53 protein-coding genes and 1 riboswitch (2 of these 54 cut by a window edge) are annotated in these 57,671 nt (G+C 39.2%); of the genes, 10 read left to right on the top strand and 43 right to left on the bottom strand.

What is annotated here, in order from left to right; genetic code table 11:
• Positions 1–1,190 carry the 5' portion of a GTPase HflX gene (gene hflX, locus BMY66_RS09740; RefSeq protein ID WP_033151687.1) on the bottom strand. Its footprint begins 43 nt before the window's first position, so the window shows 1,190 of its 1,233 coding nt (coding positions 1–1,190); its start codon is at positions 1,188–1,190; the stop codon falls past the left edge of the window.
• A 127-nt stretch (positions 1,191–1,317) separates the two neighbouring features.
• A riboswitch (TPP riboswitch) is annotated at positions 1,318–1,414 on the top strand.
• 32 nt (positions 1,415–1,446) lie between these two features.
• On the opposite strand from hflX, the gene thiT reads away from it, so the two are divergent.
• The gene (thiT, locus tag BMY66_RS09735) at positions 1,447–2,013 is read left to right on the top strand and encodes an energy-coupled thiamine transporter ThiT (RefSeq protein WP_033151688.1); all 567 of its coding nucleotides are present in this window, start codon (positions 1,447–1,449) and stop codon (positions 2,011–2,013) included.
• 42 nt (positions 2,014–2,055) lie between these two features.
• Here thiT and BMY66_RS09730 read toward each other — a convergent pair whose 3' ends face one another.
• Genes BMY66_RS09730 through ispE form a run of 3 tightly spaced genes read right to left on the bottom strand, consistent with a single transcriptional unit; the run spans position 2,056 to position 4,073 of the window.
• Complete coding sequence (locus BMY66_RS09730) at positions 2,056–2,472, bottom strand: YwiB family protein (RefSeq protein ID WP_074789966.1); 417 nt, start codon at positions 2,470–2,472, stop codon at positions 2,056–2,058.
• A gap of 14 nt (positions 2,473–2,486) precedes the next feature.
• Positions 2,487–3,161 carry a GntR family transcriptional regulator gene (locus BMY66_RS09725; RefSeq protein WP_044935728.1) on the bottom strand — a complete coding sequence of 225 codons (675 nt, stop codon included), beginning with the start codon at positions 3,159–3,161 and terminating at the stop codon, positions 2,487–2,489.
• Positions 3,162–3,197: 36 nt separating this feature from the next.
• Positions 3,198–4,073: a 4-(cytidine 5'-diphospho)-2-C-methyl-D-erythritol kinase gene (gene ispE, locus BMY66_RS09720; RefSeq protein ID WP_044935727.1), complete on the bottom strand. Its 876-nt coding sequence runs from the start codon at positions 4,071–4,073 to the stop codon at positions 3,198–3,200.
• A 238-nt stretch (positions 4,074–4,311) separates the two neighbouring features.
• Between ispE and BMY66_RS09715 the strand changes: the two genes are divergently transcribed.
• Positions 4,312–5,046: a hypothetical protein gene (locus tag BMY66_RS09715; protein WP_242942703.1), complete on the top strand. Its 735-nt coding sequence runs from the start codon at positions 4,312–4,314 to the stop codon at positions 5,044–5,046.
• A 79-nt stretch (positions 5,047–5,125) separates the two neighbouring features.
• Here BMY66_RS09715 and BMY66_RS09710 read toward each other — a convergent pair whose 3' ends face one another.
• From BMY66_RS09710 to BMY66_RS09675, 8 genes are all read right to left on the bottom strand, one after another.
• The gene (locus tag BMY66_RS09710) at positions 5,126–6,658 is read right to left on the bottom strand and encodes an alanine/glycine:cation symporter family protein (protein WP_090394998.1); all 1,533 of its coding nucleotides are present in this window, start codon (positions 6,656–6,658) and stop codon (positions 5,126–5,128) included.
• A gap of 157 nt (positions 6,659–6,815) precedes the next feature.
• The gene (locus tag BMY66_RS09705) at positions 6,816–6,995 is read right to left on the bottom strand and encodes a hypothetical protein (protein ID WP_044935721.1); all 180 of its coding nucleotides are present in this window, start codon (positions 6,993–6,995) and stop codon (positions 6,816–6,818) included.
• A gap of 99 nt (positions 6,996–7,094) precedes the next feature.
• Entirely contained in the window at positions 7,095–7,457 is a 363-nt protein-coding gene (locus BMY66_RS09700) for a VOC family protein (protein ID WP_044935718.1), read from the bottom strand.
• 501 nt (positions 7,458–7,958) lie between these two features.
• A complete protein-coding gene (locus BMY66_RS09695) occupies positions 7,959–9,248 on the bottom strand; it encodes a diguanylate cyclase domain-containing protein (RefSeq protein ID WP_090394997.1) in 1,290 nt (429 codons plus the stop codon).
• A 151-nt stretch (positions 9,249–9,399) separates the two neighbouring features.
• Positions 9,400–10,431 (bottom strand): ABC transporter permease subunit, encoded by a 1,032-nt coding sequence (locus BMY66_RS09690; protein ID WP_044935715.1) that lies wholly within the window; start codon positions 10,429–10,431, stop codon positions 9,400–9,402.
• On the bottom strand, positions 10,431–11,477 hold the full coding sequence (locus tag BMY66_RS09685) for an ABC transporter permease (RefSeq protein WP_044935713.1): 1,047 nt from the start codon (positions 11,475–11,477) through the stop codon (positions 10,431–10,433). The genes BMY66_RS09690 and BMY66_RS09685 overlap by 1 nt, the downstream gene beginning before the upstream one ends.
• Complete coding sequence (locus tag BMY66_RS09680; protein ID WP_090394996.1) at positions 11,477–12,991, bottom strand: sugar ABC transporter ATP-binding protein; 1,515 nt, start codon at positions 12,989–12,991, stop codon at positions 11,477–11,479. The genes BMY66_RS09685 and BMY66_RS09680 overlap by 1 nt, the downstream gene beginning before the upstream one ends.
• 76 nt (positions 12,992–13,067) lie before the next feature.
• Complete coding sequence (locus tag BMY66_RS09675; RefSeq protein WP_044935707.1) at positions 13,068–14,177, bottom strand: ABC transporter substrate-binding protein; 1,110 nt, start codon at positions 14,175–14,177, stop codon at positions 13,068–13,070.
• 347 nt (positions 14,178–14,524) lie between these two features.
• On the opposite strand from BMY66_RS09675, the gene BMY66_RS09665 reads away from it, so the two are divergent.
• A complete protein-coding gene (locus tag BMY66_RS09665; RefSeq protein WP_090394994.1) occupies positions 14,525–15,493 on the top strand; it encodes a GntR family transcriptional regulator in 969 nt (322 codons plus the stop codon).
• Here the strand turns inward: BMY66_RS09665 and BMY66_RS09660 are convergent.
• From BMY66_RS09660 to BMY66_RS09635, 6 genes are all read right to left on the bottom strand, one after another.
• The gene (locus tag BMY66_RS09660) at positions 15,490–16,509 is read right to left on the bottom strand and encodes an ABC transporter substrate-binding protein (protein ID WP_090394993.1); all 1,020 of its coding nucleotides are present in this window, start codon (positions 16,507–16,509) and stop codon (positions 15,490–15,492) included. The genes BMY66_RS09665 and BMY66_RS09660 overlap by 4 nt on opposite strands.
• The gene (locus BMY66_RS09655) at positions 16,502–17,950 is read right to left on the bottom strand and encodes a sensor histidine kinase (protein WP_242942702.1); all 1,449 of its coding nucleotides are present in this window, start codon (positions 17,948–17,950) and stop codon (positions 16,502–16,504) included. Before BMY66_RS09655 ends, BMY66_RS09660 begins: the two co-directional genes overlap by 8 nt.
• Positions 17,947–19,551 carry a response regulator transcription factor gene (locus BMY66_RS09650; RefSeq protein ID WP_090394992.1) on the bottom strand — a complete coding sequence of 535 codons (1,605 nt, stop codon included), beginning with the start codon at positions 19,549–19,551 and terminating at the stop codon, positions 17,947–17,949. The genes BMY66_RS09655 and BMY66_RS09650 overlap by 4 nt, the downstream gene beginning before the upstream one ends.
• Before the next feature lie 22 nt (positions 19,552–19,573).
• Positions 19,574–20,176, bottom strand: coding sequence for a cytidylate kinase-like family protein (locus BMY66_RS09645; RefSeq protein WP_090394991.1), 603 nt, complete (start codon positions 20,174–20,176; stop codon positions 19,574–19,576).
• A 73-nt stretch (positions 20,177–20,249) separates the two neighbouring features.
• Entirely contained in the window at positions 20,250–21,599 is a 1,350-nt protein-coding gene (locus tag BMY66_RS09640) for an ArsB/NhaD family transporter (RefSeq protein WP_090394990.1), read from the bottom strand.
• Positions 21,600–21,709: 110 nt separating this feature from the next.
• Entirely contained in the window at positions 21,710–24,406 is a 2,697-nt protein-coding gene (locus BMY66_RS09635) for a glycoside hydrolase family 3 protein (RefSeq protein WP_177175643.1), read from the bottom strand.
• A 186-nt stretch (positions 24,407–24,592) separates the two neighbouring features.
• Here BMY66_RS09635 and BMY66_RS09630 point away from each other — a divergent pair, with 186 nt between their 5' ends.
• A complete protein-coding gene (locus tag BMY66_RS09630) occupies positions 24,593–25,351 on the top strand; it encodes a methylenetetrahydrofolate reductase (RefSeq protein WP_242942701.1) in 759 nt (252 codons plus the stop codon).
• A 158-nt stretch (positions 25,352–25,509) separates the two neighbouring features.
• Complete coding sequence (locus BMY66_RS09625; protein ID WP_044935679.1) at positions 25,510–26,391, top strand: serine O-acetyltransferase; 882 nt, start codon at positions 25,510–25,512, stop codon at positions 26,389–26,391.
• Positions 26,392–26,995: 604 nt separating this feature from the next.
• Here the strand turns inward: BMY66_RS09625 and BMY66_RS09620 are convergent.
• The 14 genes from BMY66_RS09620 to BMY66_RS09555 all read right to left on the bottom strand — a co-directional run bounded on the left by BMY66_RS09620 (position 26,996) and on the right by BMY66_RS09555 (position 39,216).
• Entirely contained in the window at positions 26,996–27,850 is an 855-nt protein-coding gene (locus BMY66_RS09620) for an undecaprenyl-diphosphate phosphatase (protein WP_177175642.1), read from the bottom strand.
• Positions 27,851–27,910: 60 nt separating this feature from the next.
• Positions 27,911–28,591, bottom strand: coding sequence for a GTP pyrophosphokinase (locus BMY66_RS09615; protein ID WP_044936211.1), 681 nt, complete (start codon positions 28,589–28,591; stop codon positions 27,911–27,913).
• Between the two features lie 114 nt (positions 28,592–28,705).
• On the bottom strand, positions 28,706–28,972 hold the full coding sequence (locus BMY66_RS09610; RefSeq protein WP_044935676.1) for a hypothetical protein: 267 nt from the start codon (positions 28,970–28,972) through the stop codon (positions 28,706–28,708).
• Between the two features lie 30 nt (positions 28,973–29,002).
• Positions 29,003–29,503 carry an HAD family hydrolase gene (locus tag BMY66_RS09605; protein WP_242942700.1) on the bottom strand — a complete coding sequence of 167 codons (501 nt, stop codon included), beginning with the start codon at positions 29,501–29,503 and terminating at the stop codon, positions 29,003–29,005.
• A gap of 14 nt (positions 29,504–29,517) precedes the next feature.
• On the bottom strand, positions 29,518–30,399 hold the full coding sequence (locus BMY66_RS09600) for a ParB/RepB/Spo0J family partition protein (RefSeq protein WP_044935674.1): 882 nt from the start codon (positions 30,397–30,399) through the stop codon (positions 29,518–29,520).
• A gap of 133 nt (positions 30,400–30,532) precedes the next feature.
• On the bottom strand, positions 30,533–30,919 hold the full coding sequence (locus BMY66_RS09595) for a holo-ACP synthase (RefSeq protein WP_090394987.1): 387 nt from the start codon (positions 30,917–30,919) through the stop codon (positions 30,533–30,535).
• Between the two features lie 2 nt (positions 30,920–30,921).
• Positions 30,922–31,926, bottom strand: a complete 1,005-nt coding sequence (locus tag BMY66_RS09590) for a phosphate acyltransferase (RefSeq protein WP_090394986.1) — start codon at positions 31,924–31,926, stop codon at positions 30,922–30,924.
• A 1-nt stretch (position 31,927) separates the two neighbouring features.
• Positions 31,928–32,167 (bottom strand): acyl carrier protein, encoded by a 240-nt coding sequence (locus tag BMY66_RS09585; protein WP_044935665.1) that lies wholly within the window; start codon positions 32,165–32,167, stop codon positions 31,928–31,930.
• A gap of 121 nt (positions 32,168–32,288) precedes the next feature.
• Positions 32,289–34,052: a thiolase C-terminal domain-containing protein gene (locus BMY66_RS09580; RefSeq protein WP_330387098.1), complete on the bottom strand. Its 1,764-nt coding sequence runs from the start codon at positions 34,050–34,052 to the stop codon at positions 32,289–32,291.
• Between the two features lie 22 nt (positions 34,053–34,074).
• Positions 34,075–35,172 (bottom strand): butyrate kinase, encoded by a 1,098-nt coding sequence (buk, locus tag BMY66_RS09575; protein WP_090394985.1) that lies wholly within the window; start codon positions 35,170–35,172, stop codon positions 34,075–34,077.
• A gap of 50 nt (positions 35,173–35,222) precedes the next feature.
• Positions 35,223–35,726, bottom strand: coding sequence for a DUF1097 domain-containing protein (locus tag BMY66_RS09570; protein WP_044935661.1), 504 nt, complete (start codon positions 35,724–35,726; stop codon positions 35,223–35,225).
• A gap of 11 nt (positions 35,727–35,737) precedes the next feature.
• Positions 35,738–37,768: an oxidoreductase gene (locus tag BMY66_RS09565; protein ID WP_044935658.1), complete on the bottom strand. Its 2,031-nt coding sequence runs from the start codon at positions 37,766–37,768 to the stop codon at positions 35,738–35,740.
• A 13-nt stretch (positions 37,769–37,781) separates the two neighbouring features.
• Complete coding sequence (locus BMY66_RS09560) at positions 37,782–38,243, bottom strand: hypothetical protein (protein ID WP_044935655.1); 462 nt, start codon at positions 38,241–38,243, stop codon at positions 37,782–37,784.
• A 28-nt stretch (positions 38,244–38,271) separates the two neighbouring features.
• A complete protein-coding gene (locus tag BMY66_RS09555) occupies positions 38,272–39,216 on the bottom strand; it encodes a flavodoxin family protein (protein ID WP_044935651.1) in 945 nt (314 codons plus the stop codon).
• A 149-nt stretch (positions 39,217–39,365) separates the two neighbouring features.
• Here BMY66_RS09555 and BMY66_RS09550 point away from each other — a divergent pair, with 149 nt between their 5' ends.
• Complete coding sequence (locus tag BMY66_RS09550) at positions 39,366–40,643, top strand: PucR family transcriptional regulator (RefSeq protein WP_090394984.1); 1,278 nt, start codon at positions 39,366–39,368, stop codon at positions 40,641–40,643.
• A gap of 1 nt (position 40,644) precedes the next feature.
• Here BMY66_RS09550 and BMY66_RS09545 read toward each other — a convergent pair whose 3' ends face one another.
• From BMY66_RS09545 to pepF, 5 genes are all read right to left on the bottom strand, one after another.
• The gene (locus BMY66_RS09545; protein ID WP_090394983.1) at positions 40,645–41,874 is read right to left on the bottom strand and encodes an L-lactate MFS transporter; all 1,230 of its coding nucleotides are present in this window, start codon (positions 41,872–41,874) and stop codon (positions 40,645–40,647) included.
• A gap of 136 nt (positions 41,875–42,010) precedes the next feature.
• A complete protein-coding gene (locus BMY66_RS09540; RefSeq protein WP_090394982.1) occupies positions 42,011–42,817 on the bottom strand; it encodes a TrmH family RNA methyltransferase in 807 nt (268 codons plus the stop codon).
• Positions 42,801–43,787, bottom strand: a complete 987-nt coding sequence (gene pfkA, locus BMY66_RS09535; protein ID WP_044935639.1) for a 6-phosphofructokinase — start codon at positions 43,785–43,787, stop codon at positions 42,801–42,803. The genes BMY66_RS09540 and pfkA overlap by 17 nt, the downstream gene beginning before the upstream one ends.
• A gap of 101 nt (positions 43,788–43,888) precedes the next feature.
• Entirely contained in the window at positions 43,889–47,395 is a 3,507-nt protein-coding gene (locus tag BMY66_RS09530; protein WP_090395026.1) for a DNA polymerase III subunit alpha, read from the bottom strand.
• A 112-nt stretch (positions 47,396–47,507) separates the two neighbouring features.
• Positions 47,508–49,307, bottom strand: coding sequence for an oligoendopeptidase F (gene pepF, locus BMY66_RS09525; RefSeq protein WP_090394981.1), 1,800 nt, complete (start codon positions 49,305–49,307; stop codon positions 47,508–47,510).
• A gap of 133 nt (positions 49,308–49,440) precedes the next feature.
• Between pepF and BMY66_RS09520 the strand changes: the two genes are divergently transcribed.
• Complete coding sequence (locus tag BMY66_RS09520; protein WP_090394980.1) at positions 49,441–49,803, top strand: hypothetical protein; 363 nt, start codon at positions 49,441–49,443, stop codon at positions 49,801–49,803.
• Between the two features lie 98 nt (positions 49,804–49,901).
• Here BMY66_RS09520 and BMY66_RS09515 read toward each other — a convergent pair whose 3' ends face one another.
• Positions 49,902–51,437 (bottom strand): DHH family phosphoesterase, encoded by a 1,536-nt coding sequence (locus tag BMY66_RS09515; protein ID WP_090394979.1) that lies wholly within the window; start codon positions 51,435–51,437, stop codon positions 49,902–49,904.
• A 246-nt stretch (positions 51,438–51,683) separates the two neighbouring features.
• Between BMY66_RS09515 and BMY66_RS09510 the strand changes: the two genes are divergently transcribed.
• The gene (locus BMY66_RS09510; protein WP_090394978.1) at positions 51,684–52,895 is read left to right on the top strand and encodes an EAL domain-containing protein; all 1,212 of its coding nucleotides are present in this window, start codon (positions 51,684–51,686) and stop codon (positions 52,893–52,895) included.
• 12 nt (positions 52,896–52,907) lie between these two features.
• Here BMY66_RS09510 and BMY66_RS09505 read toward each other — a convergent pair whose 3' ends face one another.
• Positions 52,908–53,258, bottom strand: coding sequence for a DUF3783 domain-containing protein (locus BMY66_RS09505; RefSeq protein ID WP_143064527.1), 351 nt, complete (start codon positions 53,256–53,258; stop codon positions 52,908–52,910).
• 145 nt (positions 53,259–53,403) lie between these two features.
• On the opposite strand from BMY66_RS09505, the gene BMY66_RS09500 reads away from it, so the two are divergent.
• On the top strand, positions 53,404–53,823 hold the full coding sequence (locus tag BMY66_RS09500) for a hypothetical protein (protein WP_044935629.1): 420 nt from the start codon (positions 53,404–53,406) through the stop codon (positions 53,821–53,823).
• Positions 53,824–53,877: 54 nt separating this feature from the next.
• Here BMY66_RS09500 and BMY66_RS09495 read toward each other — a convergent pair whose 3' ends face one another.
• The 3 genes from BMY66_RS09495 to BMY66_RS09485 are packed head-to-tail and all read right to left on the bottom strand — an operon-like array spanning position 53,878 to position 56,405.
• A complete protein-coding gene (locus BMY66_RS09495; protein ID WP_044935628.1) occupies positions 53,878–54,459 on the bottom strand; it encodes a 4Fe-4S binding protein in 582 nt (193 codons plus the stop codon).
• Positions 54,452–54,664, bottom strand: a complete 213-nt coding sequence (locus BMY66_RS09490; protein WP_090394977.1) for a 4Fe-4S binding protein — start codon at positions 54,662–54,664, stop codon at positions 54,452–54,454. The genes BMY66_RS09495 and BMY66_RS09490 overlap by 8 nt, the downstream gene beginning before the upstream one ends.
• 49 nt (positions 54,665–54,713) lie before the next feature.
• Positions 54,714–56,405, bottom strand: a complete 1,692-nt coding sequence (locus BMY66_RS09485) for an FAD-dependent oxidoreductase (RefSeq protein WP_090394976.1) — start codon at positions 56,403–56,405, stop codon at positions 54,714–54,716.
• Between the two features lie 155 nt (positions 56,406–56,560).
• Between BMY66_RS09485 and BMY66_RS09480 the strand changes: the two genes are divergently transcribed.
• A complete protein-coding gene (locus BMY66_RS09480) occupies positions 56,561–56,896 on the top strand; it encodes a winged helix-turn-helix transcriptional regulator (protein ID WP_049960295.1) in 336 nt (111 codons plus the stop codon).
• A gap of 12 nt (positions 56,897–56,908) precedes the next feature.
• Here the strand turns inward: BMY66_RS09480 and BMY66_RS09475 are convergent, their stop codons facing one another.
• A protein-coding gene (locus BMY66_RS09475) for an MATE family efflux transporter (protein ID WP_090394975.1) crosses the window boundary here: on the bottom strand, positions 56,909–57,671 show its 3' portion. It continues 566 nt past the right edge of the window; only the last 763 of its 1,329 coding nucleotides appear in the window; its start codon lies beyond the right edge, outside the window — the gene reads right to left on this strand; it ends in the stop codon at positions 56,909–56,911.

The following is a 57,671-nucleotide window of genomic DNA, read 5'->3' as shown; positions in this document are numbered from 1 at the left end:
TCTGAAATCAATTCTCCTGTCTCTCTAATCTTTGCAATACTTCCAGCTTCTGTGTAAGGAACTAATCGCTCAATATATTCCTTATTTCCACGCATCAAAGTAGCCAGGATTTCTCTTACTTTATCCAGGCCTTTTCCTGTCTTAATGGAAGTGTGTACTGTATAATCAGCCCTTAAATCGTGATAATCCAACTCATCTTCAAGCTTATCTACTTTATTAAAAATAGTAAGAACAGGTTTGTCACTAACTCCTAATTTGTCCAAAGTCTCATATACGATTTCCATCTGGCGGTCCATCTGAGGATTGCTAACATCCACCACATGAATGATGAAATCTGCATATTTAGCTTCTTCCAATGTACTCTTGAAAGCATCCACCAAATGATGAGGAAGCTTTCTGATGAATCCTACTGTGTCTGTGAGCAGAATCTTTTGATCATTATCCAAGAGGAGCTCACGAGTGGTTGGATCAAGGGTTGCAAAAAGAGCATCCCACTCAAGGATGTTTGCATCTGTAAGTTTATTTAAAAGTGATGATTTGCCTGCATTTGTGTAACCAACAATAGCCGCTACAGGCACGCCATTTCGCTGTCGTTTTGAACGTGTAAGCTCACGATGGTTTACAACATCATTTAACTCTTTCTTCAGCTGAGTAATGCGCCCTGCAATAAGACGCTTATCCATCTCCAGCTTTTTCTCACCAGGACCACGAGTTCCGATAGCACCACCGCCACCTGCTGCAGTACCACCCACACGGGACATGTTTTTACCAAAGCCAGTCAATCGAGTCATCTCGTATCTAAGCTGTGCCAGCTCAACCTGAATCTTTCCCTCTGCTGTGCCAGCACGGGCAGCAAAAATATCAAGGATAATAAGGGTTCTATCCATGACCTTTGTATCTAGCGCATCAGCAAGATTGCGCATCTGTGCTGGTGTTAATTCATCATCGCAAACAATACCTGTAGCCTCTGTCTCCCAAATTAAATCGGCGATTTCCTCAACCTTGCCAGAGCCCACATATGTGCCAGGATTTCTGCGCTCCAGATTCTGCATGATTTCTCCCACAACCTGTGCACCGGCAGTTTCACAAAGCTCCGCAAGCTCATGAAGGGAATCCTTAGCCTCTACCTCGTCCCCTTCATTAACTGATACAAGTATTACTCTTTCTATAATCTTTTCTGTATTTACCATTTAATATCCTATCTTTTCAAAATCTCTTATAGTTACATTCTACAATGTTGTTTTATTTACTGCAATTTAATTGTTATTTTCTCATTGACTATATTTCCTACAAGTGATATTTTTATATCGAAATTAAATATTTTGCTAGGGGCGCATATGCTGAGAGGTGCTTGCACCGACCCTTAATACTTGAACTGGATAATACCAGCGTAAGGAAGCGATAGACGAATCTCCTAGCATTGATGTATGAAGGGAGATTTTTTTAATGATTAATCACATGTCTAACGAAAAAACTAAAATCACATTTTCTGCAAAGCAACTAGCTTTTTGTGCTGCTTCTATGGCACTTGCTTTTGTTTTGTCTAATATTAAGGTATTTAAATTCCCAACTGGCGGCTCAATTACATTACTTTCAATGCTTGTTGCTTGTCTTCCAGGTTTCTGGTTCGGCCCTATTGTTGGAATTATCACAGGTGTTGCCTATGGATTGCTAAACCTCATTGTTGATCCTTACATTCTTTTCCCAGCACAGGTTATTGTTGATTACATACTCGCCTTTGGTGCTCTTGGATTATCTGGATTCTTCAAGGATTCTAAATATGGTCTTATCAAAGGTTACATTGCTGCAGTTTTAGGACGCTACGTATTTGCGGTAATCTCAGGCTGGATTTTCTTTGGCGAATGGGCTTGGGAAGGTTGGAATCCACTAGCTTACTCACTTGCATACAACGCAATCTACATCTTTGCTGAGGCTGCTGTAACACTTATCATTCTTTTCATTCCACCAGTAAGAGATGTCATGAACAGACTTAAAAATATGGCTACTGAATAATTCTTAATAACAAAAACGCCAGAGGTAATCTCTGGCGTTTTCTTATTCTAATGTTGCTTTAATTTCTATTACTGTATTGATAGGTTCCCCACCGGCTTCCAAATCGTAATCAATTAAAAGATTGATTTCGGTATCCTTTTGCTCGATTACAAGACGCTTTGTGTGAACCACAATAGTCATCATGCCCATTGGTGTATTGTAAGCATTTCTGGTTCGAGCCCCTGGGGCAAACTCAAGCTTTGATTGAATGTCTCCTTTTTGAGTCAATGTAAGCTTGTTGTGTTCAAAGCTTATTAGACAATCTACCTTTTGGCCCTCTGGCATAACTCGATTATAAGAAAGGTAACGCTTACTACCTCTATCAATAAATGAACCCACATACTCCTCATTTGTAGTCTCTGATTCGTGGCCCATCTTTTGCTTGGAGCAAAGTTTAATATTACATTTTGTTCCTGTCATTATTTATTTCCAATCTATTTTTGTTCTCTAATTAATTCACGAACAGCATTTATCTGATTTGACAAATGAACATGCATTATATCCTTCAGGAAATCTACATCTCTTCTGTCGAAACCGTCAATTATAGATTTATGTTCAGATATAAGCTGCGCGTAAACAGATGGATTCTTTACATATTCGTAACGATATCTGTACATCTGCTCTCTTGCAGAATTGATTATGTTTTCAAGCTTAGGATTTGCAGCGGCCGCATAAATCACATCATGGAATGCCTCATCAGCCTCCACAATCTTTCGAACATCGTCAGTTCTAGTAGCTGACTCAAATGCCTTCATAGCTTCCTTGAGCTCTACAAACTGAGCATCTGTCATTCTTTCGCAGGCACATACCACAGCAAGAGCATCAAGTGCATCTCTTACTTCCAGCACATCCTGTAAATCTTTTTCTGTCATTTTAGCAACCTGAGCGCCCTTGCGAGGAATAGTAACAGCAAGTCCCTCGTGCTCAAGCATTCTGATTGCTTCTCTGATAGGTGTACGGCTAACTCCAAGCTTTGTAGCTAAATGCATTTCCATTAGCCTCTCACCTGGCTTGAGTTCGCCCTTAAGAATAGCTTCGCGCAGGGTGTTAAACACCACATCGCGAAGTGGTAAATAATCATCCATTTGAAGTGTAAGATTTTCAGTCATTCTGTTTAAATCTCCTTATTTCATGTGTGAAACTAATTAATACTTGTTGTTAAAAAGTGTAGTGAGATAAAGCTGCTTTACAAGCTTGCTCTCTGTAAGTGCTTCCTTGGCTGCCTTTGCTGTTTTGTTGTCTTCAAAAAAGCCAAATACAGTAGGACCACTACCACTCATCATTGCGCCAACTGCTCCATGATCCAGCATGATTTTCTTTATATCAGCAATAACTGGATGTAGCGGAATTGTAACCTCTTCAAGTACATTTCCCATGTGGTTGCAAATGGCATGTAAATCCTGATTTTTAATATCTGAAATCAGCTGATCGATGTCTGGATGCTTAACATTGTCAAAGCATGTATCCAAAGATTCATATACCTGCTTTGTAGAAACTGAAATGCCTGGCTTTGCAATAAGCACTGGGCACTTCACCATTGGTGAAAGTGGTGTGAGCACCTCTCCAATTCCCTCTGCCAAAGCTGTACCACGCATTACACAGTATGGTACATCGGCTCCGATTTTGACGCCTCGCTCCATCAAATCTTTTCTGCTGAGATTCAAATCAAAAAGTTTATTTATTCCAAACATTACAGCAGCTGCATCTGTAGAACCGCCTGCCATGCCTGCTGCAACAGGAATATGCTTTTCCAGGCTGATATGCACACCAGTGTGTATATCAAACTCCTCCATGAGAAGCTTTGCTGCCTTAATGCAAAGATTGTCATCGTTAACAGGAAGGAAGCGAAGATTGGTGCTCATGGTAACAGCATCCCCCTCCTGCTTCTTAATGCTGACCTTGTCAAAAAGATTGACTGTCTGCATAATCATTCTTACTTCATGATATCCATCGTCCCTGATTCCTGTAACATCAAGTCCGATATTTATTTTTGCTAATGCTTTAAGATCTATATTATCCATTGAAAAGAAATTACTACTCCATTAAAATTTGTACTTGTGTGTATTTTGTACTTAATTGTTCTTTGTATTCAATCTTAATAAATTTTAACAAAGATACCACACTTTTACAAGAATTTTGTATTAAAATAAATACAATCTAATAATAAATATTTCTCAATTAGCATCCGATAATAAGAATAGGAAAAGGATTTCCATATGGTTTTTTATTCATGGCCACAGTAACAAGGAGGTTATTATTATGGAGTTAAGCACATTAAACAGCGTATCTTCTAATATAGCAGGTACCTATTCTAAGACTACAAATTCTGATGGTTCGGTTACAGAAACACTTGAATTCAATGCATCAAAACAGGAAATCAGCGCATCAAAGTTTTCTGATGAAGCTGCTGTTTATGAAAAATCTGATGAACAATCACTAACAACAGACAACTACAAAAAGACAGATAGAACTGCTCTTATTCAGCAGTTGAAAGCTGACCAGGAAAAGATGATTAACAATCTTTTAGATATTGTTATGAAGACAATTAATGGTCAGGGCAGCACATTTGCTATTGCTACTCAGGATGATATGTGGAAATTCCTTGCAGAAGGTAAATTCACAGCAGACGAGGAAACAATTGCAAAGGCAAAGGAAGATATTTCCGAAGATGGATACTGGGGAGTTAACCAGACATCTGATAGAATTGTAGATTTTGCTATCGCACTTTCTGGCGGAGATACATCAAAGGCTGACATGCTCTTAGATGCTTTCAAGAAGGGCTACGAGCAGGCAACTGGAACTTGGGGCAAGGATTTACCAGACATCTCTTCTAAAACTTACGATGCTGTATTAGATAAATTTGAGCAGTGGAAGAATGGCTCCTACAGTTCTGGATCTAACTCAGCAAATAATGCAGGTGCATCCGGCGGAACATCCATCACATATATGGAAAACATTTCCACTGTAAGCTCATCTACATATATTGAGACCTAAAACCATCTTAAAACTAAATAAATCAAGGCTGGTCAAATTGACCAGCCTTTTTTAATGTACCTTTTACATAAAATATGTTCTATTGTTTTGCTTTCTCATCCCAAACCTTTACATCAATGCCAACAACATCTGATGTAAATGGTGTGCCATCTTCTTTTTCATAATGCAACTGAGCTTTTTTAACATACTTAAATCCGATGTATAAAAGTGGAATGTTGCAGTATGCGATCAGAATGTTTGCGAAATCTGATAAATCCCAAAGGGCACCTAAGTCCATTCCTACGATTGATGTAAGCATACCAAAGCAGATAACTATTATATCGAGTATACGAATAACATTTATAAACACCTTGCTTCTGCTGATTCTGTTTGCACAGATTTCTGAGAAAGACATGAAGCCTAACAAACATGTGAACGCAAAAAGTCCAAAACAAAGTGAAATAAGTAAGGTTACTACTACATTAAATGCTGTGCCTGGTGTAAGCTCTGCTGCTGAGGCAAGATACTTTGGAAGCTTGCCAAGCTCGAACCATGCTTCACCTGCATCTGTGAGCCATACACGACCCATGATTACAACAAAGCCTGTAAGTGTACAGATAACAATTGTATCAAGGAAAACTCCTATTGCCTGAACACAGCCCTGGTCACATGGATGCTTTGCATCTGAAGCAGCTGCTGGCATTGTGATTGTACCTTGACCTGCCTCATTAGACATAAGACCACGCTTTACGCCCTGCATAAGAGCGATTCCAAATGCTCCACCGAAAACTGCTTCTGGCTTGAATGCCTCTGTAAATACTGCGTAGAAGAACCATGGAATTCTTGTAAAGTTGATGACAATAAGTATTACAACAGTTAACACATAAACAATTGCCATGATTGGAACAAGTACATCAGTAACCTTTGAAATCTTTTTTGTTCCACCAAATGAAACTGAGATAGTTGCAATGATAACAATTACAAAGCCAATCCAATATACAGCATGTGTGGTTGGAAGCTCCTGTCCACTAACGATGCTTGCTATCTGGCCCATTGCAGAGACTGTGTTAAATCCCTGTGCTGGGAAGCAAAGCAATGCATATATAATGTACATAAGTGATAACACAACACCAACTATTGCAGAATTCTTTATAAGTCTGCGTCCATAGAAGGCCATACCACCTACATATTCATCATCTTTTCTCTCTTTGAAAATCTGAGAAAGTGTAGACTCTACAAATGCTGTAGCCATTCCAAAAAATGCAGAAATCCACATCCAAAGAAGTGCACCAGGGCCACCTACTGATACTGCGCCTGTAACACCAAGGATATTTCCAGGTCCTACTCGCATAGCTGTTGAAAGGAAGAAAGCAGCAAGTGGTGAAATACCAGTCTTTGCCTTGCTAGTCTTTAAAACTTCTATTCCTCTCTTAAACTTTCTAACCTGAATAAACTTTAGTCTGATTGAAAAATAGATTCCTGAACCAATCAAAAGAATAATCGCCAGTGAAAAGTTGCCCAGAATAGGTATGTTGGCATACCATTCAAAATTTGTTGGGAAATCCCAGAATAAATCGGACACTACCTGTATTTTGCCACAGACAGTGGTAATGATATTTAAAATTGTTTCCATCATTTATCCTCCCTATAATTACATAATATCTTTTTTATCTCTCTACAACAATATAAAAATCTTATACCCTCAATTAATAAATAATCTCTTTATTATGTCTTCTATCTATATACACAAAAAGGTCTAGCTTTCGCCAGACCCTGAATTCACCCATATACTATTTACGCTTTGCGAGAACAATTGCCTCATCCTTAAATGCGATTCCCGAGAAATCATGCTTAAAATGAACAACTTCTCTATTAACTGATGGAGTAACAAAAGTTCCATCTACATCTATTACAAGCTCAATATCCTGATCATACTGACTTAACTCTTCAATAAAATCTCTAATTCTCATGCTAACCTTCTTCCTTTCATTACAAATTTCACACTTTTTTCAAAAACTCAGTTAGCTTATCACGGTTTCTAATTAGAGTCAAGTCTATGTTAGAATTGTTTACATTGGCGTGCCAACCTCAATCAAATTGCCATCTAGATCATAGAAACGCACAACCTTTTGTCCCCAGCTATGTGTCATCAGCTCGTTAACATATATAGTATCAGGATACAACTTTTCCAGCTTTTCAATAAAAGCCTCAATATCCCTTTCTTCAAAATATAATTCACAGGAATTATTTCTATGAACTATATCCTTATTAATAAAACTGTTCCATATCTTCTCATCCTGAAGAACCAAGCCTTCTGTCAGAATCATGTTTCCATCATTATCTAGAAGCATATCCAGTCCAAACAAATCATGATAATACTTCTTTGAAGCTTCTATGTCTTTTACTACTATGAGTACATTCCTTAGTTTCATAATATATAGCACCCTTTTTACATTTAATATATTGCAGTTAAGTTTATTTTCTTGTTTTAAAATATCACTTAACCAACTACTGCTACTTGGGCCCAAATTGTTAAGTGAATTTGTAAAAGTTAAAATTTAAACTTAAAACTCACACTACTGGTTAAGTTTATTTTTTAAAAAAATTATTTTCACTTATATTTTTTCCTAAAATTATTTAGTCACTTAAGTGAAAAATAAGAATCTCATTTCACACTTAACTTTTTGTTAAGTTTATTTTCAGCATTACATATATCACTTAACTTGTCTAAATACTTTTAGGCAATTACACTGATTTTTTAAGTGAAAAATCAAAAATTACTTATTTCACTTAACCCAACTCTTCAATTTTAAGTGAAACTCAGGATTTTATAATTCCCACTTAACAAAGCTCCCCAAAAACTCCACTAGCTGAGTCAAAGCTGTAAAGTAAGTAACCAAAATCAACATTCTACACTTAAACAAAGCCCCTCACTACCTACATATAATCTGATTACGCCCAGTTTCCTTGGCTTCATATAGGTTGTCATCGGCGCGCTTTAATGTTTCATCTGTGGTTTCACCTGGGACAAGAGCAGTAAGTCCAAAGCTCATAGTGATTTGGCGATCTGTGTCTGGAATATAAATAGTGCGAACCTCATCCATAATCATGGAAAGCTCTCTTCTGGCGATATCCAGCTCCCGGTTCTCAAAAATGAGAAGGAATTCCTCACCACCCCAGCGAGCTGAAAAGCCTTTACCTACCATGCCGGCCTTCAGTTTGTCTGCTACTGATTTAAGAATCACATCACCAATTTCATGGCCATAGGTGTCGTTAACCTTTTTAAAGAAATCGATATCTGAAATACAGACGCAATACTTATTTCCCATTTCTACTGCCTTCACTCTGATTTCTTCCAACTTCTTATCAGCTGAGCGACGATTGTTGAGCTCAGTAAGAGCATCATATTCTACAAGCTTCTTTAATGAGCCTGCCATTCTCTTACCATCTGTAGCCAGATGCTTTATCTCATCATCTTTTATTATGAGTTCTCGTGGCATTTCAAAATCAAATTCACCATTGGCAAGGCGGTTCATGTATTTGTCCATTTTGAAAATTCTACCTGCCAGCTTATTTCCTTCATGGACCATAATGAATCCAAAGAATACTGCAACCACTACACATATAGCAATAATAGGAAGTACATATTTGAAGACCTCTTCTTGAACATCTTCCGCTGAACGACATACAGCAATCATACCAATGACTTCATCTTTTTCATCCTTTAAGACTGTATAGTATGCAAAGCTCTTCTTATCATATACAACCACATTATCATAGAATACACTTTCACCAGTTTTCAAAACTTCGTTTTTAACAACCGCTGCAGCCTTTGTGCCCATGGCACTGTTTCCATCTTCATCCTTAAGAGTTGTAAGTATTCGTGTGTCTTCTATAAATATAGATACATCAATATCAAGGAAATCCGACATAGTTGCTATAAGGGTATCCTCACCATTAAGCTTTTGTTCGCCCTTATAAATCTCTATTTCCCCTTCTTCGCCTGTTTCTTCTATTCTATAATCGCCAACATAAAAATCATCAAAAACAAAGCCTATCAATTCTGCATCATGAATTAATTCATCCTCAATCTGATTAGTGATTGACGCTCTTACAATACTTACGCTTGTCACAATAATTGCCACAGTAAGCAATACTACAGGAACTAACGTCATAGTAAGCATCTGCTTTTTTAAACTATCTTTAAAATCACTTTTAGCCATGTTTTTCTCCTCTAAAAAACATCATTGTCAAATATATAATACTTCATTTTCAGGGGAAATAATATGAAATAACAGTGAATAAACATGAAAAAAGCAGGCACAGAACGCACCCGCCTTTTCCATGTTGAAGGATTTTGTTAGAAAAAGAAAGTTACTTATTGCGGCGTGCCTTAACTAAGGCAAATACCGACTGAAGGATTATGAAAATACAAAGGAGTGCTGCCGTTGCTATGTTTGCCCAACTAGAAAGGAGCTTTCCGTTTGTATTAACTAGTACTGTAATTGTACCGTTGATGAGAACACCGAATAGTGAACCGATTACGTTTCCTACACCACCTGTAAGAAGTGTTCCACCGATAACGGCTGATGCAATAGCATCCATTTCAAGACCCTTTGCCTGGTTTACTGAACCTGACATTGTATTCAAGCAGTAGAGAATACCACCGATTGAGCAAAGGAATGATGACAGAATATGTGAAAGCATTCTTGTCTTTTTAACATTCAAGCCCATCATTGTTGCTGATGTCTGGTTACCACCAACAGCGTAAAGGTTACGACCAAACTTTGTGTACTTTAACATCAAGAAGATAATTACAAGTACAACAAGGGCAATAACAACTGTTGGTCTCATGTAAGGAACAACTACCTTACCATGCTTGTTAACCTTTCCAAGGAACTCTGGAAGATTGATTTTTGAATTTGCCCAAGCATAGAATACTGGGTTGTCAGCTTCTGTAATAGAAATCTGACCAGAGCAGATAACTGCTGTCATACCTCTTCCAAAGAACATACCCGCCATGGTTACAATGAATGGCTGTATCTCTAAATATCCAACTAAGAATCCCTGAACTGCGCCAAATACAAGGCCAATTACAAGAACAAGAATTACCATTGGAACAGCCCCCATGTGCCATTCTGTCATGCCATAAACAAGTAACATACAGTCCATGGCGATAACTGAACCAACTGAAATATCAATTCCGCCTGTCAACATAACACATGTCATTCCGCAGGTTACGCAGATAAGACCGGCATTGTTGATAAGGATATTTAGGAATGTCTGTAAGTTTCCAAAACCTTTATCCTGATAAATCAGGCAGCCTACGATATACATAAATATGAAGAGGCCGATTGTGATAAATATTAAAACTGTATTTGGATCTAATTTTCTTCTCGTCTTCATTATGCTGCCTCCTTTATGTGAGCCTTCTGGGCCTTTCTTGCTGCCATGTAGGCTTTGAATGCAGGAGCCTGCACTACTACGATTATGATAACGATGATAGCCTTAAACACTGGAGCCTTATCTGTTGAAACACCCATAGCAAGAAGTGTTGTTGTAATTGCCTGGATTGTGTAAGCACCAATGATTGAGCCAGCAAGGTTGAATTTACCACCACCAAGTGAGTTGCCACCAAGTGCTACTGCAAGGATGGCATCCAATTCGTAGTTAAGACCAATGTTGTTTGAATCTGCTGAGTAGATTCTTGATGAAGCTACAATACCTGCGATACCAGCACAGATACCACAAACAAGGTAGCAGATAAAGCAAATTACATCTGAGTTGATACCAGAAATTCTAGCAGCTCTGCTGTTGATACCAACCGACTGGATATAAAGTCCAAGTGCCGTTTTCTTTAAAAGAATAGTTACTATTATGATTACTAATGCTGCCACAAATACTGGTGTAGGTATTGGGCATCCCGGTAGGAAGTTACCTAAATATTTGTAAGGCTCATATCGTATATACGTAATCTGGTTGTTGCAAAGTAACAAACCGATTGCTCGTGCCGCCGTAAATAAAATCAAGGTTGCGACCATTGGTTGTATCTTTAACTTTGATACCAAAGCACCGTTCATTGCACCGCAGACACCACCCATAAGTACACCAAAAAGCATTCCGATTCCCATTGGAACCATCAGCTCGTTTACTGAGTTGTTGCCGTAGCCTGCAAGTAACATACAGCAGCTACATGCTGATAATGACATTACTGAACCAACGGAAATATCAGTACCTGCTGAAACTGCAACTACAAGTGTCTGTCCTACTGCAAGGATTGCGATTTCTGAACCACGGTTCAAAATATCGATTAAACGTCCAAACAAAACACCATCCTGTATCTTGATTGAAAAGAATGCAGGGCTCTTAATCAAGTTGATAAGCAAAACCAAAATCATACAGAAGATTGGTAGGAATAGTGGTTGTTTTGTTAATTTCTTAAAGTTTTCCATTATTCTGCACCTCCTGCTATGGCTGCCATGACTGTTTCTTGGTTAAGATTTTCAGTAATTTCTCCAACCTGGGCGCCATCGCGCATTACGTACATTCTTGAGCATGTACGAAGCATTTCTTCAATTTCAGAGGAAATAAATACAATGCTCATTCCCTCTTCTTCCGCAAATTTCAAAGCCAACTTCTGGAACTCTGTCTTTGTTCCAATATCAATACCTCTGGTTGGCTCATCCAAAATTAAGAAATCAGGATGTGTGCATAACCATCTTGCAAGGATAACCTTTTGTTGATTACCACCTGACAATTGATTAATAGGAGTTTCACGAGATGCTGTCTTGATTTGAAGCATGTCGATAAACTTGTCTGCAAGTTCATTTTGTTTTGAAACAGGAATCTTTTTGAACATTCCGTTTCTAGCCTGAAGGGCAAGAATTATATTCTCCCTTACTGAAAGGTCGCCTATACAGCCGTCAGCCTTTCTATCATCTGGCAAATATCCCATGCCTGCTTTGATAGCATCAAGAGGTTCTTTTACATTAAGATTTTTGCCTTTCATTTTCAGAGTACCAGTTTGAGCTTTATCAGCACCGTAGATGCAACGAACCATTTCTGAACGACCAGATCCCAAAAGTCCTGTAACACCAACAACCTCACCTTTCTTAATTTCAAAATCAAATGGTTTGATTGTTCCCTTATGGCTAAGGCCTTTGGCTTCCACAACAACTTCATCAGATGTGTGTTCTGCCCCTTCCTTTTTGATAGATGCCAAATCATCAAAATCCTTACCAAGCATTGCCGCTACAAGCTTGACACGTGGCATCTCCTCAACTGTGTACTCTCCTGCAAACTCGCCATTTCTGAGAACAGTGATAGTATCGCATACCTCATATACCTGCTCCAAGAAATGAGTTACAAATATTATTCCAACTCCCTTTGCTTTCAAGTCACGCATTACCTTAAAGAGCTTTTCTACTTCGTTATCATCAAGTGATGATGTTGGCTCATCAAGGATTAGAACCTTACAGTCCATATCTACAGCTCTTGCAATAGCTATCATCTGCTGGATTGCAAGAGAATAATTTTCAAGAGCAATAGTTACATCAATATTAATTTCCAAACCATCCATTATTTCCTTGGCTCTCTTATTCATTGTTCGCCAATCGATGGTTCCTATTTTTGTTTTTGGCTCACGGCCGATAAATAAGTTTTCTGCAACAGTGAGGTTTGGACAGAGGTTTACTTCTTGATAAACTGTTGCAATGCCCTTTTCCTGGGCTTCTAATGTTGAATGATTAATTACAGGTCCATCAACTCCAGCAACGTGGATTTCACCTGCGTCAAGAGAATATACACCAGTCAACACCTTAATCAGTGTTGATTTTCCCGCACCATTTTCTCCCATCAGTGCATGTATTTCACCCTTTCTCAGGGTAAATTGAGCATGATCCAAAGCTTTAACTCCGGGAAAGGACTTAGAGATATCTCGCATTGTGATCAACAAATTTTCATCCATAATTCTTCAACCTTTCCTTTTAAAATAAAGGGGAAGGAATTGCCCTTCCCCTATTTGCATTACATATTAATACGATTTAGTAAGATGCCTGTGATGCTGCGTCTGTTACAACTACAAGATCTTCAGTAACTTCCTCACCTGCATTGTTTGTGTATGTGATGCTTGAAAGGATATCCTCAGCAACGTACCATGGCTCTGTCATGAATGTCTGCTTTGCAACTGTTGCACCAGACTCAAGCTGCTGAACGATGTCTGCACAATACTCACCCTGAAGTGGGTAGCACATGAAGTCTGCATTGATATCGCCTGACTCTACATACTCAAGACCTGCCTTGCAAGCGTCGAAAGAAATAAGGATAACGTCTTTGTCTACACCATAAGAAACACCAGCTGCCTTCATAGCATCCATAGCACCAAATGCTTCGTTATCGTTCTGGCAAACAACAACGTTGAACTTGCCTTCATAAGACTTGCAGTATGATTCCATAACCTGCTGTCCACCATCCTGTGTGAAGTCACCATCCTGTGAATCAAGGATTGTCCAACCTTCAGCATCAGCGATCTTCTTGAATCCATCTGTACGTCCGATCTGAGCAGATGAACCATTAGAACCTTCGATTACAAGGATGTTGAGGTCTGAAATGCCCTTAGCCTCAGCGTAATCCTTTAACCATGTACCAGCTGCAAGACCTTCGTTCATGAATTCTGAACCAACCCATGAAACATACTTGTCTGAATCATCAATTGTTCTATCGATAACGATTACTGGAATACCAGCATCCTCACACTCTGTAAGAACTGTGTCCCAACCTGTTGAAACGATAGGATCGATTACGATGTAATCAACATCATCCTGGATGAACTGACGAACTGCTTCGATCTGTGTTGCTGAGTCATTATCGCAATCAACGAACTGGAGGTCATATCCATTCTCCTCTGAGAATGCAGCCTGTACTGAGTTTGTTGAAGCTGTACGCCAATCTGACTCATGACCAACCTGTGCGAATCCAACTGTGATTAAATCACCGCTTGCTGCTGCATCATCACTTCCAGCATCCTCTGTTGTCTCAGCTGCAGCTGTGTCAGATGATGTATCTGTTGAAGCTGTGTCTGATGCGCCACCACAAGCTACCATTGATGCAGCCATAAGGCTTACGAGCATTCCTGCTACTATTCTTTTTTTCATAAGGTTTTTCTCCTTCCTTCTCCTTACCAGGCCCCTTATTCCTGGTTGTTTTTTATTTTCTATAATTAATTTAGCAAAGGCTAAAAAATGCAACAATAAAATCACCCTAATTTCAAGGCTTTCTAAGAATGCGATAGTACCAATATTCTTCTTTTTGATATTTCCCATACCAATTCACAAACATTTCCCCTATATTCGTTTTCACCGTGAAATTTTTTTGAAAGAAATGTGGAAAATTTATGATTGGTATGTTTTCACTATTGATAAATTTCATACCAATTTTCACTGACATATGTTAGAATTTTTATAGATAACGTGGAAACTCTTATGATTAAAGGTGAAATTTTATGATTCCAAAATATATTTCATTAAAAAATAAATTAAACAATGACATACTGGAAAATAAATACCCTATCGGCTCAAAGCTTCCTACTGAGGTAGAATTAGCAAAAGAATACAAGGTTAGTCGTTCCACGGTAAGGCAAGCTTTGGATTTGCTTGTAGAGCAGGGTATCATCGATAAACATTGGGGTAGCGGAAATACGGTAATCGCCAAAAGCGATAATTCAAAAAGTAAAACCGTAATGGTGCTGTTGCCAAACAATAAGGATGCGGTTTTCACTGATGTTTTTTCTGATATTAGTTCTATGCTAATGAAAAACGGTTTTGAGGTGGAGTTCCATAGCACCCAAAACAGCTATCAGCTGGAACGTCAGTACCTTCAGCTACTTATGAACGATATTTATGCAGGGCTTATTATTATGATGGCCCGTTCCAATTTTCCATCAACTAATGTTGATTTGCTCCAGTTTCAATGCAAACGCCAGCTTCCTATTGTTTTCATTGATACTGCACCTTCGGCTATTTATAATCCTGTAATTATCTCTACAGATAATTATGGCCGCGGCTACCAAATGGCTCGTCATCTTATTAATCGTGGCCACAAAAAGCTTGGCGGAATTTTTGTTAATGACAACTACTCTTCCATCCAGGCCTTCTCCGGATTTACTGACGCCATCCGTGACGCCAATCTTGAAATAATGGATAATAGTTTTCATTTTTGTAACTACCATGATCCTCAGGGTGTTAACTCTCGTACCAATGCCGGAATTAATCGTTTTTTGAAATATGCGTATGATACAGTATCGGCTGTTTATGTGGACGATCCTAACATCACCGGCGATGGCACATTTCCTATTTTCACATCAAGCTTAACCCCATCCAAATCTTTGGGTAAGGAGTGTGCCAATGCAATCATGGAAATAAAAAAGAATGGCAACAGCAAATCTGTCACCATTCCATTTAAAGCTAATTAATATTTTCTATTTTGAATGTAGTCCTCTGTTAATTCATCAGGTGTAAACGTATTCTCATCAACATAAGTTATTTTAGGAACTGTCTTTCCCTGATTTAACATGTTTACTATATTGTACAGATATGGGCCCTGCAGAGGATTGCATTCCACTACAAAATTTATCTGTCCGTTCATACAAAGTTCCAATGCATTTCTTGTGGCATCAAATGAAACCACAGTGATTTTACTTCCTACACCGTACTTCACTCCAGCTTCATTAAGTGCTGCAATGGCCCCCATTGCCTCTTCATCATTTTCACAATAGAGCACATCTATGTCACTGGCATCCACTTCTTCCAATGTATTTTCCATTATTTCTCTAGCTTTAGCTTTTGTAAATTCACCGCAGTCTTCTGCTACGATGTTCCAATTGCTATGCTCCTCCATAGCTTTTGACAAAGCCTTTGACCTACCCAGTTGAGCCGATGATTCCAAAGTTCCCTGAATGTGAACAATATTTAAATCCTCGGTCACACCATCTCCATCAGAATCGTACATCTTTTCCAGATAAGAAACGGCTGCCTCTCCCTGAGATTTAAAATCAGAACCCACAAAAGCTGTGTACAATGCTTCATTAGAAACATTGACGTTTCTATCGCAAATTATTACAGGAATCCCTGCCTGCTTGGCTTCCGATAAAACAGTATCCCAGCCAGTTTCAACTATAGGGCTAAGGATGATGTAGTCCACACCCTGCTGAATAAAGGTACGAATATCTCGAATCTGATTATCCTGTTTTGACTGGCCATCCTTGTATATCAGCTTGTACCCCTTCGACTCAGAAAAAGCTTCCTTAACTGAATCAGTAAGTGCTACTCGCCATGCTGATTCAGCTCCTGGCTGAGAAAAGCCTACCACAATCAAATCGGAGCTTTCCTCTTCTGTCACTTCACTCTTTTTTGAGTCTCCGCAACTGATAAATGTGGCCAGAACTATACAAGCCAATATAAAGCTTAAAACCCTCTTTTTCCTAAACATTGATTATCCCCTTCTCGTCATGCTTCTGCTTTGGAATCACTACAGTGATTGTGGTTCCAACTCCCTCGGTGCTGGAAATTGTAAGACCATATTCCTCACCAAACAAAAGCTGCATTCGCTCATGAACTGTGCGCAGACCAAATCCTATCTTTTCCCCATTTACGATTGCGGCCCTCATCTCCTGCAATCGTTCTTCGGTCATGCCCGCACCATTGTCCTTTACTACAAGCTCAATTCTGTCATCCAAATCCACCGCTTCAACTTTGATTGATCCCTTTTCACGCTGAAGCTTTATGCCATGATAAATACTGTTTTCAACAAGTGGCTGAAGTGTAAGCTTCGGTACTGAATACCCATAAAGACTTTCAGGAATGTTTACCTGATAATCCATTCTATCCTGATATCTGGTTTTCTGAATTGCCAAATAGCTGAGGACATGCTTTTCCTCCTCTTGAAGGGAAATAATATCCTTCCCTCGGCTTAAGCAGAAACGGAAGAAATCAGAAAGATCGCTAACCATCTTTATACTCTCTTCTTTTTTGTCAGCCTCAATTAACCAGATGATTGTATCCAAAGTGTTGTACAAAAAATGTGGATTAATCTGAGCCTGTAAAAGCTCAAGTTCCGCATGTCGTTTTCTTCTCTCAGCTCTCTTATTTTCCTGAATAAGAGTGTTGAGCTTCCCAACCATCTCCTCGAAACCATCTGACAAAGTTTGTATCTCTGCCTGAGCGGCATCAACAGGAGTCTTTGGTTCGAAATCTCCATTTGTAATATCGTTCACTCGGCCTGCTAACTTTGTGAGAGGTGAAGTGATGGCTTCTGTAGTCTTCGCAACGTAGAAGATAATCAGAAACACCACTATTACAAACACCGCAACTGTTCCAATAAGAATATACTCAACCTGTGTGGTAATCTCTTCCTGAAGCTCACTAAGATGAACCGATTCATAATACAGGTAATCGTACATATAGGTCTGAATCAAATCAGTCAGAATATAGATATTGTTTTCCAGCTGAGTCATTCCCTCATCATAGGTCTCAGCATTATCCACTTCTTCCATTCTAGTTTCCAGGGTTATGCACAAATCTCGCACCGACTCTATGGAATCAATACTATCTTTTTCTGTGGTTTGCTCCAAAAGCCGCTCCGCCAACTCCCTGGCTTTTTCAACCTCTTCTGTTGGCTTTCCATCGGCATAGGCACTATCACTAACGTAATAGAACATCTTTAAATCTACATCACTTTTGAAATCCTGGTTGAATGCAGACGCAGCTGTAACATTATGAAGAATTGTTCTGTATTGAAAAGCATTCCAACATAAGAGACCTATGAGTACCGCAATTACGATACTCATAGGTACAAAAATCACCACTATTAACCTTCGAAGCATAACGCTCATAGAAGGCTTTTGTTTTTTGTTTGTCACTTCAACACTCATACTCCCTGCCCTTTCGCTCTGAATTCCTTAGGGCTAATTCCATAAGTTTTCTTGAAAATATAGCTAAAGTAATGTGGGTCCTTATAGCCCACCTTTTCCGCAACTGCAGAGGTCTTCTCCTTTGTATTTAAAAGCAATTCCTTGGCATGCTCCATGCGCTTTGATGTAATGTATTCAACAAAGGTAGTTTTATTTTCTCTTGAGAACATTGCAGACAGGTAGCTAGGTGAAATATTTATTTCCTTTGCCACCTCATTTAAGCTCAAGCTTGAATCGCAATAATGCTCGTTCACATAATTGATTGCTGCAGAAAGCTGTGACTTTGACTGGTTTCCTACCAAATCCTTTCTCTTTGCAATGGCAGCTCTAAACATATCTGAAACAACATTCAAAACTGAGTCGCTTGTAACCTTTTCCAAGTTTCCTCTTGTGCTGGAATCCAAAACATTATCTGAATCCACACCAAGCTTTTTCAGATAATCACAGACACACATATACATGGTCATTGCAAAATATTTGCAGAATATGCTAGAGCTCAATGCACTTTTCGTCTGCTGATTTACTATGTTATCAAGGAAATCATCTATCTCTGACTCACCTGCATTTTCCAAAAAAAGCATAACAAGACGCTGGTCAATTGTATTAGCACTATCCTCACCAAATGTGCGCATAGCTTCCACATCCTGCTCTGTGAAAATATGACCATCCGGATTGATAAAGCGACAGCTGAGTCTTTTGTTTGCCTGCTGACAGGCCTTTGCAAACTCTGACAGTCTGGTTATCACACCACTTTGTGCCAAATACCAATGTATCTCATCATCGTAGACCATACATCTACGATTGATATTTTCTATTAAATTAGTAGTATTGCTTTCGATTGTGGATTCATCGCCCTTAACAATGATTGCATAGGTATCCATATTCCAATGGAACACAATGTATTCTGGACAGCATTTTAGATACTGCATCAGCTGTTCTGACAAACGAGCCATGTGCTTTGAATACACTGGTGCTGTATGCATTCCTGTCATTGGGGTAAAATCCAAAAGAACAAGGTTGTAATGAGTAGTATCTAGAGAAAGACCAAGCTCCTCTGACTTCTCATAAACCTCAGATACGGACATAGTTCCACTAACCAGCTGATTAAAAAATCTGACTCTGGCGAACTGTTCGTATTCCTGACTTTCTGCTTTGAATTGATCTAGATATTTGTCTCGTTCATTTTCCTTATCAAGCTTTGATTTGGCATCATTCATTACATCCCCAAGCTTATCCTTTGTGATAGGCTTTAAAAGATAATTATCTACGCCAATGCTGATTGCCTCCTGGGCATAAGAAAAATCATCGAAACCACTGATGATAATGATTCTTGTATTAGGAAGTTCCTTTTTGATCATTTTGGACAGAGAGATTCCGTCCATGAAAGGCATCCTGATGTCTGTGATTAACACATCAGGCTTTGTCTGTCTAATAAGAGGTAATGCCACCTCCCCATCGGCGGCATCACCAACATATGCAAAGCCATATTGCTCCCATGGGAAGCTGGCCTTTAATCCGTCTCGAATGACAATCTCATCCTCAACTAAAAAAACACTATACATTATTCCCCATATCCCCTAAACTTTACTGCTCTGCTTTATTCTTTAAATACTCTGAAATCATTGCGTATAAGGCGTCCGCAGTTGCCTCTACACCCATAAGCGAGCTGTTAACACAGAAATCATATCCTCTACTGTCGCCCCATTTCATTTTTGAATAGTAGTTGTGATATGCCTTACGTTTTTTATCATGTCTGAACATCTTTGCTTTGGCTTCAAGCTTATTTAATTTGTACAATCGACAGATACGTTCTGTCTTTGCCTCTTCTTCGCCTCTAACGAAAATAGATATAAGACCTGGATGGTCTCTCAAAACATTTTCTGAGCAACGTCCAACTACAACAAAGCTTTCTCCGCTTTCTGCCTTGTTTCTGATGAAGTCGAACTGAAGCTGTGCGATTTGATCCTGCACGCTTGAAGAATGTCCTCTGACTGTCCTGGTTAATCCCTGACGCTTGGTCTCCTCGTGCTTGTGCAACTCCTCAGCATCTATACCATTTCTTTCCGCCAAATGATCAAGCATGTTGCGGTCGTAAAGTGGTACATTAAACTTTTCCGCCAATCTGGAAGCAATTTCGTGTCCACCGCTTCCATACTCTCTACCTACTGAAATAATAAACTGCCCCATAAGTTTCCCCCTTCAGTATTGTTTTATACTTATATTCTAATTGATTCAAGCAAAGAAGTCGAGTTTATAAACCTTAGAAATATCTTACAAAAATGCTAATCATAGATACTGCAAGAACGATGATTGTTCCTGGAACTAATTCCTTACAGTATGTAGCCCAGCTGATAGGATAACCTTCCTTACCAGCTGTAGAGATACCAACAACATTTGCGCTGGCACCGATTGGTGTCATGCTTCCACCGATATCTGTTCCGATTGCAAGTGTCCATGCCATTGTAGACAAATCAACACCTGTAGTTGCAGCCAATGTTCTGATAACAGGAATCATTGTTGCTGAGAATGGAATGTTGTCGATGAATGCTGATGCAAAAGCACTTACCCAAAGGATAATTGCAATCATTAGGTAAGCATTTCCACCTGATACCTTTGCAATAAATTCTGCTATGACAACAAGTACACCAGTCTCCTCAAGACCACCTACTACAATAAACAATCCAATGAAGAATAATAATGTGTGGTAGTCAACTCTCTTAAGAAGAGTCAATGCCTTGCGACCTGAAGTTGCAAGTGTGATGATTGCAATAAATGTACCGATGAATGCTACTGTAAGTCCTGTTGTAGCATGTGTTACAAGCAATACAACTGCTGTTGCAAAAATGATTGTGCTTGTTAAGAACTCTTTCATGTTATCGATTTTAATTTCAACATCGATAGTTGCTGGATCAACTTTGTCTGCTGGATCCTGTAATCTATTTCTCATTGTGAAATAGAAATAGAGAATGATGATAACAAGTGAAACTGCACCAATTGCACCTGTGTTCATTACGAAATCTGAAAATGAAAATCCCAATGATGTACCAATGATAATGTTTGGTGGATCTCCACACATAGTGGCACTTCCGCCTAGGTTGGCACAAAAGATTTCTGCCATGATAACTGGAATTGGGTTGAACTTAAGTGTTCTCGCCAATCTGATAGTAACTGCTGCAAGGAACAAAATTACTGTAATTGAATCGATGAACATTGCAAGTACAGATGAAAGAACCATAAATGCAACGAATATTCTAATTGGCTCAAAGTGGGCAAGCTTTGCAATCTTGAGACAAAGCCAATCAAAGAATCCTGCTTCTGCCATTCCTTCAACCATGATCATCATTCCCCAAAGGAAAATGATTGTAGCCCAGTTGACGCCTGAAGTCTGCTCCGCAGATTCTCCTGCTTCATACCAAAAAGATGGTTTGAAAATACCTCCTATCGCCAGAGTGTTAACAAATGCTTCTACGCTTCTCATTCCAACACCGAAAACAAAAATGCTGGTCAAGGCACCGCAGCCAAGAGTAACGTAATGCTTAGGAAATCTATCCCAAACAATAAGCACAAACATAGAAATAAAAATTACTATAGCTAGTATTTCTGCTAACATATAATACTCCCTTTCTTTAATTAAAATAAATAAAACTCGTGGACAATATATAATTGCCCACGACATTTTTTATTTTATATTAGGCTGTATTTTTTTTAAAGTAAAAAATGCTAATTTATAGCGTTTTCCATCAACTTTTTCATTGATGCAGAATTCTTTATAGTACCCAAAATATTAATAACGGCCTGTTGTAATTCTCCAAGTGCAAGATATGCACCTCTATCAATGCCTTTATAGGTAATCAGTCTACTTCCGTCATCCTGTGTTTTTATACTGCAGAGACCTTGCTTCTCAAGTGATAATACCTTTTCACTTATCTGAGCATCAGCAGCGACTACTGTTGATACTTGCGCATCGCCACTCTTGTCCAAAAGGAATGACCCCCATTTTTCGTATGTAATCATTGGCTCATTATAAACATAATTCTTGTTTACAACAGTTACATATCCATCTGCCTCAAATGTAGGAGCTGTTTTAATCATTGCTTCAAGAATATGATCTGGATCGAAGCCTGGCATAATCAAATCACAACCTGCATGCAAATCATAAGCCTTTTCTGATTTAGAAGCCCAATCGGAAAGCACCATGCCTGTTGAACCCCAGTCGCTTTTAATAATATCTGTATTCAATCCTCTTTGGGATGAAGAATAAAGTCCATTAATCTTGTTACCAGAATTTAACAGACCTGCTGGTGCAGCTACCATTTGGCAAGCAGAGAATGGGCGAAGATAAAGCTCGCCAAAAGCCTGTCTTGATACATTAATATTTACATCCGAAGTACCACTTTCCTGATTATAAGTGGCCACATTCTTCATAATGACATCTCGGCCTTCATATCTCTTAACGCCAATAACAAATCCCGCGCCAAGTATTCCTGCAAGCGAAGGGTCCTCAGAATAAAATTCATAGGCTCTATTTCTCATAGGATTTCTGTGAATGTTAAGAGCTGGAGCTATACAGTAATCTATGCCATAGTATTCCATCTCTCTTCCATACACTCGACCCATACGAACCATTGCAGACATATCCCAGGTCTGGGCCATATTCATAGGTGAAGGAAAACATGTGCATGCCACCCCTTCGATTCTTAAACCTGATGGCCCATCAGCAAATGTTACCCCTGGAATACCAAGTGTAGTTGCAAACTGTGATGTGGTTCTTGCGGATATTCCAAGCTTATTCTTTTCATGAATAATATCAAAATTGAGGCGTTTCTCGCTTTCTACTTTTGACTCGCCACATTCGCCAGCCACTATGCGGGCTAATACTTCCGGTGATAATGAAGAAACAAATTCCTCCATTGATACTTTATTTTTAATAACATCAAACAATGTTGTTGAGCCACACGGTTTGAAATACTCCAGATTTTCATGAACCCTGGTAGGCATACTGTATGGATTCTCATTTACATAGGAAGCATACTTGCTACCTTCTGTAAGATAGGTTGTAACCTCCTGTTTTACCGGAACATATTTATTTTCTGAATTGTAATCGTCCCCTGATAATGAAGCTACCTTTATATAGCCTGTATCTTCCTCTGCTCTAGGAGATGGTGATAGGAATTTCAATTCCTTTGTAGGTTCCATAACATTTGTAACTCTTTTGATAATAGTCATCCTATCTAGAACAACCTTAGCACAAAGCTTTGTATCTCTTGAATTTGAACCTAGTCTAAAGAGGTAGTCACCCTTTTCCATGACCCATGCAGTGCTTTCCTCGTCAAATGAGCACAATGGCATGATTGGAATCTTTATAGTCATCTCCTCTGATTCACCTGGCTTAAGCTTTCCAGTCTTACCAAATCCTGCCAAAATCTGATACGGCTTTTCAATATTTCCCTGAGGCTGGCTGCAATACAATTGAACAACCTGTCGGCCGGCGCAGTCACCAGTGTTGGTAACCTTCACACGCATCACAACAGCCATCCAGCTTGCTTCCAAATATTCCAATTCCATGTCAAAGGATGTGTAGCTTAGACCAAAGCCAAAAGGAAATAGAGGCGTCACATCAAATGCATCAAAATAACGATATCCCACAAAGATACCTTCTTTATAATCGATTTCATTTGATTTTGCCGATTTGTTTAAAACTGATGGGCTATAGCAAGTCGAATAATCCTTGTACTTTTTAGCCCAGGTTGCAGTAAGGCGACCGCTCGGATTTACTGCGCCCGTCAATACATCAGCTAATGAGTTGCCTGCTTCCATGCCAGGCACACCCATATAAATAATCGCCTTAACGCTTTTCATCCTTGCAACAGATGAAAGCTCCAGCATGCAGGAATTAATTACTAGAATTACATTTTTGAAAGAGCTGGCAATCAATCCGATATTGCTAAGCTCGGTTTCTGTGAGTTGGTATTGATTCTCTCCACCTTCCTCACCTTCACTTATAATTCCATGTCGTACTACATATATACATGTATCAGTACCTAAAATTGCTTCTGCCATATCTGCGACAGAAATAGGTACTTCAGGAGTACGGCAGCGCTTCCCCTCGAAGGCCAATCCCTTCTTCGCTACCTGCTTCTCCTTTTTCTCGTTAAGCTTTACCGCCTTTTCCATTTTACTCAGCCAGCTATCGGTAGTTAACGTAAATCCGTTATTTAGCAAACCTTCTTTAACGTTTACAGTGGAATCCGTAAATACGTAGTTGAAGTATAGACCACAAATAACTGTGTCTACTGCACCTGCTCCAAACAGCGCAACATTACCCTTATTCATTGGTAAAATCCCGCTATTTTTAAGCAACACCATACCGTCTGCGCCTAATCCACGAACTACATCTCTGTGTTCAGGAAATTGCATTTTGCTGGTTTTAGAAAACACTCCCCTTAAACGTTTGATGTCCATAATGTAATACTCCCAAAATCAACAATTTTTCCCTTATTATCCCCACAAAAAGCTTTTTTTTCGTTAGTGAATATGATACTATCTTTTTATTTAAAAAATGTGTCTAAATTGTTAACTTTGGCTAGTTTATAGGAGATTTTTATGTTTAAAGATATGTTTGCTAATGATTCATCTCTATCTTTTGAAGTATTTCCTCCAAAGAAGGACGATGAATTCGAAAATTGTTACAAGGTACTAGACTCACTTTCTGAATTAAAGCCAGACTTCATAAGCGTTACTTATGGTGCCGGTGGAAGCCGTTCAAAGAAGACTGTTGAAATAGCTTCTTATATTCAGAACGAATTACACACAGACGCTATGGCTCATATGACTTGTGTCGGTTCCTCTTCAGAAGACATTCTTGCAGTGACCCGTGACTTGGAGGCAGTTGGCGTCAATCACGTGCTTGCTCTGCGCGGTGACAAACCTCGCGACATGTCAGACGAACAGTTCAATAAAAGGGTATTCCCTCATGCTACCGATTTGATTCGTTTCTTAAACGAAAACACAAAGCTTGATATCTCCGCTTCCTGCTATCCTGAAAAACATCCAGAAGCAATGTCTATGGATTCTGATTTAGCTTTCATGAAGATGAAGCAGGATATGGGCGCCAAAATGTTTATCTCCCAGTTATTCTTTGATAACGCAGATTTCTATCGCTTTACAGAGCGCGCCGACAAGGCAGGCATCACTATTCCTATCGTAGCAGGAATCATGCCTATCACATCTGCAAAACAGATTGGATCTACAGTCACACTTGCAGGCTCATCTGTACCAAAGAAATTAGCTGACATCTGTGCAAGATATGGAGAGTCACCAGATGACATGCGCAAGGCCGGAATCGAATACGCTATCGATTAGATTAGAGACCTTCGTAAATGCGGAGTTGGTCACATCCACATCTATTGCATGAACAAACCTAAGATGACAGCAGAAATCTGTAAGTCTATCTAGTTAGCTACATGCTATTGAATGTGATACAATAGATTTACATTTTACGATACCACGGGGGTACTATTATGGATGGAAAAAAGATAGAGCAGGAAATGCTCGAAATTACAAAAGAGCTCATGAAGGATTACAAATCCGACAGAGCAATAGATAAACTTGATACATATCATCAGCCAAACAAAGATAGCATCATCGACATCACTATGAAGCTTCTTCGTGTTGTTTATCCTGGCTATTATCGTGATCACGTATACAAGGTCTACAACGTAGAAACCAACATCAACACTCTTATGGAGGATGTTGTTTACAATCTTAACAAACAAATTTCACTTGTACTTTGCTACAACTCTGTATTTGACGGTTGTGGTGATGAGATTTGCACTACAAAGGCTGAGGAGCTTTCACTGGCATTCCTCAAGAGAATACCTCACGTTCGTGCTCTTCTGGACACAGATTTGCAGGCTGCCTTCGATGGCGACCCTGCCGCTACAAGCATCGACGAAATCATCTTTGCTTACCCAGGCATTTTAGCAATCACAATCTATCGTCTTGCACACGAGCTATACTTACTTGGAGTACCTATCATTCCACGTATTATGACTGAGTACGCTCACTCAAATACAGGTATCGACATTCACCCAGGTGCAACCATCGGCGAATACTTCTTCATCGACCACGGCACCGGCATCGTAATCGGTGAAACCACAGTCATCGGCAACAACGTAAAAGTATACCAGGGTGTTACACTTGGTGCCCTTTCTACTCGCGGTGGCCAATGCCTTCGCGGTGTCCGCAGACACCCAACCATCGAAGACAACGTAACAATCTACTCCAACGCATCAATCCTCGGTGGCGACACCGTAATCGGACACGATTCCATCATCGGAGGCTCAACCTTCATCACCGAATCCGTACCACCCGAATCCCGCATCTACTACGACGTAAAGTAGCGGCATCATCGGGGTTGTATAGTAAATAGGACACCTCCCCGGCCCCTTGGCCCGCGCTATGGAGCTGTAGGGGTGTCGATTTCGCGAATATTATAGTTTTTCTTAGCACAATAGGAGAGCATACTGCAGGTGTCTTATTGCGGGATGAACTTTTCCCAGATTTGTTTATCTAAGACGGACACATGAAATTATTTATATGTATTTCCAAAGTCATGGTTCCTTGGGTTCATATTACATTCGCTAAGTAGAATTAAAAAAGAGATATTTGTATGTATGAGCATCGTGGCACATTCAACGTCCTGTTTCAAGTGACCACTGCTGCCGCCGTCCTAGCGGCAGCTGCTCATTCATATCAAATATCTCTTTTTATTCTACTAAGCTTATTCCAAAATCACCCAAGGTAACCATGATTTTTGAAATACATTTTAATCTAAGTATAAGAATGTCCGTCAATAGATAAACAAATCTGGAAAATGTACAGACCTGCAAAAGACAACTGTAAATAAAGTATGCTCTCCTTGTGCTTTAGAAAAACATAATATTCATGCGATGACACCCCTACAGCTCCATAGCGCGGGCCAGGGCAGGGGAGGTGTCCCATAATTTAGATTACCCCGATGATGCCGCATGCTAGTACGATGATGCCTAGCGCGATTCGGTACCATCCGAAGACTTTGAAGTCGTGCTTCTTGATGTAGTCCATCAGGAATTTGATTACGAACATTGATACGGCGAAGGCTACTACCATGCCTACGATAAGGATGGCTGCTTCCATGGCTGTGAAGCTGAGGCCAAACTTTAGGATTTTGAGAAGGCTGGCGCCAAGCATTACAGGGATAGCAAGGTAGAATGTGTACTCTGCGGCTGTAGTTCTAGCGACACCGATTAACAGTGCACCTACGATTGTGGCGCCTGAACGAGATGTGCCAGGGAAGATAGCAGCGATGAGCTGGAACATACCAATTAAAAATGCTGTAGTGTATGTGATGTCGGCTACGGCATTAATCTTTGCCTTGTGGCCTGACTTCATGTTTTCAACCAAGATAAATGCTACACCAAAGATGATAAGCATGATTGCTACTGTAGTGTAGTTGTAGAAAAGCTCTTCGAATAAATCGTCCCATAATACTCCAACGATTGCAGCTGGAACGCATGATACTAAAATGTGGAACCATAAAACAAAGATATCTTTTTTGATCCATGCACCAATTCCGCTTTCTGATAATGGTGCTTTGTTGTTTTTCTTGCCAAATGGCCAAATGCTGTTCCAGAAAATCAAAACTACAGCAAGGATTGCACCGAGCTGAATTACTACCTGGAACATGCTGTAAAACTCTTCTGATACATTGAGCTTTACGATTTCATCTAAAAGAATCATGTGGCCTGTGCTACTGATAGGTAACCATTCTGTGATTCCTTCAACTATACCGAATAATATGGCTTTTAAAATTTCAATCATAATTATCCTCCATTAATTAAAAAGAACTGCTGCATACACAGCAGTTCTCATTATATACTTTTATATATTTTCCTTCCAGCTATTCCTAAGAAGTCGCTCCTCTCGTTTCTTTTCTTCCTCTTCCTGCTTTGTCTGCATGATTGCATTGTTAAGCTGAAGCATCTTGGTATCCATCATTGAAACGATTTCAGAACACTCACGAAGGTCGCGGCTGATGTACTCAGGAGCATTACCTTCGAACTTGTAGTAGATTTTGTGCTCCAAGCTTGCCCAGAAGTCCATTCCGATTGTACGAATCTGGATTTCTACCTTTGTATCAACTGTCTTGTCTGAAAGATAGATAGGAATTGTTACAAGCATATGATAACTCTTGTAGCCAGATTCCTTTGGATTCTTGATGTAGTCCTTTATAGAAACGACTGTAACATCTGTCTGACGTCCAATCATTTCTGCAATCTGATAAATATCTGATGTAAAGGAACAAACTATTCTTACACCTGCAATATCGTTACAGTGTTCAATCATGTTTGGAATGGAAATTTCGTATCCATTCTTTTTTAATTTCTTAACGATACTCTCTGGTGTCTTTACTCTTGTTTTAATGTATTCAATTGGATTATATTGATGTACCTGCTGAAATTCGTCGTTGAGAATTTCTACCTTAGTACGAAACTTTTTAATGGCTGACTCATATAGCAGCATAACGGTGTTCCAAGAATTTACTCCGTCATCTGGAAACATACCTAAATCCACAATGAATCACCTCCCCATATTTATTACTACTATATAATAGCATACTTTCTCTGATAAATTATTAACAAATTCTAAAATTTGAAATTGTATAAAAAGGGGAGTCTAATCTTCTTCTAATACATGAATTTCCAAATAATCAAATGGGATTTCGTCTACGAAATTATCCTGTGTAAAACGGGCTTTTCCGTGACGTTTGAATTCTCTGATTGTAGATTCCAACCATACCGGTTTGCTTGTATCAAATTCATAGCTAGCTTTATCCACTGCAGCAAATATTTTATGTGTACGTGTCTCTTCTGATTCATCCTCCACAACATAGTCATGAAGCATGTGATTGTCTTTCCATGATTTAAACCAAATTCGCATTATTCTAATCCCTTTTATAAAACATATATAGCGTTACTTTGGTAGGTGCTTTATATGTTCCGCTTTTTCTATAATTTTTTCTTTCCAGTTGTCATCCTCAGCTTCTAGCTTGTAGGTGGTGTAACCATACTGAGGCCCCAAAGAGCATACCACAGTTTCATCATCTACGTGAAGAGAAATTCTGTATTTGCTTGGAAGTTTTTGAGGAAGTATATCTTTGTTTCCCTGCTGAACTTCCTTCAGATGACGCTGAGCATTTACTATACCATCAAAATGAACGTTATAGTGTTTAAATAGTCTTTTGATATATTTTTCCGGTCTAAAAGAAGACGTGTAAATCCAAACTTCGTACCCCAGCCGCTGTAATTCCTTTACTAAATCCGGAGTGCCAAGTCTTAGTCTTTCTTTATAAATGATATTGAGAGGAAACTTGAGCTGAGGCTCTGCCTTTATATAATTTGGATTAACAAATAGTACCTCATCCAAATCAAAGGAGACCCTCATCTTTTCCTCGTGATTTTTCTTTTTATTCATCCCTTTGCCCTCATTTAGGCATCAATTTCCTTAATGATATCCATAACCGATTTCGACCAGTTTACACCTTCATCGATAGTGAAATCTTGGAAATCTTTACGCACATTATCTATCATTAAAACCGCATCATTATCTATATGCAAAGTAAACAAATACTTACTAGCATACAGGTTCTGCATTTCATTTTTTTCCTCTTCAGACTGCTTTCTCTTCGATGTACCAGTTACAATACCTGTTACATGAACATGATACTTTTTAAATAATGCTCTTAAATACTCCTTTGAATAAAACTTTGAGCTGTATAACCAAATGTCATATCCATCTTTGTTCAGCATATTGAAAAGAGCAGGTATTCCCAGTCTCAACTTATCTTTATAAAGCTTATTGAGTGGGAATGGTAAATCTTTTTCTGCTGGTCCATTGTTTTGATTATAAAAAACAACCTCATCCAAATCCAGCGTTACTCGCTTGTCATGCTTTGAATTATTAATAATATCTTTGATTTCCTGATTGTGAGTCACATTTATGACTTGCACAGGAATCTTTGCGTAGCCTAGTTTAAGTGCAGCAGCCCACCTATGGTGACCATTTAAAATCATATATCCATCTGGTCTGATTTTTTCCACCATGATAGGATCTTCACCATCAAAATAATCCATACTGTGATTTGAATTATAGATATATTTCTTTTCATATTCAGAAATAATTCGATAGCTTGGTCCCACGGTCGGAATAGAAAACTCGTCATCTGGATTAGGATGAAGAATTGTACATGGAGCCTTCTTCACCAAAACTCGATTTAAAAATCCAGCCTTAACAGGCATTGCTACTCCAGCGTATTTCGCTATATCATCAGCAATATACTGATCAAATGCTACACTAATATTTTTGCTCATAGGTCCCCTCACACTTTCGTCTGATTCTCCCTATGGATGTATAATATCACACTCTAAAACGAAAATAGTGAAGAAATGGTAAAAGCTAACAAACCAAATAAAAAAATTGGGATGTTAGCTTTTAATGCAATAATTATTTAATTAGTTCTGCTATGGCGGTGACTAAATCACCCTGATTCGAAATTGATATTTTTATATCTGAAGCTCCAATTTGAGGTAGAATCTTTAGGACATTCTCATTACCGTTAAACCTTGGAGCCCCATTGGATATTCTTATGGTTTCTACATTTCTAAAATCAAAATTAATTTCTGGATAATTTCCACATATGGCTTTATAAACAGCCTCTTTTACAGCAAACCTTCCAGCAAGGAACTGATAATAGTCAATTGAGGAGTCTGCATCTTTCAGTTCCCTGTCTGTAAATGTTTGTCGGACGAAATTCCCGTTTAGTCTTTCGTCCAGATTATGTATTTCACTTATCGAAACTAGGTCTATTCCGACCCCTAAGACATTTGACATAATTACTTCTTCTGTCCCATGGCACGTACTGCAGAAATAACAACATTACCCTTGATTTCTGAAACAGGTGCCCCTCTTGAGCAATCACATACAATACTGTTGAATCCCTGTAGCATTGGGCCATAAGCATCTGCATGACCAAACTGCTGAATAAGTTTTACAGCTGTATTTCCTACGTTAAGGTCTGGCCAAATAAGTACATTAGCCTTACCTGCAACCTTGCTTTCGCGGTTAACCTTCTTTGCAGCTACTGCTGGAACAATTGCTGCATCAAGCTGGAACTCTCCATCAATATCAAGGTCTGGACGCTTTTCATTTGCAATTGCAAGAGCTTCCTTTACCTTATCAATAAGCTCACCCTGACCAGAACCAAGTGTTGAGTAGCAAATCATTGCACATCTTGGCTCCCAATCAAGAAGTCCCTTAACTGTATCACATGCAGAGATAGCAATATCAGCAAGCTGCTCAGCTGATGGATTTGTACATACAGCACTATCACCAACTGCAAGAAGCTGGCCTTCGCTTCCTTCAAATCCAGGAATATCGCAAAGTCCAATAGATGAAACTGTGCTGATGCCTTCCTTAAGACCGATAATCATCTGACCAGCGAGAAGAACATCTCCTGTTGTATTATCGATACCTGCAAATGTAACATCTGCCTCACCAACAGCCTGCATAGCCATTGCATAATAAAGAGGATTTTCCATACGACGTCCAAGAGCTTTCTCCTTAAGACGTGTGTTAGGAAGGGCTACATACTTTGCAATAACCTCATTCTTGTAATTCTCTTCCGCGATATCTACTATCGTAAATACGGATTCATCATAGCCTCTTTCAGCTATAAGTTCTTTAATCTTTGCAGAGTTACCAACAAGTATAGGAACAATATAGCCTTCCTGTCCACACTCATAAGCAGCCTGCATCATCTTTTCATTTTCAGCCTCTGGAAAGGCTACCTTTTGAGGGTTAGCCTTGGCCTTGTCATAGATTTTATCAAGTACGCTCATATTAAAGTTCCTCTTCAACCTTATCAACAAGATCTCCGATTGTCTTGCAAGCAGCAGCATCTGAAAGCTGAATCATTGCATCTAACTCATTTTCAATCTCAGAAACAAGACCAACCATCATTACAGATGTTCCGCTAATATCCTTTCCAAATTCTGAATCTACTGAAAGTGTAGCCTCATCTGCGTTGTAGCACTGTGCTACCATCTTAATAATCTGTGCCTCAAGTTCTTTTCTTTCCATTTTTCTAATCCTCCTAGTCCGGCAGTTACGCACACAAGCCTTAGTATTTCTTCGCTCGACAACACCTCTCGCTTAAGAAATCTAAGAGCTTGTGCACTACTGCCTCATCTAAATAATAAAATTACTGTTCGTCTAATTCGTAGACTACGGTTTTGAATCCACCATCTCTGTCAATAATTTTTGCATGTACTGGAAGTGGAAGCTTATCCAAAAGCTCTGGACGAGTCTTCTTGCTAATCCCTACAACTACGCCATTAAACTCAGCGCCTTCTTCTGTTTCGATAACGCCGTAAGCGTATTTGCCCATTCTCTCCTTATACTCAGGCTTTGATGAAAGTGGTGCAGGAAGAACGATAGACTTCATTACAGCCTTACCGCTAAGCTCAATCCACTCTGTGTCATCGCAACCGCAAGTATTACAAGCATATACTGGTGGAAACTCTACAGCTCCACATCTCTTACACTTTCTACCAAGTAACTTGCCCTGCTCTAAGCCTTCGTAATATGTCTGTACAACCTTTTCAAGCTTAAGATTTGACTCCTTAGCTGGCTCCTTAGATGGCTCAAAATCATCTACTGTCTCAAGCATGATAGCTGCAACGTTCTGAGAACCGCCGTAACCTCTAAGCATTGCTGTCTTAGGAAGCTTCTTAACCTGGTGCTCACCGCACTCACCACGCATCTGCATACAGCACTCATAAACGTCTGCAAGACCTGAAGCTGCATGTGCATGTCCGAATGATGTACGTCCACCGTTTGTGTTGATTGGCTTGTCACCATCAAATGCTGTTCTTCCATCACAAATGTATTTCCAGCCCTCACCGTATGGTAAGTATCCAGCGATTTCAGCTGCATAAAGATGTGATGTAATAATAAAATCGTTTGCGAAGAAGATATCAAGATCATCTCCTGACTTTCCTGTAAGCTCATATACCTGGCGAACAGCTTCCTTAGTTGCGTTGATTTCAAAGTGAGGTGTTGATGCTTCACAAGCAGCACTACCAATACCAATGATTTCAATTGGCTTATGTCTCAAGTTTTTGCAAAGCTCTGGAATCTTCTCTGTTGCAATTACGATACAAGCTGCTGCACCGTCACACTTACGCTCGATTCCTTCCATTCTAAGGAAATCACCAGACTTTGGATTGTATGGGCTTCTCATATAATCCATTACATTGTCGAAGCCTTTCTCCTTTGCAATGTCCTCAAACTCCTCATGTGTGATTGCAAGTGGGTTGTGAACTGCATTGTGTCTGTTGTTGATTGCCATGTGGTTAAGAGTATCGTCCATCTGCTCTGGAGTGATACCTCGAGTTCTAACATAATCCTCTGCGCAATCATCATAGATAAGTTCCATTGGAGCCATAAGTGGTCTTGCATATGTCTTGTCATAAATCCATGCAGTTGTCTTAAGGAATTTCTCCATTGTCATCTTATCTCTCTTGAATGGATGCTTTGGATCCTCTACGCTCTCGCTTGGTGAAGGAACAGCGTCACCAAATTCTACTGCACCTGTAAGTACGCAATCATACTTACCTGATGCGACTGCGTTTGCTGCGATTTCAAGTGCAAGATAACCTGTACAGCAAGCCTCAGAATGATGCATAGAGCCTTTGCCCTTCATACCAAACCAGTTTGCCACCTGGACATTAGGTGTAATATAGTTTGAACCATTAAGTGGATTTGCCTGACCATGGAAATAATAATCAACATCCTTTGGTTCAACACCAGCATCTTCCATTGCTTTTAGAGCTGCATATCCAAACATTTCACCCTCTGTTAAACCAGCTGTCTCTGGATTGTCAAGAGTATTCATAAATGGAGTACAACTAACGCCTACAATAGAAACGCTTCTTGAATACTTATTAATCTTAGTCTGATTCATCTCTTATTCTCCTTTAAATAATCTACTCCGCAGGTACCCAGCAAGGCTCACCTGTGTACACCTTCGCTTCCTCTTCGCCGTCGAGAACACGAATTGCTCCAGCAGCCATAGCTTCTAGCTCAAACTCACCTGGATATGCAGTTACTGGTGCAATCCAAGAGCATGCTTCTGTAATATCAGCTACGAGCTTTTTGTTATGAACCATTCCACCACCAAGAAGAATTCCATCTACCTGGCCATGAAGAACTGCTGCCATAGAGCCAATATATCTAATAATCTGGTATGTCATTGTATCCCAGATTAGCTTAGCTTCTTTATCTCCCGCTTCTGCTCTGTTAAATACATCGAGAGCATCTGAAGTATTCAAATGGCTTACAAAGCCACCTGTTTTAGTAGTAAGTGATAATGTTTCCTTTTTATCTGGATGCTCATATGCATATCTAATCATCTGAGCAGCTGGTACTGAGCCACAACGGGTTGGTGCCATTGGGCCATCTCCAGCAACAATATCATTTCCATCAATCATCTTGCCCTTACGGTGAGCAGAAATTGAAACTCCTCCACCGATATGACAAACTACATAATTTTTATCTTCGTATTTAACACCATTTAAATTACTGTGTCTGATAGCTGTCTCTTTAAGATTTAAGGCATGTAAGTGTGACTGTCTGTACACACCTTTGATTCCTGTCATTCTTGCTTCGATAATAAATTCATCTGTATCAGGTGGATTTACTACGAATGCTGGCTTTGAATACTGATTTGCGAATTCTGCTGCAAGCTGAGAACCTAACTGAGCTGGATGTTGGATTCCATTTGCTCCTCTTCTTGCATGATCAAGAATTGTTTCATCTACTTTGTATGTGCCACCTTCTACCGAAAGAAGTCCGCCACCACGGCCAACGAATGCATCGACCTGTGAAAGATCAATACCTGCTTTTTTTATTTCTTCTAAAATCAAATCTCTTCTGTAAGGAAGCTGATCACTAATGCCGGCAAATTCTGCCAGCTTTGCTGCGTCATGTGATACATTCACCGAGAACTCTAATTTATCTCCATCAAAGTAACCTACCTTTGTAGATGTAGAGCCTGGGTTAATTGTTAAAATCTTATAACTCATTCTATTCTCCTAAAACTCATCTCAGGATTTATGATTATTTATGTTGTGCATTATCTCTTTAATACTTTTATAAGCATCTTCTGAAATAAATCTCCCACAACTCCTACATACCAAACACCGGCTAGCATTGCTGCTGCAATCTGTAGTGGCATACTTCCTACAGCTGCAATATCCATTGGTCCCATGATAGTAAGTCCAATAGCCCAACCTGCAAGCCATGCTGGTACAAATATTGCTTTTTCTCCAATTGTGCCAAGGATGACTGCGAGCCCACCCATGACAAAAAGTGTGAGATAAAGTGTAAGATTAGGATTTAGAGTGCTGTGAGCCATTATTGTAAGAGCAATAAAAGCCCACACATCTCCTAATAAGAATCCTAGGGAAACTGGAATTGCTTTTTTGATATTATTTCCAAGACATGCGAAAAGTCCTGCACAAATAAGTGCTACCGCACCTACTGTCACACCAATGTAGGGCGATAAAACCGCCCATATTGGTGGAAGTAAGGCAACGGTAAATGCCAATGTTAAGGCATTAATCCATTTTTCCTTCATTTTGTAATCCTTTATTTATCGATAATTCCTCTGTACTCGTGATCTACAAAGTTTTCAGGCTTTGCAATATCAACACCTGCAAGATATGCAGAACGTGTACACTGGTCTACCTGACCTGGTCTGATTGAATCACCTACAACAAATACCTCTGCATCACCTGCAGCTGCCTTTAACTCATCGTAAGGAACTGTCTTCATACCAAGTGCAAAAAGGATTGTATCTGCTTCAAGTGTCTGCTCACCGTCAGCGTTCTCTACTTTTACTCCATCTGGTAAGATTTCAAGACATTTTGTCTTTGGCATTGTCTTCATGCCATTATTTTCCATCTCCCAAACAAGAGCTTCACGGTAGCTACCGAATGCCTCATTTGCAACACGGTCAAGCATTTCAACAACTGTTACTTCATGACCTAACTTTGTAAGGTGTAATCCAGTTTCGCAACCAACAAGTCCTCCACCAATCATTACAACCTTCTTGCCAACCTTAAGCTCTCCATCATAAACTTCCATAGCCTGATGAGCATTCTCAATACCCTTGATAGGTGGACATGATGGAAGTGAACCTGTGGCAATAATTACTGTGTCTGCACCAAACTCCTTAATGAAATCTGGTGTAGCTTCTGTATTAAGACGAACATCAATATCACGCTTTTCAACTTCGCGAATGAGTACATTCTTGAAGTTACGTAAGTCTGGCTTATCAACATCAATATCTGTGAAGTAAAGAAGTCCTCCAAGATTTTCCTTCTTCTCAACAAGAGTTACCTTATGGCCTCTATCAAATGCTGTGATTGCTGCCTGAAGACCTGCAGGACCACCACCAATTACAAGAACCTTGTTGCTCTTTGTTGCAGCTGGAAGTGTAGCTGGGTCAAATGGTAAATGTGCAAGAGGATTGATTCTACAATGACCTACATAAAGAGCAAGCTCTTCACTTGTAAATGGTAAGTCTGTGTATCCTTCCTCAGGTGAACCTGGGAAGCAAAGGTAGCAGCGTAAGCATCTTCTGATGCAATCCTCTTCGCCACACTTGCACTTGTTTGCAAATTCTGGATCTGCAAGCATCTGGCGACCAAGAATGATGAAATCTATCTTGCCTTCAGCAATTGCCTTTTCACCCATCTCTGGTGAGTTGATTCCACCAACTGCACCGACTGGAAGCTTTGTATACTTCTTGATAATAGAAGCTGGCTCAATGTTAAGACCATGCTCATGGAACATAGAACTTTCTGTACCAGACTTAACTGAATCTTCATAAATACCACATGTTACATGAACAGATGTAATGTAATCCTCAACCCAGCTGATAAACTCACCTGTCTCCTCTGGTGTAATACCGTTTGGCTGGTGATCAGTTCCATCAATACGAAGCTCGATAAGGAAGTCAGGGCCTACTGCTTCACGCATAGCCTTGATAATCTGGATTGGGAACTTAGCACGATTTTCAAGTGATCCACCGTACTCATCTGTTCTTGTGTTCATAAGTGGGCTTAAGAACTGTGTAAATAAGAATCCGTGACCGCCATGGATAAGTACACCGTCAAAGCCTGCCTTCTGCATATAAGTTGCAGCAACTGCAAAGTCATTTGCGATACGAGCCATATCATCTTCATTCATAGCACGTACATGTACACCAGCTAAGTTTGTGCATTCAACTGGTCCGATTGCTTCTTCCTCTGGTCTAAAAGGAACCTTCTCCTTACCACAGTGAACAAGCTCTGCAAGAGCGATACAATCATGGCTCTTGATTCTTTTTGCATACTCTGCAACGGCATTGAAAGTTTCCATGTCTTCCTCTGGCTTAGCAAAGTCGAATGGTCTGAAGCCTGGAATACGAACAGCATCTTTAAAGTTAACATCTGTCTCACCAACGATAACGCATGCGTTACCACCGATTGCTCCACTTTCAAGCTTACGATAAGTAAAATCTCTTGCCTCTGGATTCTGTACGATTAATCCGAATGCCATAGGCGCACTTACAATACGGTTTTTGTAAGTTACATTTCCAACTTTCATTGGACTCATTAAGTGTTCAAATTTCATGGTTTTTCTCCTTTTACACTTCTCCAGTAATTTTTCTGGCCAACATTTCTGCTGGTCTGTTCCATAAGAATGAAACAACATATCCTACTAAGTAGATAGGAATAAATGTAGAAATCATTGCGAAGAAATATGCAATGACTGGAGCGTGGCTCAAAATAACAACATTAAAGTAAGTAAGGAAAATACAGTTGACTACTACATACACAAGATTGACAATTACATTCACTAAAAGTCCGAATGGTAATGTATCCTGCTTTGCCTTACAAGCGCTTGCAAATTTTAATCCCCAAGGTACTGCTGGTAAAAACATTCCAACAAAGAATGAGATTACATATGCAAGTGTAAAATTGATTAATAAAAGTTTAGGTACAACGGTACGTGTTGCGATAAGCTGTGCAGCTAAAGAAATAGCAAACGCTATAGGAATATTTGTTATCAATACGTTTAAAACTTTACATTTTTTGCTCATGTTCATTATCGTACATCTCCCTGTTATTTAATTTTTAGATACCCTTAAACTGCTTATTTTTGTAGCGACCAATTTTGCTTGCTACAATTTCTCTGTTTTCTGGATTTGCAAAGAATCCACCCTGTGTGTGAGCAATCTCTTCAAGATGCTTTGCACGACCTGCTACAGTTGTTCTGTCCTTGAGAAGACCATCCTTCTGAATAACAAATTTCCACTTGCCATCAGCTGTCTGCTCAAGATTTCCACCTGCTCCACAAACCTGGCACTCGATTGGATAATGAAGTCCATCCCACTGCATCTCGCCAAGAACAAGTGCATTACTGTGGCAGTTTGGACACCATCCCATGTCCTCATCACCAAGCCAGCCTCTTTCTTCAACTGGTGTCTGAACTGCTTTGATGATGTTCTCGCCCATCTTGTGAGCTCTTTCAATGAGATCATCCTTGAGAAGTACCTGAGAAGGGCCTGGAACCTGAGTTGCAAGAAGCATATCAACAACCTTGAAGTCTGTAGTGAACATTGTTGCCTGCATACCTTCAAGAGCCATTGCCTGCCATGCTCTTGTAGAACCACCCACTGAGATAAGACCTGCTACACGATCTTTGTGCTCAATAGCACCGATTGTTTCAAGAAATGCTGTCTCGTAGCTAAGACTGCGCTGTGCGAATGTAAGATAGTTTGATGCTGGCATCAAATCATATGTTGGTGCTGCAAAAATTACAGCGTCCTGATTAAGCATGACATCCATAATCTTTTTCTTGTCATCCTTCTTGTCGAGGATACATCCAACATGCTTACCCTGAGACATTCCAATAGTACAAGAAGTACATCCTGTACAATCCATAATGTTATAGTCTCTGAGGTTAATCATAGTGACTTCTGCACCAGCCTCCTCACAGGCGATAAGCGCCTCCTTCAACAAAATTTCGCTGTTGCTGTCCTTTCTTCCGGCAGCAACACCCATTACTTTAATAGCCATCATTATTCTCCTTTTACTTTTGTTTGACAAAAATATAACAATCTTTTCCTATATATTCATCAGACAGAAATTCAATTAAATCTATAAAAAGGAGATTACTTTTCCGACGTTTGTCTGATATACTCAGTAAGTATTCTTTGGAGGTTATTATGGAAGAATTGAACAACGAATTAAAAGAAATGAACGACTTTATTAAAAACTATCAACAATTACAACAGAAAAAAGAGTCGCTTTTCACCGTACTACGTCACGGACATGAATTAAACCTCATCCTACAAAAGGCGTATGGTTATATAAACAATCCTATAAACATCTGCGATAGCAGCTTTTCTATTTTGGACTCCTTTCCAACAGTTGATGATTCCCGCACCCTGGAAGTGCGTAATGATCGTTTATCTATAAAAAATGTGTTTTCAAACGATATGAAGGAATCAAATTTAACCGACCATATATTTCACAGTATCTATCCTTTTATTACAAAGGTAGATGACTTTGAATATGATTGGGCTTTTGAAAGTATCCGCATCAATCGTTCAGTTGTAGGATATGTGTGTGTACGGGGAATCAATCGAGATTTTACAGATGATGATTTGGAAATAATCCACCATCTCAGTCATATTATTTCAGTTTATCTACAAAAAAATAATCTATATATGAATCCTCGTGGAATTACTACTGATAGATTTCTAAAACAATTACTGCTTGGACATTTTGAAAACGAAGACACCATTAAATCTCAAATTTCTTCACTTGGTTACAAACCAAGTGCAAGCTACTATCTGATGTCCTATGACTTTGTAGATTCTAATCCAAAACTACTTGCAACTGACTATTTCTGTCAACAGCTACAATCTATTTTTCCAAATGCCATTACAGGTACCTATGAAGGACAGCTGGTTACACTTTTACCAGCAAATCACACTACTCCATTCAACGGTGCAACAGAGGACAGACTACAAACATTTCTACTAATGAACAGAATGATATGTACCATCAGCTTCGTATTTACGAATCTGACAGAAGCCCCTACATATTATGAACAGTGTAAATGTATCTTTGGAATGATTGACTTAGAGGATAATATCGGAAATACATTAAGATATGGTGACTACTGCTTGCGCCATATCACCACCCTATTAGATGACCCTTCGCTATTTTTAGCTACTATACATCCAGCAATAAAATTTATGCAGTCATATGATTTAGAGAATTCAACAGATTATCTAAACACTCTTGAAACCTACATTCAAAAAAATAGGAGCGCCCCAGCAGCAGCTGAAGCACTCCATATACATAAATCAACTTTTTTCTATAGACTCGAAAAAATGAAGTCGCTTTTTAATATTGATGTATCTAATCCTGATAACATGTTTGCCTATGAAATATCTCTTAAGATTTTGTATATTTCAAAAAAGTATCGATACTAGTCTATTTTCTTTTTGCTAAGAATCTGTATAGGAATGTAAATATAATTCCAGCTACAGAAAAGCTCAATGCAATAATAAATGCATTTTGATATGCTCCTGTAGAAGCATAAACACCTCGCATGATTTGTGGTCCGAAGTATCCAGCCAATGCAAAACCGATAAACATGATTCCATAGTTTACGCTGTTGTTCTTTGGGCCAAACTGATCTGCAGTGAAGCCTGGATAAACCCCCATAAATGAGCCAAAGCTCATTCCTACAATTGCAAGTCCTACATAGAATAGTCCAGCTGCCCCTGTTCCACAGTTGTAAAGAATAAAGCCGCCGATGCATCCCAGCATACATGCAATCATGAGGGTGTTGATTCTGCCAAGCTTATCAGAAATATAGCCAGCAAGAATTCTTCCAAAGGCATTGAATAATGCGAGTAATGATACTGCAAGAGATGCCTGAACAGCTGTCATACCAATCATGTTTTGAGCCACTGATGATGCCTGAGATATAATCATCATTCCCGAGAAAGCTCCGCATGTTAAAAGCAGAAGCATAACATAGAATACTGGTGTCTTAAGCATTTCTTTCCAGTTTTTGTTTTCAATCTTTGCACCAGAGCCTGTTGTACTCACCACATATCCTGATGGAACGTAATCTTCTGGGCACTGTTCCAAAAACATACACGAAACGGCAATAAGAACAATAAAAATAATACCAACAAGCTTGAATGCAAAGCTTGCATCTGTTCTTGAAACGATTGCTGTTACTATTGGTGGTAAAATTACCGAACTTGCACCGTATACCGCTGTTGTTATTCCACCAATTAATCCTCTTTTATCTGGGAAGAATTTGACGCATGTAGAAATAACACTTCCATAGGCCATTCCAAGACCAAGTCCACCGATGATACCGTAAGTTGCAATTAAATATCCTACACTGGTAGCAAATCCTGATAAAAACATGCCAAGGCCCCACATAATTCCACCAACAAGAATTACTTTCTTAGGACCGAATTTGTCATTGAACCATCCACCTGAAATCATTGTGATTGGCCCAACAGAATTTGCAATCGTATATACGATAGCTAAATCACCGGGTGTGATATTGCTTCCCATTGTAGCATTGAAATAATCTGCCATAGCAGCAGAGAAAACGCTCCATGCATAGATAGAGCCAAGGCAGAGATTAATAAAACATCCCGCCAATAAAATAATCCATCTTTTTTTGTCTAAATTCATTCTATTCTCCTTCTAATCCTTAGGTTGCGGATTGGAGAATAAATATAAGTTATAAGATTTCGCAGTAATTGCATTCTAGCGATAAAAAAAATAAATGTCAATTTTCATCGACATTTATTTCTATTAATATCTTATTTTATTTTCTCTGTCTGTGTGTTTCATACATAAGAAGGCTCGCTGCTACAGATGCATTTAATGATTCTAGCTGACCTTCCATTGGAATCTTTAGGTAGCTTGTAGCCAATGCTGACATTTCGTCTGTCAGACCATTTCCCTCGTTTCCAATCATGAAAGCTGTAGGACCGGTGAAGTCCAATTCATCGTAGAACTTCTCACCCTTTAAGTGTGCTGCATAAACTGATAAACCATGCTTTTCTTCCAGTTCCTTTATGGTTGCACCAAGGTCTGAAACTATCATGTGTGGGACCCTAAAAATGCTTCCCATGGTAGAACGTACAACCTTTGGTGAATAGATGTCCACAGTGGTGTTGTTCATGATAATGCCGGTAGCTCCCGCCCCCTCTGCAGTACGGACTATTGTGCCCATATTGCCAGGGTCCTGTAGAGATTCAAGAATAACCACATGTGCAGGCTTGCCAGATGCAGCGCCTAGAACATCATCCATAGTGAAATCCTGCATCTTTACAAGCGCAAGAACTCCCTGTGGAGTGACAGTGTCGCACATGGTTTTGAATACATTTGTAGCCACTTCTTCCACATGAACCTGTGGTGCCTTTTCCTTTATCTGTGCAAGGAAAGCCTTTCCCTCAGCTGTAGCTTCAAAGCCCTCTATGATATATACACTATCTAAAAGATTGGCTGGGACCTCTGCAACGGCACGAATCCCTTCAATCACAAAAAGCCTTTGAGCTTTACGCTCTCTGGCTTTTTTGTTAAGTGCAATAATATTTTTGATTTGATTGTTATTAGTACTTGTAATCATTGTTCAAAGATTGGCAAAGCTGATATTGATACTCGTCAACGTCCTTCTTCATTGCAAGAGCTTCGTCGATATCGAAATCAACGAACTCACCATGTCTGTAACCAACTACGCGGTTTGTCTTTCCTTCGCAAAGAAGGTCAACTGCCATAGCTCCCATAGTAGATGCATATACACGATCCTTACATGTAGGTGAACCACCACGCTGCATGTGACCAAGGATAGTAGCACGTGTCTCGATACCTGTAGCAGCTTCGATACGCTTAGCCATTGATGTTGAGTGGCCGATACCCTCTGCATTGATGATGATGTGGTGCTGCTTGCCTTTCTTACGTCCTTCGATGATGTGGTTTACAAGTCTCTGCTCATCATAATCATAACGCTCTGGAAGAAGTACGTCCTCAGCACCGTTTGCAATACCGCACCAAAGAGCGATATAACCAGCGCCACGTCCCATAACCTCGATGATTGAGCAACGCTCATGAGATGTAGATGTATCACGAACCTTATCGATAGCTTCCATAGCTGTGTTTACAGCTGTATCGAAACCGATTGTGTACTCTGTACATGCAATATCAAGATCGATTGTACCTGGAAGACCGATTGTGTTAATTCCGAACTTAGAAATCTTCTGAGCACCCTTGAATGAACCGTCACCACCGATAACAACAAGGCCATCGATACCTGCAGCGATTGCATTCTTAGCAGCCTTCTCCTGATACTCAGGATCAAGCATCTCTAAACAACGTGCTGTCTGAAGAATAGTACCACCACGCTGGATAGTCTCTGAAACGCTATGAGCGTCCATATCTATAATTTCGCCTGAAAGTAATCCGGCGTAACCTCTTCTAATACCCTTTACCTTCTTGCCTCTAGCGATTGCCTGACGAACAACTGCACGAATAGCGGCATTCATGCCAGGAGCGTCACCACCTGAGGTAAGGACACCAATTGTGTTTACTTTATCTGCCATTTTGATAAATCCTCCTAAAATATCCCTCTGAAAACAATTCCAATCTATTTTATCCTCTTTTGTAGGCGATTTCAATAAAAAATCACTCTTTTTCATTGAAATTAATACCTTCTAGAGGCAAATTGAACCTTTTTGTTTACAACCTTTACGTTTGCTTCTCCAAATTTCTCGTAAAGGATTTCGAGATTCTCTGCTGTTGCACCTATTCCCCAGTTGTCTGGCATACGCTTTACAGCCTTTTCCTCGGTTAAATAGATAACCATATTATCGTTGCCATCCATGCTGCGAATTGTGTCAGAAAGAAGCTGTTCCTTGGAATCATACTCAGCCTTATTGCTAAACTGAATCCAGATTTCTCGCTTGCAATCGTCAAAGCTCTTTATATCCTGGCAAATGATTTTAGCATCCTTTTCTTCCTCCGCCTGAACTCGGCCACTTATAAAGACTTTATTATTCTCTGCGATTAGTGAACGAGCTGGCTCGAAGCTGTTAGGGAATACAATTACTTCCACCTGACCTGTAAGGTCTTCCAAAGTAATAAATGCCATAGCTTTATTGTTCTTAGTGTACTTAATCGTTACATCTGTAATCATTCCACCTACGACAACAGTTTTATTGTCCTCTACCTTTGCCATTCCTGTTTCGTCATCAATCAGGAACTCACTGGCATGGGCTGTAACATTTTTCTCAAGAAGTGAAATGTAATCATCAAGTGGATGACCACTTACATATACACCCATCAGCTCTTTCTCAAAGGCTAGCAGCATTTCCTTATCGAATTCCTCAACAGGTGGTAATGAGATTTTCAAATCTTCCTTTTGCTCTTCACTGGCAAAATCAAAAAGAGACATCTGACCATCAATCTCATTTTTCTTTTTGCTATTCATGGAATCCAAAATGCTTGGGAAAATCATGCATTTTTGTCTTCGGTTTCCATCAAGAGAATCAAGTGCTCCTGATTTGATAAGATTTTCAATGGTTCGTTTGTTGGCATCATATTTGCTAACACGATCTATAAAGTTTTCCAAATCATGGTATGGTCCATTCTTTTCACGCTCATATTTGATTGCGTCAATTGTAGGACGACCAACTGATTTAATTGCATATAAGCCATATCGAATGCTCTTGCCATCAACAGAGAAACGTCCATCTCCATAATTAACATCTGGAGGAAGAACTTCGATTCCTGAAGAACGGCATACGCCAATGTATTCTGCAACCTTTCCACTGGCATCAATAACAGATGTCATAAGGGCTGCCATAAATTCGATTGGATAATACTTTTTCAAATACGCTGTCTGCAAGGCAACTACAGCATAGGCAGCAGCATGTGATTTGTTGAAGGCATACTTAGCGAAATCAACCATGTGGTCGTAAATTCCATTGGCCACCTGGCTCGATATGCCATTTGCACCACATCCTGGAATCTTTGTGATTTTACCAGTGATATGGTTCTCAATTTGACCACCATTAACGAAAATCTCGCGATTCTCTTCGATGACATACTGCTTCTTTTTACTCATGGCACGACGGATTTCATCGGCACCACCAAGTGAATATCCAGCCAAAGACTGAACGATTTGCATAACCTGCTCCTGATATACGATACAGCCGTAGGTAGGAGCAAGGATTGGCTCTAATTCTGGGCATTCATACACAATACCCTCCTGATTATTCTTACCCTTGATGTAATTAGGGATGAAATCCATAGGGCCTGGTCGATAAAGTGAAATACCGGCTATAACATCTTCGATTGAATGAGGCTTAAGCTCCTTCATGAAGTTCTTCATACCGGTAGATTCAAGCTGGAAAACACCCTCGCATTTACCAGCAGAAATCATTTCCATAACGCCCTGGTCATTATAATCAATGTTATCAATATCAAGCTTAATGCCATGGTTCTTTTCTACTAGCTTCACCGCATCATTAATAACTGTAAGAGTACGAAGGCCAAGGAAATCCATCTTTAGAAGACCAAGCTCTTCGATAGTGGTCATGACAAACTGTGTAACGATAGTGCCGTCACCACCTCTTGAAAGAGGAACATATTCGTCCATTGGCTTGCCGGCAATAACTACACCTGCTGCATGCATACCAGTGTTTCGTGGAAGACCTTCAAGAGTACGAGCAACATCAATAAGATTTTTGATTTGATCATCTGCATCATACATAGCCTTAAGGTCACGATTCATTTCAAGTGCCTTGTCCAAAGTGATACCCAAATCCATAGGAATCATTTTGGCAATGGAATCCACATATCCATATGGCAAATCCATTACACGTCCTACGTCACGGATAACACCACGAGCCTTTAATGTACCGAAGGTAACAATCTGGGTTACACAGTCCTTACCATATTTTTCAATAACGTAATCGATAACTTCTGAACGACGCTCGTAGCAGAAGTCAATATCTATATCGGGCATGGATACACGCTCTGGGTTAAGGAAACGCTCAAACACCAGGCTGTATTTGATTGGGTCGATATTAGTGATTCCTGTGGTGTAGCTGACAAGTGAACCTGCAGCAGATCCACGTCCTGGACCTACAGGAATACCATGAGTTCTGGCATAGTTGATAAAATCCCACACGATAAGGAAATAATCAACATATCCCATATTTTTAATAACATTTAATTCGTATTCAAGACGAGACTTAAGGCTTTCTGCCTTGTCACCATAACGACGATCCAATCCCTCATAGCAAAGCTTGTTCAAATATGTCCATGAATCGTAGCCTTCCGGAACTTCGAAATGAGGAAGCTTTGTCTCACCGAAAACGATTTCCACATGACATCTATCTGCAATTTCCTGTGTACGATAAACCGCTTCCTTTGCATAAGGGAAAAGCTCTAGCATTTCTTCTTCTGATTTGACATAGAACTCGTCTGTCTCGAAACGCATTCTGTCTACATCCTGAAGCTTTTTACCTGTTTGGATACAAAGAAGCACGTCATGGCTGGCTGCATCTTCTTTATTTGTGTAGTGGCAGTCGTTTGTGGCAACTAAAGGGATGCCTGTCTCCTTTGAAAGACGAAGTAATCCCTGATTAACAGTTTTCTGTTCATCAATACCATGGTCCTGAAGCTCAAGGAAATAATTATCCTTTCCGAAGGTGTCACGGTATTTAATAGCTACAGCCTTTGCATCATCGTATAATCCACGGACAAGAAGCCTAGCTACCTCGCCTGCAAGACAGGCAGATAAGCAAATAATACCCTCGTGATATTTCTGGAGAGTCTCAAAATCCACACGTGGCTTGTAGTAGTATCCATCTACAAAACCTGCAGAAACGATTTTTATGAGATTTTGATAGCCTTCGTTATTTTCTGCAAGCAAAATAAGATGGTAGTATCTATCCTCCCCCTGAACTCGCTCTCTGTCGAAACGAGAACCAGGAGCAACATAGACCTCACATCCTAATACAGGATTTATTCCTGCCGCTTTACACTCTTTATAAAAATCGATAACACCATACATTACTCCGTGGTCTGTGATGGCTGCCGCAGTCATACCCATGTCTACGCATTTCTTAACATATGACTTTATCTTATTCGAGCCATCCAACAGTGAATACTCTGTATGTGTATGTAGATGAACAAAACTCATAAAAACCTCTAGTCCGTCTGTTACGTTTACAAGCATGCTATTACTCCGCTCGATAACACATCTCGCTTGAGTAACAGCATAGCTTGTTAACTACAGACTCCTCTATATTTTTTTATTCGACGAGCAACGATAGCTCCTCCACGATTTCGCCCATCTTTGCTAAGGCAGCTTCGATTGGGGCTGGTGTGGTGAGGTCAACGCCTGCTATTTTAAGAAGCTCAACTGGTGCATCGGTGCAACCTGATGATAAGAACTTCTTGTAGCGAGCCACAGCTGGCTCACCTTCTGTAAGAATCATTTCTGCAATAGCTACTGCTGCACAGAAAGATGTGGCATACTGATATACATAGAAATTGTAGTAAAAGTGAGGTATGCGAGCCCACTCGTAAGCTATCTCTGGGTCAGAAATCATATCCGGACCATAATAACGCTCATTTATGTCCTTATATATGGTCGACAAATTTTCCGCATTCAAACTGTCTCCATTTTCTACCATTTCGTTTGTGATTTTTTCAAACTCTGCAAACTGAGTCTGACGATAAACAGTACCCTTAAAGCTATCCAGATAATGATTTAAAAGATATGCTCTTTCCTTTTTATCTGTACAGTTTTTAAGCAAATACTCTAAAAGCAAAATCTCATTACAGGTTGAAGCTACCTCTGCAACAAAGATTTTGTAGTTTGAATAAATATAAGGCTGTGCACTATTTGAATAGTGGCTGTGCATTGAATGTCCCATTTCATGAGCTGTTGTAAACATATCATCAAATGTATCGTTGTAATTTAAAAGCATGTATGGATGGCAACCATAAGCTGTTGCAGAATAAGCACCACCCTGCTTTCCTTTATTTTCATACACATCAATCCAACGATTTGCAAAACCTTCTTTTAGAAGTTCTACATAATCATCTCCAAGAACTGCAAGTGCTTTGCAGATAGTCTCCTGAGCCTCTTTATAAGTAACCTTTTTAGCAACGTCTGAAATCATTGGTGTGTAGATATCATACATATGAAGCTCATCAACACCAAGGCACTTCTTTCGAAGCGATACATACGCATGAAGCTTGTCTAGATTAGCGTTTACTGTCTTAACCAGATTTTCATAAACTTCTGGTGAAACATTATTTGCATCTACTGCCGCTTCAAGATTTGAAGAATATCCCCTTACTCTGGAATGAAATACTCTCTGTTTAACCTCTCCACTGTATGAAGATGCCAATGTATTTATGTAATCCTTCATTGTGTCATAGTATGCCTTAAATGCATCTTCTCTGACACGTCTATTTGCTGACATCAAAAATGGAACAAATCGTCCGTGTGTAAGCTCTACCTCTTCCCCATCCTCGTCTTTGATGGTAGGGAATTTCATATCAACATTTGTAAATGCTTCGTACACCTCTGATGCAGTGTTAGACATCTCCGCTGTCATAGCTACAACTTTTTCCATTTCTGCCGAAAGTGTGTGAGCCTTTAATCTTTGAACTTCTTTTATTTGCTTCTTATATAAATCGAGCTTTGGCTCTTTGCTATAGAACTCTTCCAGCTTTGATTCATCACAGGCTAAAATCTCTGGATCGATGAACGAAACATCGGAACTGATTTTGGCCATAATGCTGAAAACCTTCTGATTCATGCTTTGATGAAGAGTGTTTCCCTGGTCCTCATCAAAAAGTCGAGCTGCATAGTTGTATGCGAACTCAAGCTTTTCAGAAATGAAGGCTGAAAGCTCAAGAACCTGCAAAAGAGTATCTGCACTTTCGCAAACTCTACCTTCAAACTTAACAAGTTCCTCTGTTTTACCAAGAATAACCTTTATATCTTCTTCCCAGTCGCTGTCGCTGGAATACATATCCTTAAGATTCCATGTATCTTCAACATTAACCTGATCTCTTGTAAGTAACTCCTTTGCCATTCCATTATCCTCCGTCTAAACCCACTGAATCTTTCACTATTCTATCACAGATTATTCAAAGATACATTGTATTATAAAAATGTTCCCACCGGGAAATGACGATAAAAATTATCATAATTTATAGGAGGATTCCATGGATAGCCGCGAGGATTTAATCAAGGGACTAAGCCAAGCAATGAATGGCAACAAAGAAGACGAACTAGGTCGTCAGTTTTTTGCAGATACAAACACATTACGAACAGGTGCTGCTGGTGGAAACGTAGAAGTCAGTGTCCTTGTTTCAAAAGCTGAATTTGGAAGAATTGCAAGTGGCGTTTCGAAATATCACGTAACAGACCGCCGTGGAATTGAAGACGGTAACGACATCACATTTAATGAAGTAGAAGCTGATGGCTTTACTCAAACAGGCCACAAGCTTACAAAACGTGTACTTGATGTAAAATCATATTTACAGATTAGTGGTCTTAAGGAAGGCTATTATATCGTAGCTTTTTAATCAAGTGCATTTGCTACTTGAAGCTAAGAGCTTCAGGTAACTTATTATAAAAGGGCTCTGGAGACCTCCCAGTTTAGTTGGAATCCAGAGCCCGATTTTTAAATTTTTTCGTATGTGTCGCCGAAAATACTTCTTTCTATTATATATACATCTGATTTATCTGTAGCGGAAACAGCCATGTAGTCCCCAGGCTTACCAAGATAATAATGCTCTGGGTCCCATTTGGTGAATACCTTTGTGCGGACATTTACTTCCTTTGCATATATCTCACTTGTGCCCACTGAAATACAACTGTGTGCACATGGCAATAGCTCTCTGCTTATGCCTCTGTCTACATCTTTTATTGTAGGCTGATAATTTCCAGGATAAACATATTCTTCATCAGAAATTTCATATTTCTTTACAAATGTATCCCATGTCATAGGATAAACCTCACCCTTAATGCCAATGGCAATAACTGTGTCTTCCTGGATTTCAAGCTCCACATCACCCTCTAATGTACGAATGACACATCTGCTTGATGCTGGAAGAATATCTGTAGCCTTAACATATCCTACATGGAGACGCTTCTTTTTATATTTAGCCATACCTTTAGTATTGGCAATATAATTATCTGTATAGATTATTTCGTTGTCCTTGAAGTATTCCTTCATGCGCTCTCTGAAAAACTGCTGAATAGCTGGCGCTGTGTACTCCATCTCCTGGAGTTCCAAAAGAGAACGACGAATCTGTCCACCGGCTTTTATCAGATGACCACCGCCATCACCGACACCTGCACAGATGAATCTGGCAAGCTCATCAGCCTTTACTTCTTTTATGCAGCTTCGTACGGAAATCTTTACACCACCTTCGTGGATAGAATATACGAGGCAGCAGTGAACATCCTCTACTTCCAGAAGCATATCTGAAATAATACCTAGAACGTTTGGATCACATGGATCCGATTTTACGATTGAGTAATGATTATCACTGTAATATTCTGAACCAAGCAGAGCAATTCCTGCAATTCGAAGCTCAGCCTGAGAAATATTTGAATTTCTAAACTTTGTGATGATAGACGCACTGTACTTTAACTCATCTCGCATATCCATATCTAATGGATGGTGAAGCTCCGAGAAATTGTTACTGTCTGTCATCAAGCCATAATAAAGGGCAGTTGCAAGCTTAACATCGTCGTTAGCATCGTAGCCTGCTTCTCTAAGCATATCCCATACAACTGTAGCACAGCTGGCCTGATATGAACGGACTTCAGCCAACTCTGGAAGCTCATTTGCAACCTGATGATGGTCTATTATTGCAATATTCTTAGCCTTAAACTGCTGAATATTACCTTCACCATACTGGCTGTCAACTGTAACAAGCACATCTGGCAATCCTTCCTTATCTATTCCAAGGAGTTCATTTAACTGCTCCTGATAGCGTACATGATGAATTCGAATATCCAAATCTTCGATCATAAGTCTCAGATTACTCTTAGATATTTCAAAATTACCACCATAAACAAATCGAGCATGTTTGCCATTTGACTTTAAATATTTCATGACAGCAAAACCAGATGCAAGAGCGTCTGCATCGGGATTATTGTGGCATTGCACTATGATATTATCGAATTTTAATAATTGTTCTAGCTTCATAGAAACTATTATATAGTTTTAATTATTAAAATAAAAGAACTATCTCCTCAATAGTCTAATAATTGTCTTTTTTCTCAATTATGAAAACTGTACACTTCAAGCTCAGTTTCCTAACAACTTATTGCAATTTTGTACAAACATTGAATTTTCAAGGTTTATGGCAACTTTTTTCGTTGACAGTTCCAATACGTGACATTATAATCTGATTTTGTCTCTATTAATCTTTTTATAACGTTTCAAGAAAAAATGGATAATCAAATACTATTAGAAAATATTATTGCAGCAATCGAAAACGGTGAGCTTCAAGCATATTATCAGCCACAGTACAATGCTAAAAAAGGAGTTGTCGGAGGGGCAGAAGCCCTTGTCAGATGGGTAAAGCCAGACGGCACTATTGTCTTACCAAAAGATTTCATTCCTATTTTAGAAGAAAACGGCCAGCTTTCTGTTGTAGATTGGTTTATTGCTGAGGAAGCTTGTAAAACCATCAAGCTACTAAAAAGCAGAGCTGTTAGAATAAGTGTTAATTTCGGAAGAGAACATGCTCATGATTCTCAGTTCATAGAAAAGCTAGACAAACTTGTAGAAACCTACGGTATAAATAAGGAATTCTTAGGAATTGAAATCACTGAATCTGACGTAGCAACAGACAAACAGGATGTTATCGAATGGGTTAACAAAATCGTTGCTGCTGGTTACGCAGTTTCAATCGATGATTTTGGTTCTGGAATGTCATCTCTTTCATTTGTAAAAGATGTACCAGCCAAAATCCTTAAAATAGATAGATCCTTCCTGGCTGACAACTGTCAAACCGAAAGAGGAAAAATGACTCTTGAATCTGTATTCTATTTTGCACATCGCCTTAAGCTTATAACTGTAGTCGAAGGTGTAGAAACAGAATCACAGCTACAATTCATTAATACTTGCGATTGTGATTATATTCAAGGATTCATTTTTTCTAAGCCGCTTGAAAAAAGCGAGTTTATTCGCATGTGTATAGAAGAAGCACCTGTAGAAATCGGTACAATGGAACCATTTGAAGAAGGTGCTGTTTTTGAGCAAGTTAAAATTCTAATTGATTCAGTATATAAAAAGTTTCAAATTATAAAGTTTGCCAACATAAGTAAAAACTCATATACATTTATGAGACATGAAAACTTTATAAATACAACTATCCCTGAAACAGGTTCTTACGATGAATGCCTAAGACGAATTGTGGCTGTCACCGTACCTGAATCACAAAAGGATGTTTTAAATGCTTTCAACAGAAAAAGCCTTCTTGAAGCATATAAGAATGGTGAAAAAAGGGTAATGCGAATTGTCAATCAAATAGACGAAAACAATGAAATCCACAAAATCGCCATTGAAGACTACTTCATGGAAAACGAAAGAAACAGCGATGTATATGTAGTGTCATTCATTCAGAATCTTGATTTTGAAGACGGAACATATGTATAAAAAAGGCAGGACTTAATGTCCTGCCTCATTTACTAAATGGGAATATAAGTAGGTCAATGACCACTTTTTATTTATAGGTGTCACCATAGCTTTATAAACTATGGCTGGCGCCTTAGTTTGTTTATATGCATCTAAAAACACATCTAAACTATCGCTTGTGAAACCATCAAAAATCATCAGCTCTGTAATCACATCACTTGAATCCTTCATTGGCTTTGGATTCTTAGCTTCTCCAATAATATGCTCTACCGATTTATGAATATCATCCTTTGAAATTGTCACAAGCTCTGCACCAACTGCACTACAGGCTTTGGTGGCTGCTGCTATTTTGTTGAACATCAAATTATAAACGTATACTTTCATAATTATGATTGTAAACAATTTATTGGGAGAAAGCTATATATTAACTATTTTTCTGTGATATTACTGTGATAATTTATTTGATGCCCCGTTCTCATGTTATGATGATTTTAGAATCAATCGTAACTCATTATTCGCGAGGTTATATATGGCTGTAAAGTTTAAGTATTGTAGAATTCAAGGAAAAGAATTAGCTGCCAACACCAAAACAGGAAAAGGCATTTTCAGTATGTTTAATCAGATGCTAACTGACGGTGTTATGGATGAAGAAGATGTTGGCCTCTTCAAGGAAATAGATGCATGGTTTGCGGAAGAACTTCCTTGGCCTCCACAGTGCAAGCGCCAAGAAAAAGTCATCTGCTATTTCAAGATGGAAAATTCTGAAATGATGATGAAGATGATTAATCCACTTCTATGGCTACTTGAAAGATATAAGCATCCATACTATGTTGTATATACGAATTTTCCAGGTGAAATTGTTTACGAGGACGAATACCAAATCGTTGTAAAGGTAGACGAAAATGTAGTAATCGAGGATGTTCAGGCAAGCTGGTCTCCTGAGGACTAAGTTATGTCTAACCTGCTTATATTAAAAAAGCGGCCACAATTGGCCGCCTAAGCATTACTTAGCTTTTATCTTACATATTCCCTGAGTCATTGTTCCCATAGGGCAGAATGAACACCAGGTTCTTTCCTTGTATAAAACCATCACAATTAGCCCGATTAATGTGGATGTTAGCATTAGACTATAAAATCCAAAGCCGAACTGAGCAACCCAATCAGGGAAAATGCTTCCATTGTATGCCCATTTCCAAGGCACCTTGAAGGTCCAGAATAACTTGATAGCTTTTCTAAGAGTTCCTGCTCCTGAAAATACTAGGTATGTCTGGAATATCATTGTTCCAAACATAGTCATGAAGAATGTCAAGAAGCCGTATCTAAACCATTTTGATGAAATCCACTTTGGTGCTGTCTTCTGTCTAGAAAATTTTAAATTTCTTCCCAACACCCAGAACAACTGACCTCTTCCGCACATATTGTTGCAGAACCATTTATTTCCACCTACTATTGCAAAAATAAGTGGAAGAATAAAATCTATTAATCCTAACCACGCAAATAGGATATTAAAAAATCCAAGTGCAAAATAAATAATCGACCATATCCAAAGGTAGCTATACCAAGGATTCTTCTTTGTCTTAGCCATTTGCCACCTCCGAATCTACGTCTTCTAATTTAATTGCGTCTGCTGGACATGCCTTCTTGCATAGCCCACATCCTACGCATTTGATTGCATCGACAACTGCATAGCAACCTTTATAAATACTAATCGCATCCCTTGGACACTGTAGTGCACAAACACCGCAGGCCACGCAGATGCTTTTAACCGGGTTCGCCTTCCTTTTTGCCATTTCCTATAACTCTCTTTTCTTTATCAAAACCTAATATAGTCCTATCTGCTTAATATTTACATACAAATTCCTGGCTAAATTCATCAGGATTTCTATGTGTGGACATGTACATTCTTGTTCCTGCTGGATAAACCTTTACGTTTTCAAATCCGTTGTTTTTAAGGATTCTTGCTGCATTGTAAGCTCGCACTCCGATTGCGCATACTACAATGTATTTCTTATTCTTATCTAGCTCATCGAGTCTGCCTCTAAGCTGTCCAAGAGGAATATTGATTGCGTTTTCATATGAATACATTGCAAGCTCGCCTGGCTCTCTTACATCAAGGATTGTAGCTTCCTTGTCTGTGTCTGGTTCGTTCCATTCTGCAATTTCTACTAATCCGGCTAAAACATTTTCAGCTACAAAGCCAAGCATATTTACAGGATCCTTTGCAGAAGAATATGGTGGTGCATATGCAAGTTCCATTTCAGTTAAGTCATACACAGAACCACCAAATCTGATAGCTGTTCCTAGTGTATCAATTCTCTTGTCTACACCTTCTTTTCCAACGATTTGAGCTCCGTAGATTTTGCTTCCATCCATTGAGAATACAAGCTTTAAAATCATTGGCTTTGCGCCTGGGTAATACCCTGCATGCGAATTCTGTGTTACGATAATTGACTTGTAATCCTTGTCTTTTACCATGCCACGTCTATTGAGAGTCTTTTCATTTGCACCTGTTGCTGCAGCTGTTAAATCGAATACCTTAACAACAGAAGAACCCTGAGTTCCCTTATATGTTGAAAAAATGCCCGCAATATTATCTGCAACAATTCTTCCCTGCTTATTAGCTGGCCCTGCAAGTGGCACCATTGTCTTGTCGCCAAATACAAAGTCTGTTACCTCAACCACATCACCTGCTGCATAAATATGTGAATCAGATGTACGCATGTGATCGTCTACTACGATTCCGCCACGCTCGTTAAGTTCAATTCCTGCCTCTTTTGCCAAAGCACTGTTTGGACGAACACCAATAGAAAGGATAACTAAATCAGCTGTTACGCTCTTTCCACTTGAAAGACTTACTGTTACTGCATTTCCCTGGTCCTCAAACTTTGCTACACCATCTCCAAGGATAAGGTCAACATTGTTAGCTCTAATGTTTTCATTTAAAAGTAATGCCATTTCATAATCGATTGGAGCCATGACCTGATTTGCAGCTTCTACAATAGTAACCTTCAAACCTAAAGCATGAAGGTTTTCTGCCATTTCAAGACCAATAAATCCTCCACCAACTACAACAGCTGTTTTAGCATTGTTGTCCTTGATATATGCTTTGATTTCATCTGTATCTGGAACTGTCCACAATGTTTTAACCTTATCTGAATCAATTCCTTCGATTCTAGGTCTGATTGGTGATGAGCCTGTAGCAATCACAAGATTATCGTATCTTTCATGATACTCCTCACCATCATTCTTGCGAATAGCAATAGTCTGATTAGCTCTATCAATAGAGATAACTTCATTGTTTTCTCTTACATCTATTTTAAAACGATTCTGCATTACCTGTTTTTTAGTAACAAGCAAATCTTCTCTATTTTGAATTACATCACCTACATGATAAGGTAATCCACAGTTTGCGTATGAAATGTACGCTCCTCTTTCAAGCAGAATAATTTCTTCATCTTCTTTTAATCTTCTAAGTCTTGCAGCTGCACTTGCACCAGCAGCAACACCGCCAATAATGACTGTTTTACCCATAATTATTTGTTCCAACCTCCTTGGACTTTCTTTATCATAAAACTAATTAATTGCAATTCTCAGCTGATAGGTTTATTATATGTGGTACGAAAAATATATCAAGTACGCAGAAATTATTAACCTAGTAAAAAAAAACTGACCATGGAGGTAGATAAATGAGTAAGAAAGAACCACTTTGTGATAACATTGCCGGAGAAGATTGCGGCTTAAAAAAAGTATTAAATATAGTTGGCGGAAAATGGAAAATCATGATTCTCTGTGTGATTGATAAAGAGGAAGTCGTTCGTTACGGAGATTTGAGACGTTCTGTTTTTGGAATAACAAATACCATGCTCGCTACTTCGCTCAAGGAGCTAGAAGAAGCAAACATGGTAATAAGAACACAATATGATGAAATGCCAGTCAGAGTTGAATATTCCCTGACTGACAAAGCTAAAAGTATTATCCCTATTTTACTAGAGCTTAAAAGATGGGGTGAAAAGAATCTTTAATTTTCGAACGTTTTATATTTTCTCTTTTTTCCTAAGAATCATATATGCCACTACACATATGATTAGCTGAATGACGCCTCCAAGTGGTGCTGCAAGGCCCATTGGAAACAGAGTATCTGGATAATAAATTGATGCCAAATATGCTCCTGGTACTCTCATCAAAATAATTGATGCTACATTGTGAATAAAAGAAATGTATGAGTAGTTTGATGCCACAAAAAATCCGCTAAAGCAGAAGTGGAATGAGGCAACAGTACAATCAAATACATATGATTTGATATAGGATACGCCAAGTGCAACTACCACCATATCATCAGTAAACATACCGATTACAGGACTTGCTATAAACTGGAATGCTATGGCAAAAACAAGACCAATTGATACCGCAATAGTCATGCCATAGAAGAGTGTTTTCCTTGCCAGAGGCTTGTCCCCTGCACCGATTGCCTGGGATGATATTGTTGAAATAGTTGATAGCATTGATGAAGGTACTAAGAATAGGAATGAAATAATCTTTTCTACGATACCAACTGCTGCAGATATTTCAACGCCTCGTGTATTTGCAATAATAGTGATAATTAAAAATGAAACCTGGATGAAACCATCCTGAAGACATACTGGAACGCCCACTCTTAGAATGCTTCCCAAAGTAGATTTATCAATTCGTAAATCCGTTTTAGAAATAGACACCAACTTCATTTTATAAATAGCGATAATGGAAATCAGGACGCTGAAAGCCTGAGCTATAATTGTAGCCCATGCTGCGCCAACAGCC

It is taken from the genome of Pseudobutyrivibrio sp. C4 (genome assembly GCF_900111635.1).
GTDB lineage: Bacteria > Bacillota > Clostridia > Lachnospirales > Lachnospiraceae > Pseudobutyrivibrio > Pseudobutyrivibrio ruminis.
The sequence above is the reverse complement of the archived record's forward strand: the minus strand, read 5'-3'. Positions and strand labels throughout refer to the sequence as shown.

Bases quoted from the DNA above. Each gene is read 5' to 3' on its own strand.
- thiT (WP_033151688.1), top strand. From the start codon at position 1,447: ATGATTAATCACATGTCTAACGAAAAAACTAAAATCACATTTTCTGCA.
- BMY66_RS09730 (WP_074789966.1), bottom strand. From the start codon at position 2,472: ATGACAGGAACAAAATGTAATATTAAACTTTGCTCCAAGCAAAAGATG.
- BMY66_RS09725 (WP_044935728.1), bottom strand. From the start codon at position 3,161: ATGACTGAAAATCTTACACTTCAAATGGATGATTATTTACCACTTCGC.
- ispE (WP_044935727.1), bottom strand. From the start codon at position 4,073: ATGGATAATATAGATCTTAAAGCATTAGCAAAAATAAATATCGGACTT.
- BMY66_RS09715 (WP_242942703.1), top strand. From the start codon at position 4,312: ATGGAGTTAAGCACATTAAACAGCGTATCTTCTAATATAGCAGGTACC.
- BMY66_RS09710 (WP_090394998.1), bottom strand. From the start codon at position 6,658: ATGGAAACAATTTTAAATATCATTACCACTGTCTGTGGCAAAATACAG.
- BMY66_RS09705 (WP_044935721.1), bottom strand. From the start codon at position 6,995: ATGAGAATTAGAGATTTTATTGAAGAGTTAAGTCAGTATGATCAGGAT.
- BMY66_RS09700 (WP_044935718.1), bottom strand. From the start codon at position 7,457: ATGAAACTAAGGAATGTACTCATAGTAGTAAAAGACATAGAAGCTTCA.
- BMY66_RS09695 (WP_090394997.1), bottom strand. From the start codon at position 9,248: ATGGCTAAAAGTGATTTTAAAGATAGTTTAAAAAAGCAGATGCTTACT.
- BMY66_RS09690 (WP_044935715.1), bottom strand. From the start codon at position 10,431: ATGAAGACGAGAAGAAAATTAGATCCAAATACAGTTTTAATATTTATC.
- BMY66_RS09685 (WP_044935713.1), bottom strand. From the start codon at position 11,477: ATGGAAAACTTTAAGAAATTAACAAAACAACCACTATTCCTACCAATC.
- BMY66_RS09680 (WP_090394996.1), bottom strand. From the start codon at position 12,991: ATGGATGAAAATTTGTTGATCACAATGCGAGATATCTCTAAGTCCTTT.
- BMY66_RS09675 (WP_044935707.1), bottom strand. From the start codon at position 14,177: ATGAAAAAAAGAATAGTAGCAGGAATGCTCGTAAGCCTTATGGCTGCA.
- BMY66_RS09665 (WP_090394994.1), top strand. From the start codon at position 14,525: ATGATTCCAAAATATATTTCATTAAAAAATAAATTAAACAATGACATA.
- BMY66_RS09660 (WP_090394993.1), bottom strand. From the start codon at position 16,509: ATGTTTAGGAAAAAGAGGGTTTTAAGCTTTATATTGGCTTGTATAGTT.
- BMY66_RS09655 (WP_242942702.1), bottom strand. From the start codon at position 17,950: ATGAGTGTTGAAGTGACAAACAAAAAACAAAAGCCTTCTATGAGCGTT.
- BMY66_RS09650 (WP_090394992.1), bottom strand. From the start codon at position 19,551: ATGTATAGTGTTTTTTTAGTTGAGGATGAGATTGTCATTCGAGACGGA.
- BMY66_RS09645 (WP_090394991.1), bottom strand. From the start codon at position 20,176: ATGGGGCAGTTTATTATTTCAGTAGGTAGAGAGTATGGAAGCGGTGGA.
- BMY66_RS09640 (WP_090394990.1), bottom strand. From the start codon at position 21,599: ATGTTAGCAGAAATACTAGCTATAGTAATTTTTATTTCTATGTTTGTG.
- BMY66_RS09635 (WP_177175643.1), bottom strand. From the start codon at position 24,406: ATGCAATTTCCTGAACACAGAGATGTAGTTCGTGGATTAGGCGCAGAC.
- BMY66_RS09630 (WP_242942701.1), top strand. From the start codon at position 24,593: ATGTTTAAAGATATGTTTGCTAATGATTCATCTCTATCTTTTGAAGTA.
- BMY66_RS09625 (WP_044935679.1), top strand. From the start codon at position 25,510: ATGGATGGAAAAAAGATAGAGCAGGAAATGCTCGAAATTACAAAAGAG.
- BMY66_RS09620 (WP_177175642.1), bottom strand. From the start codon at position 27,850: ATGATTGAAATTTTAAAAGCCATATTATTCGGTATAGTTGAAGGAATC.
- BMY66_RS09615 (WP_044936211.1), bottom strand. From the start codon at position 28,591: ATGTTTCCAGATGACGGAGTAAATTCTTGGAACACCGTTATGCTGCTA.
- BMY66_RS09605 (WP_242942700.1), bottom strand. From the start codon at position 29,503: ATGAATAAAAAGAAAAATCACGAGGAAAAGATGAGGGTCTCCTTTGAT.
- BMY66_RS09600 (WP_044935674.1), bottom strand. From the start codon at position 30,399: ATGAGCAAAAATATTAGTGTAGCATTTGATCAGTATATTGCTGATGAT.
- BMY66_RS09595 (WP_090394987.1), bottom strand. From the start codon at position 30,919: ATGTCAAATGTCTTAGGGGTCGGAATAGACCTAGTTTCGATAAGTGAA.
- BMY66_RS09590 (WP_090394986.1), bottom strand. From the start codon at position 31,926: ATGAGCGTACTTGATAAAATCTATGACAAGGCCAAGGCTAACCCTCAA.
- BMY66_RS09585 (WP_044935665.1), bottom strand. From the start codon at position 32,167: ATGGAAAGAAAAGAACTTGAGGCACAGATTATTAAGATGGTAGCACAG.
- BMY66_RS09580 (WP_330387098.1), bottom strand. From the start codon at position 34,052: ATGAATCAGACTAAGATTAATAAGTATTCAAGAAGCGTTTCTATTGTA.
- buk (WP_090394985.1), bottom strand. From the start codon at position 35,172: ATGAGTTATAAGATTTTAACAATTAACCCAGGCTCTACATCTACAAAG.
- BMY66_RS09570 (WP_044935661.1), bottom strand. From the start codon at position 35,726: ATGAAGGAAAAATGGATTAATGCCTTAACATTGGCATTTACCGTTGCC.
- BMY66_RS09565 (WP_044935658.1), bottom strand. From the start codon at position 37,768: ATGAAATTTGAACACTTAATGAGTCCAATGAAAGTTGGAAATGTAACT.
- BMY66_RS09560 (WP_044935655.1), bottom strand. From the start codon at position 38,243: ATGAACATGAGCAAAAAATGTAAAGTTTTAAACGTATTGATAACAAAT.
- BMY66_RS09555 (WP_044935651.1), bottom strand. From the start codon at position 39,216: ATGGCTATTAAAGTAATGGGTGTTGCTGCCGGAAGAAAGGACAGCAAC.
- BMY66_RS09550 (WP_090394984.1), top strand. From the start codon at position 39,366: ATGGAAGAATTGAACAACGAATTAAAAGAAATGAACGACTTTATTAAA.
- BMY66_RS09545 (WP_090394983.1), bottom strand. From the start codon at position 41,874: ATGAATTTAGACAAAAAAAGATGGATTATTTTATTGGCGGGATGTTTT.
- BMY66_RS09540 (WP_090394982.1), bottom strand. From the start codon at position 42,817: ATGATTACAAGTACTAATAACAATCAAATCAAAAATATTATTGCACTT.
- pfkA (WP_044935639.1), bottom strand. From the start codon at position 43,787: ATGGCAGATAAAGTAAACACAATTGGTGTCCTTACCTCAGGTGGTGAC.
- BMY66_RS09530 (WP_090395026.1), bottom strand. From the start codon at position 47,395: ATGAGTTTTGTTCATCTACATACACATACAGAGTATTCACTGTTGGAT.
- pepF (WP_090394981.1), bottom strand. From the start codon at position 49,307: ATGGCAAAGGAGTTACTTACAAGAGATCAGGTTAATGTTGAAGATACA.
- BMY66_RS09520 (WP_090394980.1), top strand. From the start codon at position 49,441: ATGGATAGCCGCGAGGATTTAATCAAGGGACTAAGCCAAGCAATGAAT.
- BMY66_RS09515 (WP_090394979.1), bottom strand. From the start codon at position 51,437: ATGAAGCTAGAACAATTATTAAAATTCGATAATATCATAGTGCAATGC.
- BMY66_RS09510 (WP_090394978.1), top strand. From the start codon at position 51,684: ATGGATAATCAAATACTATTAGAAAATATTATTGCAGCAATCGAAAAC.
- BMY66_RS09505 (WP_143064527.1), bottom strand. From the start codon at position 53,258: ATGAAAGTATACGTTTATAATTTGATGTTCAACAAAATAGCAGCAGCC.
- BMY66_RS09500 (WP_044935629.1), top strand. From the start codon at position 53,404: ATGGCTGTAAAGTTTAAGTATTGTAGAATTCAAGGAAAAGAATTAGCT.
- BMY66_RS09495 (WP_044935628.1), bottom strand. From the start codon at position 54,459: ATGGCTAAGACAAAGAAGAATCCTTGGTATAGCTACCTTTGGATATGG.
- BMY66_RS09490 (WP_090394977.1), bottom strand. From the start codon at position 54,664: ATGGCAAAAAGGAAGGCGAACCCGGTTAAAAGCATCTGCGTGGCCTGC.
- BMY66_RS09485 (WP_090394976.1), bottom strand. From the start codon at position 56,405: ATGGGTAAAACAGTCATTATTGGCGGTGTTGCTGCTGGTGCAAGTGCA.
- BMY66_RS09480 (WP_049960295.1), top strand. From the start codon at position 56,561: ATGAGTAAGAAAGAACCACTTTGTGATAACATTGCCGGAGAAGATTGC.